51 protein-coding genes, 1 tRNA gene, 4 pseudogenes and 1 riboswitch are annotated in these 57671 nt (G+C 40.5%); of the genes and pseudogenes, 7 read left to right on the forward strand and 49 right to left on the reverse strand.

Translation table 11 applies throughout. The annotated features are described in order from the left end of the window. Positions 1-122: 122 nt before the first annotated feature. The 15 genes and pseudogenes from AX663_RS00745 to parE all read right to left on the reverse strand — a co-directional run bounded on the left by AX663_RS00745 (position 123) and on the right by parE (position 13393). Positions 123-203, reverse strand: a tRNA-Tyr gene (locus AX663_RS00745). A gap of 60 nt (positions 204-263) precedes the next feature. After that, on the reverse strand, positions 264-494 hold the full coding sequence (locus AX663_RS00750; RefSeq protein WP_060972427.1) for a DUF2969 domain-containing protein: 231 nt from the start codon (positions 492-494) through the stop codon (positions 264-266). A gap of 118 nt (positions 495-612) precedes the next feature. Beyond that, positions 613-1644, reverse strand: a pseudogene (locus tag AX663_RS00755) (branched-chain amino acid aminotransferase); the annotation flags it as partial. Positions 1645-1800: 156 nt separating this feature from the next. Next, positions 1801-4257: a DNA topoisomerase IV subunit A gene (gene parC / locus AX663_RS00760; RefSeq protein ID WP_060972429.1), complete on the reverse strand. Its 2457-nt coding sequence runs from the start codon at positions 4255-4257 to the stop codon at positions 1801-1803. Positions 4258-4309: 52 nt separating this feature from the next. Further along, positions 4310-5044, reverse strand: coding sequence for a CPBP family intramembrane glutamic endopeptidase (locus AX663_RS00765; protein ID WP_037597568.1), 735 nt, complete (start codon positions 5042-5044; stop codon positions 4310-4312). Further along, positions 5025-5858 (reverse strand): aminoglycoside 6-adenylyltransferase, encoded by an 834-nt coding sequence (locus AX663_RS00770; RefSeq protein WP_037598079.1) that lies wholly within the window; start codon positions 5856-5858, stop codon positions 5025-5027. The genes AX663_RS00765 and AX663_RS00770 overlap by 20 nt, the downstream gene beginning before the upstream one ends. A gap of 16 nt (positions 5859-5874) precedes the next feature. After that, complete coding sequence (locus tag AX663_RS00775; RefSeq protein WP_002890361.1) at positions 5875-6411, reverse strand: GNAT family N-acetyltransferase; 537 nt, start codon at positions 6409-6411, stop codon at positions 5875-5877. A gap of 89 nt (positions 6412-6500) precedes the next feature. Next, a pseudogene (locus tag AX663_RS10880) lies at positions 6501-6997 on the reverse strand (hypothetical protein). Between the two features lie 83 nt (positions 6998-7080). Beyond that, positions 7081-7437, reverse strand: a pseudogene (locus AX663_RS00785) (Fic family protein); the annotation flags it as partial. Between the two features lie 165 nt (positions 7438-7602). Next, positions 7603-8448, reverse strand: coding sequence for a hypothetical protein (locus tag AX663_RS00790; RefSeq protein WP_037597558.1), 846 nt, complete (start codon positions 8446-8448; stop codon positions 7603-7605). After that, on the reverse strand, positions 8441-9661 hold the full coding sequence (locus tag AX663_RS10695) for a DUF262 domain-containing protein (RefSeq protein WP_002890358.1): 1221 nt from the start codon (positions 9659-9661) through the stop codon (positions 8441-8443). Before AX663_RS10695 ends, AX663_RS00790 begins: the two co-directional genes overlap by 8 nt. A 29-nt stretch (positions 9662-9690) precedes the next feature. Then, positions 9691-10137, reverse strand: a pseudogene (locus AX663_RS00800) (toprim domain-containing protein); the annotation flags it as partial. Positions 10138-10207: 70 nt separating this feature from the next. Then, positions 10208-10735, reverse strand: coding sequence for a hypothetical protein (locus AX663_RS00805; protein WP_060972430.1), 528 nt, complete (start codon positions 10733-10735; stop codon positions 10208-10210). 4 nt (positions 10736-10739) lie between these two features. Next, positions 10740-11288 (reverse strand): hypothetical protein, encoded by a 549-nt coding sequence (locus AX663_RS00810; protein WP_060972431.1) that lies wholly within the window; start codon positions 11286-11288, stop codon positions 10740-10742. Between the two features lie 155 nt (positions 11289-11443). Next, complete coding sequence (gene parE / locus AX663_RS00815) at positions 11444-13393, reverse strand: DNA topoisomerase IV subunit B (RefSeq protein ID WP_060972432.1); 1950 nt, start codon at positions 13391-13393, stop codon at positions 11444-11446. 137 nt (positions 13394-13530) lie between these two features. Here parE and plsY point away from each other — a divergent pair, with 137 nt between their 5' ends. Beyond that, the gene (plsY, locus tag AX663_RS00820) at positions 13531-14172 is read left to right on the forward strand and encodes a glycerol-3-phosphate 1-O-acyltransferase PlsY (protein ID WP_037601492.1); all 642 of its coding nucleotides are present in this window, start codon (positions 13531-13533) and stop codon (positions 14170-14172) included. A gap of 117 nt (positions 14173-14289) precedes the next feature. On the opposite strand, the gene AX663_RS00825 is transcribed toward plsY, so the two are convergent. The 9 genes from AX663_RS00825 to AX663_RS00860 all read right to left on the reverse strand — a co-directional run bounded on the left by AX663_RS00825 (position 14290) and on the right by AX663_RS00860 (position 21077). Then, entirely contained in the window at positions 14290-14667 is a 378-nt protein-coding gene (locus AX663_RS00825; RefSeq protein ID WP_060972433.1) for a helix-hairpin-helix domain-containing protein, read from the reverse strand. Between the two features lie 74 nt (positions 14668-14741). Beyond that, complete coding sequence (locus AX663_RS00830; protein WP_002886199.1) at positions 14742-14996, reverse strand: DUF1912 family protein; 255 nt, start codon at positions 14994-14996, stop codon at positions 14742-14744. A 112-nt stretch (positions 14997-15108) separates the two neighbouring features. Then, on the reverse strand, positions 15109-16059 hold the full coding sequence (gene mmuM, locus AX663_RS00835) for a homocysteine S-methyltransferase (protein WP_060972434.1): 951 nt from the start codon (positions 16057-16059) through the stop codon (positions 15109-15111). An 11-nt stretch (positions 16060-16070) separates the two neighbouring features. Then, complete coding sequence (locus AX663_RS00840; RefSeq protein ID WP_060972435.1) at positions 16071-17447, reverse strand: amino acid permease; 1377 nt, start codon at positions 17445-17447, stop codon at positions 16071-16073. A gap of 129 nt (positions 17448-17576) precedes the next feature. Further along, on the reverse strand, positions 17577-18176 hold the full coding sequence (yihA, locus tag AX663_RS00845) for a ribosome biogenesis GTP-binding protein YihA/YsxC (protein ID WP_002885996.1): 600 nt from the start codon (positions 18174-18176) through the stop codon (positions 17577-17579). Positions 18177-18185: 9 nt separating this feature from the next. Next, a complete protein-coding gene (gene clpX / locus AX663_RS00850; protein WP_002890340.1) occupies positions 18186-19412 on the reverse strand; it encodes an ATP-dependent Clp protease ATP-binding subunit ClpX in 1227 nt (408 codons plus the stop codon). A gap of 17 nt (positions 19413-19429) precedes the next feature. Then, positions 19430-19600, reverse strand: a complete 171-nt coding sequence (locus AX663_RS10555; protein ID WP_002886174.1) for a hypothetical protein — start codon at positions 19598-19600, stop codon at positions 19430-19432. 4 nt (positions 19601-19604) lie between these two features. After that, a complete protein-coding gene (locus AX663_RS00855) occupies positions 19605-20108 on the reverse strand; it encodes a dihydrofolate reductase (RefSeq protein ID WP_060972436.1) in 504 nt (167 codons plus the stop codon). A gap of 108 nt (positions 20109-20216) precedes the next feature. Next, a complete protein-coding gene (locus AX663_RS00860; RefSeq protein WP_060971323.1) occupies positions 20217-21077 on the reverse strand; it encodes a thymidylate synthase in 861 nt (286 codons plus the stop codon). A gap of 462 nt (positions 21078-21539) precedes the next feature. Here AX663_RS00860 and AX663_RS00865 point away from each other — a divergent pair, with 462 nt between their 5' ends. The 5 genes from AX663_RS00865 (at position 21540) to AX663_RS00885 (ending at position 25514) form a co-directional block, all read left to right on the forward strand. Then, on the forward strand, positions 21540-22706 hold the full coding sequence (locus AX663_RS00865; RefSeq protein ID WP_038675548.1) for a hydroxymethylglutaryl-CoA synthase: 1167 nt from the start codon (positions 21540-21542) through the stop codon (positions 22704-22706). A 1-nt stretch (position 22707) separates the two neighbouring features. Further along, a complete protein-coding gene (locus tag AX663_RS00870) occupies positions 22708-23979 on the forward strand; it encodes a hydroxymethylglutaryl-CoA reductase, degradative (protein WP_013990948.1) in 1272 nt (423 codons plus the stop codon). 169 nt (positions 23980-24148) lie between these two features. Beyond that, complete coding sequence (locus AX663_RS00875; RefSeq protein WP_060972437.1) at positions 24149-24598, forward strand: DUF1836 domain-containing protein; 450 nt, start codon at positions 24149-24151, stop codon at positions 24596-24598. After that, the gene (trhA, locus tag AX663_RS00880) at positions 24591-25268 is read left to right on the forward strand and encodes a PAQR family membrane homeostasis protein TrhA (RefSeq protein WP_060972438.1); all 678 of its coding nucleotides are present in this window, start codon (positions 24591-24593) and stop codon (positions 25266-25268) included. The genes AX663_RS00875 and trhA overlap by 8 nt, the downstream gene beginning before the upstream one ends. 54 nt (positions 25269-25322) lie before the next feature. Beyond that, positions 25323-25514: a PspC domain-containing protein gene (locus AX663_RS00885; protein ID WP_002886147.1), complete on the forward strand. Its 192-nt coding sequence runs from the start codon at positions 25323-25325 to the stop codon at positions 25512-25514. 171 nt (positions 25515-25685) lie between these two features. Here AX663_RS00885 and AX663_RS00890 read toward each other — a convergent pair whose 3' ends face one another. Next, positions 25686-26003, reverse strand: coding sequence for a winged helix-turn-helix transcriptional regulator (locus AX663_RS00890; RefSeq protein ID WP_060972439.1), 318 nt, complete (start codon positions 26001-26003; stop codon positions 25686-25688). Positions 26004-26078: 75 nt separating this feature from the next. On the opposite strand from AX663_RS00890, the gene AX663_RS00895 reads away from it, so the two are divergent. Further along, positions 26079-27245: a dipeptidyl aminopeptidase gene (locus tag AX663_RS00895; protein ID WP_060972440.1), complete on the forward strand. Its 1167-nt coding sequence runs from the start codon at positions 26079-26081 to the stop codon at positions 27243-27245. Between the two features lie 75 nt (positions 27246-27320). Here AX663_RS00895 and AX663_RS00900 read toward each other — a convergent pair whose 3' ends face one another. From AX663_RS00900 to AX663_RS01015, 24 genes are all read right to left on the reverse strand, one after another. After that, on the reverse strand, positions 27321-28379 hold the full coding sequence (locus AX663_RS00900; RefSeq protein WP_060972441.1) for a DUF3114 domain-containing protein: 1059 nt from the start codon (positions 28377-28379) through the stop codon (positions 27321-27323). 29 nt (positions 28380-28408) lie between these two features. Further along, positions 28409-29347: an alpha/beta hydrolase gene (locus tag AX663_RS00905; RefSeq protein WP_060972442.1), complete on the reverse strand. Its 939-nt coding sequence runs from the start codon at positions 29345-29347 to the stop codon at positions 28409-28411. 48 nt (positions 29348-29395) lie between these two features. Further along, complete coding sequence (gene thrS, locus AX663_RS00910; protein WP_060972443.1) at positions 29396-31342, reverse strand: threonine--tRNA ligase; 1947 nt, start codon at positions 31340-31342, stop codon at positions 29396-29398. 44 nt (positions 31343-31386) lie between these two features. Continuing rightward, positions 31387-31782 carry a hypothetical protein gene (locus AX663_RS00915; RefSeq protein ID WP_060971315.1) on the reverse strand — a complete coding sequence of 132 codons (396 nt, stop codon included), beginning with the start codon at positions 31780-31782 and terminating at the stop codon, positions 31387-31389. A 457-nt stretch (positions 31783-32239) separates the two neighbouring features. Then, complete coding sequence (locus AX663_RS00920; protein ID WP_060972444.1) at positions 32240-33562, reverse strand: glycosyltransferase family 4 protein; 1323 nt, start codon at positions 33560-33562, stop codon at positions 32240-32242. After that, positions 33563-34561 carry a glycosyltransferase family 4 protein gene (locus AX663_RS00925; RefSeq protein ID WP_060972445.1) on the reverse strand — a complete coding sequence of 333 codons (999 nt, stop codon included), beginning with the start codon at positions 34559-34561 and terminating at the stop codon, positions 33563-33565. Positions 34562-34692: 131 nt separating this feature from the next. Beyond that, entirely contained in the window at positions 34693-37728 is a 3036-nt protein-coding gene (locus AX663_RS00930; RefSeq protein ID WP_060972446.1) for a Spy0128 family protein, read from the reverse strand. Positions 37729-38120: 392 nt separating this feature from the next. Further along, positions 38121-38813: a 5'-methylthioadenosine/adenosylhomocysteine nucleosidase gene (locus AX663_RS00935; RefSeq protein WP_060972447.1), complete on the reverse strand. Its 693-nt coding sequence runs from the start codon at positions 38811-38813 to the stop codon at positions 38121-38123. Positions 38814-38879: 66 nt separating this feature from the next. Further along, positions 38880-39140: a cell wall synthase accessory phosphoprotein MacP gene (macP, locus tag AX663_RS00940; RefSeq protein ID WP_037602071.1), complete on the reverse strand. Its 261-nt coding sequence runs from the start codon at positions 39138-39140 to the stop codon at positions 38880-38882. Positions 39141-39143: 3 nt separating this feature from the next. Next, entirely contained in the window at positions 39144-39692 is a 549-nt protein-coding gene (locus AX663_RS00945) for an NUDIX domain-containing protein (RefSeq protein ID WP_060972448.1), read from the reverse strand. A 75-nt stretch (positions 39693-39767) separates the two neighbouring features. Then, a complete protein-coding gene (gene glmU, locus AX663_RS00950) occupies positions 39768-41150 on the reverse strand; it encodes a bifunctional UDP-N-acetylglucosamine diphosphorylase/glucosamine-1-phosphate N-acetyltransferase GlmU (protein WP_060972449.1) in 1383 nt (460 codons plus the stop codon). Between the two features lie 284 nt (positions 41151-41434). Next, positions 41435-44095 carry a magnesium-translocating P-type ATPase gene (mgtA, locus tag AX663_RS00955; RefSeq protein WP_002890316.1) on the reverse strand — a complete coding sequence of 887 codons (2661 nt, stop codon included), beginning with the start codon at positions 44093-44095 and terminating at the stop codon, positions 41435-41437. Positions 44096-44319: 224 nt separating this feature from the next. After that, a riboswitch (M-box (ykoK) riboswitch) is annotated at positions 44320-44475 on the reverse strand. 462 nt (positions 44476-44937) lie between these two features. Then, entirely contained in the window at positions 44938-45942 is a 1005-nt protein-coding gene (fni, locus tag AX663_RS00960) for a type 2 isopentenyl-diphosphate Delta-isomerase (protein ID WP_004182971.1), read from the reverse strand. Between the two features lie 48 nt (positions 45943-45990). Then, positions 45991-46986, reverse strand: a complete 996-nt coding sequence (locus AX663_RS00965; RefSeq protein ID WP_060972450.1) for a phosphomevalonate kinase — start codon at positions 46984-46986, stop codon at positions 45991-45993. Beyond that, entirely contained in the window at positions 46979-47923 is a 945-nt protein-coding gene (gene mvaD / locus AX663_RS00970) for a diphosphomevalonate decarboxylase (RefSeq protein WP_060972451.1), read from the reverse strand. Before mvaD ends, AX663_RS00965 begins: the two co-directional genes overlap by 8 nt. After that, positions 47905-48783 (reverse strand): mevalonate kinase, encoded by an 879-nt coding sequence (gene mvk / locus AX663_RS00975; protein ID WP_060972452.1) that lies wholly within the window; start codon positions 48781-48783, stop codon positions 47905-47907. The genes mvaD and mvk overlap by 19 nt, the downstream gene beginning before the upstream one ends. Positions 48784-49025: 242 nt before the next feature. After that, positions 49026-50342, reverse strand: coding sequence for an FAD-containing oxidoreductase (locus AX663_RS00980; RefSeq protein ID WP_060972453.1), 1317 nt, complete (start codon positions 50340-50342; stop codon positions 49026-49028). Positions 50343-50522: 180 nt separating this feature from the next. After that, on the reverse strand, positions 50523-51866 hold the full coding sequence (locus AX663_RS00985) for a sensor histidine kinase (RefSeq protein ID WP_037602050.1): 1344 nt from the start codon (positions 51864-51866) through the stop codon (positions 50523-50525). Next, positions 51838-52512, reverse strand: coding sequence for a response regulator transcription factor (locus tag AX663_RS00990; RefSeq protein ID WP_037602124.1), 675 nt, complete (start codon positions 52510-52512; stop codon positions 51838-51840). The genes AX663_RS00985 and AX663_RS00990 overlap by 29 nt, the downstream gene beginning before the upstream one ends. A 102-nt stretch (positions 52513-52614) precedes the next feature. Next, the gene (locus AX663_RS00995) at positions 52615-53175 is read right to left on the reverse strand and encodes a PepSY domain-containing protein (RefSeq protein ID WP_037602048.1); all 561 of its coding nucleotides are present in this window, start codon (positions 53173-53175) and stop codon (positions 52615-52617) included. A 163-nt stretch (positions 53176-53338) separates the two neighbouring features. Beyond that, a complete protein-coding gene (locus tag AX663_RS01000; protein WP_060972454.1) occupies positions 53339-54139 on the reverse strand; it encodes an alpha/beta fold hydrolase in 801 nt (266 codons plus the stop codon). A gap of 36 nt (positions 54140-54175) precedes the next feature. Beyond that, positions 54176-54538 carry a hypothetical protein gene (locus tag AX663_RS01005; protein ID WP_225791443.1) on the reverse strand — a complete coding sequence of 121 codons (363 nt, stop codon included), beginning with the start codon at positions 54536-54538 and terminating at the stop codon, positions 54176-54178. A gap of 210 nt (positions 54539-54748) precedes the next feature. Further along, positions 54749-55861: an alanine dehydrogenase gene (gene ald / locus AX663_RS01010; protein WP_060972456.1), complete on the reverse strand. Its 1113-nt coding sequence runs from the start codon at positions 55859-55861 to the stop codon at positions 54749-54751. Positions 55862-56322: 461 nt separating this feature from the next. Beyond that, on the reverse strand, positions 56323-57468 hold the full coding sequence (locus tag AX663_RS01015; protein ID WP_060972457.1) for an amidohydrolase: 1146 nt from the start codon (positions 57466-57468) through the stop codon (positions 56323-56325). Positions 57469-57671: the final 203 nt, after the last annotated feature.

The following is a 57671-nucleotide window of genomic DNA, read 5'->3' on the forward strand; positions in this document are numbered from 1 at the left end:
AACCAACGCATGAGGGAGTCAAAGTCCCTTGCCTTACCGCTTGGCTATACCCCAATAGCAAAATGCTATAAAAAAACATCTAAGTACTTGATATCGACTATCCCGATTCAGTTTCTTAGACATGGAGAGAGAGGGATTCGAACCCCCGAACCCGAAGGAGCGGATTTACAGTCCGCCGCGTTTAGCCTCTTCGCTATCTCTCCTTAAGAACAAGAAATAGTATATCACAGTTTCTTGACCAAAGCAAGCCTTTGCTTTGGATTTTAATGATTAAGATTGTATGATTCAATAATGGCAGCCACTGCATCATCCATTTTTTTGTGGAAACCTGCAACATTTTCCTTGTCAACAACGGCAAACTTACCATCAATTTCCACAATTTGTCCAATCACTTTCTTGCCAACAAGAAGTTCAAAACCTTCGATGCTTGCTTTGTTGACGACTACTTTAGCATCATTAATTTGGATTTCAATTTTTTTATCTTTTTTACTCATAGATTTATACCCGATACTTGGCTCGAGCCATCCTTTCTTAATGTATCTCCTTAATTCTACCGAAAAAGAAAAAAGCTTGCAAGAGCAAGCCTTAAAATAATCATTTATCTATTAAGAATTAGTCAACTTTGACAATCCATCCTTCTGGTGCTTCAACATCACCAAATTGGATAGCTGTCAACTCATCATAAAGTTTACGTGTTACAGGACCTACTTCTGTTTCTGAGTAGAAGACATGGAAGTCATCACCATGTTGTACCCCACCAATTGGTGAGATAACGGCAGCTGTACCGCAGGCACCTGCTTCAACAAATCTATCCAATTCAGAAATCTTAACATCACCTTGGATAGCTTTCATACCGAAGCGATTTTCAGCCAAGTAAAGCAATGAGAACTTGGTGATAGATGGCAAGATAGATGGGCTGAGTGGTGTAATGAATTCGTTATCAGCTGTGATACCAAAGAAGTTTGCAGAACCCACTTCTTCAATCTTAGTGTGAGTTGCTGGATCAAGGTAGATAACATCAGAGAAGTTACGGTCATGTGCAATCTTACCTGGCAACATACTTGCTGCGTAGTTACCACCAACCTTAGCAGCACCTGTACCATGTGGCGCAGCACGGTCATAATCATCTTGAATAAGGAAGTTTGTTGGAGCCAAACCACCCTTGAAGTAGTTTCCTACTGGCATTGCAAAAATAGTAAAGATATACTCATCTGCTGGATGCACACCAATAATATCACCAACCCCAATCAAAAGTGGACGGAGATAAAGTGTAGCACCTGTACCATATGGTGGAACGTATTCTTCATTGGCACGCACAACTTGTTTACATGCATCTACAAATTTGTCGACAGAAACTTGTGGCATCAAAAGACGATCAGCAGTACGTTGCAAACGTTTGGCATTTTCATCTGGACGGAACAATTGAATAGAGCCATCTTTAGTACGGTAAGCCTTGAGTCCTTCAAAAGCTTCTTGACCATAGTGAAGGGCTGGAGATGCTTCTGAAATATGCAAAGTTGCATCCTCAGTCAATTGCCCCTCGTCCCATTTGCCATCTTTGAAATATGAGATATAACGGAATGGAAGTTTACGGTAATTAAATCCTAGATTTTCCCAGTCTAAATCAACTGTCATGTGTATGTCCTCTTTTCTGTTACTATGTGCTTTCTAGTATAGTCCTTTTCATTGAAAATTTCAAGGTTGTGTTGCAAAATTCTGACAATTCTTTTTAAAACAGTTCTTTAGTCTCTTAAAGAAAAAAACTCTGCTCTCTAGTAAGAGAACAAAGCTTTCTTATCATTATTTTTCAATAATCTTAGCAGAAAAGACTTCTTTGTCTGCTAACCCTTCAATAAAACTTCCATTGCTAGTACGATCTGAAAGATTTAGAAGGGACAAATCAACCTCTGCAGTTTCACCTGTCGTGGCTGTCACAAGCAAGGTCTGAGGAGTCTCCTCTGCTGGTGTTGCTAGAAGATCTATCTCACCACCAGAATTTTCTGTAAAGACTGGACCAGCCGTAAAGACGCGATGTGGTTTCGTCTTAAGCTCACGAAGAACTTGGAGACCTCGACCAGCTCGCTTAGCCTGTGGGATATCAGCTGTAGCCACACGTTTGAGACTGGCTCTTTGTGTTAGAAGGTAGAAACTTTGAGTATTTGCCACAAAAACAGCCTGAACGATATCATCGTCTTTAAGATTGATTGCCTTAACACCTGCTGCCTTGGCCCCAACTACTGGAACTTCGTCCGCGCTAAAGCAAAGGGCATAACCTCTTTGAGTGATAATCATGATATCATCCAATTGAATTGGAGTGACTGTGACAATAAAATCACTATCATCCTTGAGTTTAGCGTATTTAACCGACTTAGACTTGTAGGTACGCCATGGCGTAAATTCCTTGCGTTCGAAACGTTTAATCTGACCTAGCTTGGTAGCTGCTAGGTAAGTACCTGTTTCAAAATCATCCAGAATTTCGGCGTAAAGCACTTCTTCATCCTTAGATAAGTTGGAGATGGTTTGTGATAAATGCTCTCCCAGATCCTTCCAACGAATATCTGGCAACTCATGAATTGGACGATAAATCACATTGGCCTGATTGGTGAAAATCAAGAGATGTTGTGTCGTCTTAGCCTGCTGAACTAGAACTAAATCGTCATCATCACGTTTTCCAACTTCTTCAATCGTCGAAGCATTAAAAGAACGTGGGCTAGTACGTTTGACATAACCACCACGAGTGATGCTGACATAGGTTTCTTCTTCAACAATCAAACTTGCAGTATCAATTTCAATAGTCTTGGTTTCTGCTTGCAACTCTGAACGACGGTCGTTTCCAAATTTCTTCTTAATATCACGAAGTTCACGTTTCATGACATTAAACATGGTACGCTCATCACCAATGATGGCAGCCAAGGTAGCAATCTGCTCACGCAAATCGGCTTCCTCATTTTGGAGAGTGACAATATCCGTATTTGTTAAACGATAAAGTTGCAAGGTCACGATGGCTTCAGCTTGTTCTTCTGAAAAATCATAGCTGACTTTAAGATTTTCCTTAGCATCAGCTTTATTTTCAGAAGCTCGGATAAGGGCAATGACTTCATCCAAAATAGAGATGACACGGATGAGTCCTTCCACAATATGAAGACGTTTTTCAGCTTTTTCCTTGTCGAATTTTGAACGAGCAACGATAATATCACGACGGTGGGCAATGTAGCTAGACAAAATCTTTTGTAAGCCCACTTGACGTGGGGTGAAATTGTCAATAGCCACCATGTTGAAATTATAGTTGACCTGAAGATCCGTATATTTCAAAAGATAGTTCAGAATGGTTTGACTGTCAGCATCCTTCTTAAGTTCGATAGCAATACGCAAACCTGTACGGTCAGACTCGTCACGAACTTCTGCAATGCCTGGAACCTTGTTATTGACTCGAACATCATCAATTTTTTTAACCAAGACAGCCTTATTAACATCGTAAGGAATCTCAGTAACAATAATCTGTTCCTTGCCACCTTTAAGTTGCTCAATTTCAGTACGCGAACGCACAACTACTCGGCCCTTACCTGTTTCGTAAGCCTTACGAATCTCATCTTTCCCCTGAATAATAGCTCCTGTTGGGAAATCTGGGCCAGGCAAGAATTCCATCAACTTTTCCAGTTTAGCAGAGGGGTGATCAATCATATAGACAACGGCATCGATGACCTCTGCCAGATTATGTGGTGGAATGTCTGTGGCATAACCAGCAGAAATCCCCGTAGCCCCATTTACCAAAAGGTTTGGAAAGGCTGCAGGTAAAACAGTTGGTTCCTTCTCTGTATCATCAAAGTTCCAAGCCCAAGGAACGGTGTTTTTATCGATATCTTGAAGAAGGTAGCCAGCAATCTCTGACAAGCGTGCCTCGGTATAACGCATGGCCGCTGGTGGATCACCGTCCATAGAACCATTGTTACCGTGCATCTCAACCAAGATTTCACGATTCTTCCAGTCCTGAGACATACGGACCATGGCATCATAAATGGAACTGTCACCATGGGGGTGGAAATTACCCATAATGTTACCCACCGACTTGGCAGATTTACGATAGCCCTTGTCATGGGTATTGCCATCCTTATTCATGGAATAAAGAATACGACGTTGAACGGGTTTCAGACCGTCACGAATATCAGGAAGCGCACGCTCCTGAATAATGTACTTTGAGTAGCGCCCAAAACGCTCCCCCATGATGTCCTCAAGGGACATGTTTTGAATATTAGACATAATAATTCTCTTTTTATTGTTTTGTTGCAAAGTAAATCTATATTTTATAAATTTAACTGTTTCTTTGTAGGTAGTGAGAAAAGAAGAGTAATCCTACTAATCCTAGAATGAATAAAAGATTAATTTTAATAACAAATAAGCTAAGTAGGGTATTAATTAGACCGTGAAAAATGGCGCAAAAGAGGACCGAGTTAGTTTTTTTGAAAACAGCAGCTAGGAGAATACTGAGATAAATTGCAAATAGACTGAATAATATAAAAGGCATCCTACTTTGGGAACTTCCAATCACAAACCATAAAGGTACATGCCATACTGCCCAAATACAACCTGTTATCAAACTGGAAATCCAAAAGGAGAATCTAGTTTCCAAAGTTGGTTGCAAGGTGCCTCGCCATCCCAATTCTTCTTCTCCACCATAAACACAGACTGCACTCAAAAAAATAACAAATAAATTTCCTAGTGGAAAAGCTGGATTAATCTCCTTAGACGAGAAAGCAATAACACCCGCCTGCACGAAAATTAGTACAAGAAATAAGAAAATATATTTCTTTGAGTCCCCTAAGATAAAAGAAACTATGCTTTTAATTGATTTTTGAGGCAAACAAGAAATGGCTGCAATGGTGGGACCGAAACCTCCTAGCAGATGGAGAAAGACTCCCAGAGGACTTGTTAGACTTAAGAGGCCCATTTGCGTCAGGAAAACAAGTAATCCCCAACCAAATCCCCAAGAAATGAGAAAACTAATCAGTAAAAATTTTGTTATCTTATTATTTTGTAATGGTTTCATTTGTTTCGAGTCTCTCCTCAGCATACTCAATCATCTTCTCAGCCACTTCTTTATCGTAGTCAAATCCCATTTTTTGAGCAAGAGATTTAGCCTCTTGGTGGAAAAATTGCATCGTAGCAAACAATGACTGAGTAAGTTTTTCTACACTTGAAAAATCAAGCAGATTTGAGAATTTCTTCTCTTTCTCTGTAGGTAAATACTGGAAAAGATACTTGTAGTTCTTGCCGATACCGACTATTCCCCTATCACTTGCGACCTGCCAAGCCAAGACCTTCAAGACTTCTTGCTGGCAAATGCCATAGAGGTGATCAGTCGCATAGATAAGCTGATTTCTTCGTATCCCTTTGACGACATAAGTCGATACCCACCAAAATTCATTGCAGGATGTAGCAAATTCCTCTTCGGTAGGTGGACAAATCCAATAGCGCTTGTAATTAGGCTGATAGGCTTTAAACAAACCTTTATCGTCTTTTAGCACTCTGAAACCTGCCTCGCTGTCCACCCACTCTTGGATATGTTCTTTAGGACAGAGTGTCAAATCGATGCGATTGCCATCTTCAAAGAGCATCAGATAAAGTCGACGGTTGCCTAGGACATTATGTTGCTCAATGATACGTTTGCCAAAGGAGTCCAGCCAAGAAAGGTCACTCGTCAGATTATCTAAGTCGTCCACGACATAAACCACGTCGTAATCTTGAAATTCATCTTTTGGCGCTCTTGTATCCGTTCGTGAACCAGACATAGCGACAGCGTCAACCTGTAGCACTTTTGCGGTTTGCAAAATCACATCAAACATCTCGGTTTCAGTTCTCATGGGAATATCTGCCTTTTTAGTGAAAACTTTTGATTCTGTAGAGGACATGTCTATAAAGGGGACTGCCTGCTGGAACTTTTTCGTTATCAAATTCTTTGACAAATTCCATGCCTAGCTTTTGCATGATTTTTTGCGAAGGGAGATTGAGTAAGGATGTAAAAGAGTAAACTTCTGATAAGCCAGCTTGCTGGAAAGCGAAGTCTAGACAGGCTTGGGCAGCCTCCGTCGCATAACCACGATTCCAAAACTCTTTTCGCAGACGCCAGCCGATTTCTACAACTTCTTTTCCAGCAAAAATCCGTAAATCCGAATGGTGCAGACCTACCAAGCCGACAAACTCCTGACTGTCCTTTTCTTCAACAGCCCAAAGACTGTATCCATAAGCCTTAACTTCATCTTGAATACCCTGATAAAGCCGCAAGGACTCCGCTTGACTATATGGCTTTGGGAAATACTGCATGACCTCCGGATCCTGATTCATAGCGATCAAAGCCGGCAAATCAGATTCCTGCAAGTCCCGTATAATGAGACGGTCTGTTTCAAGAATAGTCATCTAAACACTCCTCTGCAAACTTTCTTACCTCACAACTCCTCAGCATTTGCTCTTGACTTCTGTATTTTCTGCACCTATCTTTAATTAAGTTATTTTTCATAACTATCTAGCTCCTCTTGTTTTTGGATGCCTCGTATTCTTTTCTTCTCAAGTTCGCCTACTATCAATTGGATAGTTGAGCAAATCCATAAAACGATTAAAATAAAATAAAACAATTTAATATCGTTTCTATGGTATATTTTAAAGCTTCTCCATAATACAAAAGTATTTACTAATAAATAGCATTAAATAGGAGTATTATAGCAAACTTACTCTTAAAATACCTATAATGTTTTCCAATCCTATAGAGGGTATATAGTGAGAAAACAATCATCAAAGGGGTGAAAGCAAGTGAATAAAATAAGATAAACCCTATTCCTGAGTATGGTTTACTTTCCATTGGTAGATCTAATAGACAGATACCAATAGTGAGGATATTCAATATAAACAAGGATACTGTGCGAGCACACTCTTTTCTACCTTTATTGATCGTTAAATCATATATAATTCCAAAAATGGCTAGGAGAACAAGGAAAAAAGGCAACATTAATAACGTAATCAATACCGCACCTCCAATAAGTTTTAGCGATTGTTTACATACAAAAGATGATCGTCACCTTTACTTGAACTTCATAACTTCCTTGTCTGGTAAAGACAATATCCTTCAAGTAGTATAAAGCGTCCCCTGAAGAAACAGGCCTGGGTGAGGTTTTCAGTTTGATTATTCAGGAGGAGATACTTGAGTTCTCCAGTCGACACTGCACTACGCTTCATGGCATTCAGGTATTCATCCTTATCAATGGCGTTCCAATCTACCACTTTACCCAGCTTCTGACGAAGCATACAATTTAGCCAAATCCGCATGGCGCGTCCATTCCCCTCACGGAAAGGATGGGCAATATTCATATCCGCATACTTATCAACCACTTGATCAAAATTGTCATGAGGAAGTTTATCAATATACTGTAAGGATTGCTCTAAAAAAATTCAGAACATATCTAAAAATTCGTATTTTACTCCAATAACTCAAAACACATATGTGTGTTTTAAGTTATTCCCCACTAGACAAGATATTCTTCAAGTGAGATTTCTTGTTTTAAAACTGGGAAAGGTGATTATTACTGTGGGATGAAGTCATTTCTATTTTCATTTTTAATAATCAAGCTTATCTTCCAATCCGTCTTGATATAGTTGATACAATTCTATAAAAATATTATCAATTAAAGTTAACAGTCCAAACCAAATAAAATAATTTCTGGATGCTTGAGTTTCATTAACTAATTTAGTTAATGTCGGTAAGTTTTGCTGATAAGATAAAGTATTATGTGCCAATCGATTACGTTGATTATACATATTTTCATACTTACATTTTAAATTATGCTCTATATTTTTAATATAAATAGTATATTTCTTATTATAGTCCCTAAGTTTATCTTCATATCCTTGCTCACTATCTCCTTCTTTTTTCTCTGGCTTCTTAGGTCTATTGTTTTCGTTTGGCATTGACACAAACATATTTTTTTCATCTTTCAAAAATTGATCAGTATCAATCCAATCATCTGATACAAAATAAGAAAAATCGGCACGAACCCAAGAAATTAGGTTTGAATCTTTAAATATTTCATCAATCTTTTGAGTAGTATTCTCTAATAAAATCTGTTTATTGATTTCATTTATACCAAAATCTATATTTATTCTCTTAAGTACCTGACAAAATTCTTTATAAATACTATTTTTCTGATCATATGCTGAATAAGTTCCTAAGTTAGCTTTTTCTAACCACCAATATCTAAACTCAAAATCATTTGTTCCCAACTCCCAAGCAATGCATTTCATCTTTTGCTCTTGAAAACCAGTCATTTTTAAGAATGTAGCTTGTAAAATGTAATCACACAAAGGGTAGGTTTCAATTCCATCACCGATACTATTAGTTGCAGCAACTGCTTCTTCCAAAATAGTAGTTATAGGAGTTAAAATAAAATCTGTATGCTTACTCACTAAAATACTCCTTATACAACTCAAGGGATTCTTTTAATCTAAGTCTAATATACTTCAAAGCATTGGGGCTCTTCTGATGATAGTAGCCATATTCATAGTCATATTCATAAGAATAAAGAGTGCCCTCAAACTCTTGGCCAGCTTTAATCTTCAAATCTTTTAATTCAGATATTTTATTGACAATCTCAGCTTTTAGATTACTATTTTTCTCAAGAATAAGTTTTTTCTCTTTAAAAACAGAAAAATAAATTAACCCAAACATATAGATATCTGCATCAATAATTGACGGGAAATTTTCTGGAAAAAAATCATATTCTAAGTTTTTAGAAAGAATTGAAATTTTATTATCAAAATCAAAATCAAAATCAAATTCTTCAGCAATTTTATAAACATAATCTGTATAAAACTGTTCAAGTTTATTTCCATTTCCCGCAGCAACTTGAGAAATATTATAATCTTGTTTTTTGTAACTATCCAAAATTGCTAGATAGCGTACAAAATCTAACTTCTTATCATTTAATTTAATATTTTTAAAAATATCAGGATCAAAAAATGGTTCTAAAGCATCATTCAAGTAATATAAAGATCGTCTGCTTTCTACATTCGACAATGCTTCCCCTTGAATGTTTATATGACGGAAAACAGAAGAATAAAACTTTATTTGCTCTTTTTTACGTTCTTCTCCATCATAACTAGGTACAATAAATGAAAAACCTAAATAATTATCTTTAAAAAAATCTTCTCCAATATCTACATTTAGAGTAATATATTGCTCCGTCTTTACCTTTTCTTTTATGCTTGCTTTTGAACTTCCGATTGATAGAAGTCTATTAAAATTCCAATCTACTCCTTTATAATCATTACCTTCATCAATTTCAGAATCATCATTGGTATTAGCTAGAGGAATGAAATCTTTAGGTGCCCAATCTTCACACTTACGATTCGGAAATAAATTTAAATAAGCAAGAAATATAGACGTTAAACGCTGTTGCCCATCTAGAATTAAATTTTTTCTCCCTTCTTCATCAGTAAAGGCTCCAACAGTAACTGGGGGAACAAATTCTTTTTTATTAAAACTTTCAATTAGTGTTTTAACTTTTTCTTGATTCCAAACATAATAACGTTGATAATCAGGTAATACAATATTCTTCTTTAAAATCAACTTAATCCAATGCTCTAAAGAATATTCTCCATAATAGACCTTATTTTTCATTCATCTCTCTCCTTTTATCTGTACTTCTTTCAAAACAACATTTCCCCACTCTCTTCCAGCGTAAACTTGACATTATCTTCAATCCATTGACGGCGTGGTGCTGGTTTATCTCCCATTAGGACTGAGACGCGGCGTTCTGCACGCGCCAAGTCATCAATGGTAACACGGATCAAGGTGCGGGTTTCTGGATTCATGGTGGTTTCCCAAAGCTGGTCCGCATTCATTTCACCAAGCCCCTTGTAACGTTGGAGAAGAGCGCCACGACCAAACTTTTGACGAAGTTCTTCAAGCTCACCATCAGTCCAAGCATATTCGACAACTTCCTTCTTACCTTTTCCTTTAGACATCTTGTAAAGGGGAGGCAGAGCGATATAGACGTGCCCTGCTTCAACCAGTGGACGCATATAACGATAAAAGAAAGTAAGTAACAAGGTCTGGATATGAGCTCCATCGGTATCAGCATCGGTCATTAAGATTTCTCTTTATTTTTTTATTTTAAATAGTGATTGGAATAATATAAAAGATGAACAGTAATCACTCCTCAGTTTACAATGTCCTTCCTTGACTTTGCAACTGTATCAGAATCGCTTTAACCTTCTTGGTTTCTATTTCGCCAACCACCAATTGAAGCATTGCACTTATCGCAATTAAAATGAAAGATACACAAGATAGTGTCAATGAAGTAGAAAGTTCCCCAAAGAATAAAATAAGGTTTAAAATTGTTAGACCGGTCATTATGGAGCCATTGATCACGAGAACTAGAGCTAATGGCATACGGAATAGCTTATAATGATAGATACTTTTTAAAAGAGATGTGATACTACAAACAACACTTAGGGGAGAAAAAACATAGACATAGTAGAAAGCCAATAACAACCCCGTGTAGGTCCTCTGTGAGAAGGGATTATCTATCAAAGATAGAAGGAAGGTTATCACTACTAGTATAGGCAAGATCAAAAAGCGTGTTTTTAGTGGTCTCTTTTTATAAACGCTTAAATAAGCTATTGCCCCTGCACATACAGGAAACACCACTTGAGGATAGTAAAGTAAAAAACTTAATACCTTAGATAACATAGGTTTACCTCATACTGTCTTTTCCTGACTTAGCAATATAGTCTTTATTTTTTTCATTTTCCTTTCCTCCTATTATAGTTTGAACAATACCAATTATCGCTAGGAGAAGAAAAATAAGGTACATAGATGAAGCAGGGAGAAATCCCAAAGACCCTTGTAAAAAGAGCAGATTGAGGAAAGCCAGTAATGTGGCAAAGAAACTATTAATAACTAGTAAGATTGAATATTTGGTTTGAAAGCGTATTAAATGTAGAAGACTTTTTATAAAAGCTATTAGCGAGAATGGCACATAAAACACTGAAAAGATCAACATATAGTAAAACACAAATAATAAACCTGAGTATGGACTTCCAAAATAAGAATAGAGAGGATTATCCACCACGAAGATTATGAGGGAAACTATAGATAGAAGAAAAAGGATAAAAAAGCGTGTTTTTATAGGTCGTATGCCATAAAAAATTAAGTATATGGTAGAAACAATAACCATAAGAATAATAGCAGGAAAAGCTACATCTGCATGGTAAGCTAGGTAATCGATAACATTAAAATCCATTTTTCTACCTCCATTGATTTCTAGTCAATGACACTGCAAATAGTTAATAAACGATGTAGAAAATAATCAACTTGTTTCTTTATAATCCCAAGTATCTATTGATAGTAAGCGCTCTCCCTAACTCTATCTTATTACATTCCCTTCTGGCCTGCAACTTAAAATGCGCCGCTTTCTTCCAAGGTAAATTTAACGTTATCTTCAATCCATTGACGGCGTGGTGCCGCCTTATCTCCCATAAGAACTGAGACACGACGTTCGGCACGCGCTAGGTCGTCAATAGTTACTCGGATAAGCGTTCTGGTCTCTGGATCCATAGTTGTTTCCCAAAGCTGGTCAGCATTCATCTCACCAAGCCCCTTGTAACGTTGGAGAATAGCTCCACGACCAAATTTTTGACGAAGTTCCTCAAGTTCCCCATCTGTCCAAGCGTATTCGACAACTTCTTTCTTGCCTTTCCCTTTAGACATCTTGTAAAGAGGAGGCAAAGCGATATAAACATGTCCTGCTTCAACCAGTGGACGCATATAACGATAGAAGAAAGTGAGCAACAAGGTCTGGATGTGAGCCCCATCGGTATCGGCATCGGTCATGATGATAATCTTGTCGTAGTTGATATCGTCAAGGTTAAAATCAGCTCCAACACCTGCACCAATAGTGTAAATCATGGTATTGATTTCTTCATTTTTGAGAATGTCAGCCATTTTGGCCTTCTCAGTGTTTAGGACTTTACCTCGAAGAGGCAGGATAGCCTGAAATTTACGATCACGGCCTTGTTTGGCTGAACCACCGGCAGAATCCCCTTCGACCAGATAAAGCTCATTTTTCTTTGCATTTTTAGACTGGGCTGGCGTCAGTTTCCCTGACAAAAGTCCCTTGTCTTTTTTATTTTTCTTGCCATTTCGACTGGCATCACGAGCTTTTCTGGCAGCTTCACGGGCATCACGGGCCTTGATAGCCTTACGCACCAAGTTCGAAGCCAAATCTCCATTTTCCATAAGGAAATAAGTCAAGTGCTCTGAAACGATACCATCAACAATAGGACGAGCTAAAGGAGATCCAAGTTTGTCCTTGGTTTGTCCTTCAAACTGAAGGTGTTCTTCAGGAACCAAGAGCGAGATAACTGCTGACAAGCCCTCACGGTAATCTGAGCCTTCAAGATTTTTATCTTTTTCTTTGAGAAGGCCTGTCTTACGGGCATAATCGTTAAAGGCCTTGGTAATAGCTGATTTAAAGCCTGTCTCGTGAGTACCGCCATCCTTAGTACGGACATTATTGACAAAGGAAAGGATATTATCAGAGTAACCGTCATTGTACTGAAGGGCTACTTCTAGGTGAAATTCCTGCTGGTCTCCATCAATATAGATGACTGGTGTCAGTGTTTCCTTGTCCTCATTCAAGTAAGATACAAAGTCTTGAACCCCATTTTCATAGTGGAATTCTTCACGAACTTCTTCTTCGCCACGCAAGTCTGTCAATGTCATAGTGACATTCTTAAGAAGGAAGGCTGACTCTTTGAGACGTTCTGAAATGGTGTTAAATTTGAAGTCAGTCGTTGAAAAGATACTAGCATCAGGCATAAAGGTAACTTTTGTACCTGTCTTAGATTTAGGTGCCTTGCCGATTTTTTCAAGTCCTGTTACAGGGTGACCCCCATTTTCAAAACGCTGACGATAAACACTACCGTCACGGGTAATTTCTACCTCAAGCCAGCTAGATAGCGCATTAACAACTGAAGAACCCACACCGTGAAGACCACCAGAAGTCTTATAACCACCCTGTCCAAATTTACCACCCGCGTGGAGAACAGTGAAAATAACTTCAACTGTTGGTTTACCCATGGCATGCATACCTGTCGGCATCCCACGTCCAGAGTCAGAAACAGAAACGGAACCATCCTTATTTAGGGTGACAGCGATGACATCACCAAAACCAGAAAGAGCTTCATCGACCGCATTGTCGACAATCTCCCAAACTAGGTGGTGAAGTCCTGTTCCATCCGTTGAGCCAATGTACATTCCTGGGCGCTTGCGAACCGCATCTAACCCTTCTAGTACCTGAATGGCATCATCATTATAATTATTTACATTTATTTCTTTTTTAGCCAAGAGTGACCTCCAAAATTTTTATCCTTATTATTTTATAAGTTTTCAGAAGAATTTGCAAAGGAAATCAAGAAAGTCCAAAAGATATCTTAAGGCTGACTGACTTTGTCAATTACTAGGCTGTATGCTATAATTATCTCATGAAAATCTTATTGTTAATCCTAATCGCCTACTTGTTAGGTTCCATTCAGACCGGCCTCTGGATTGGGAAACTATTCTTCCATACCAATCTTCGTGAGCATGGCTCTGGAAATACTGGAACAACCAATACCTTTCGTGTTCTAGGTAAGACTGCTGGTACCATCACCTTCTTGGTTGATATGTTCAAGGGGACCTTGGCTGTCCTTCTACCTATCTGGCTTGGTGTCACAGAAGTTTCACCTCTAGTCATTGGTTTCTTTGCCATTATCGGACATGTTTTTCCAATCTTTGCTGGATTTAAAGGTGGGAAGGCTGTTGCGACAAGTGCAGGGGTGCTTCTTGGCTTTGCCCCACTCTACTGTGTATTCCTACTCTTGGTCTTTGTCCTTACACTCTATCTAACCAGCATGATTTCATTTTCAAGTGTCACTGCAGCAATTGTTGGACTTATTACCTTAGCTGTGTTTCCAGCCATCCATTTCTTACTAGATAGCTATGACCTTATTTTCACTGGGGTTCTTACCATCATGGCTTTGCTTATCATCTTCCGCCACACTGAAAATATGGGGCGCATTCGCAGGCATCAAGAAAACTTGGTACCTTTTGGACTTAATTTAACCAAACAAAATCCAAAGAAATAAACAATCCAGACCTACTAACCACTAGATTTACTAGTGGTTTTCTTGTTTTTCTAATCAAGCAATGCTTTCTAAAACAATAAAAAATCCGAAGGCTACACCTCGGATCTTTTTTTAGGCTTAAGCTTTGAAGCTAACACCATTTTCTTTCAATTTTTTAACTGTCGCAGGTCCGACACCCTTGAGGGCAAGAACTTCTTCTTCAGTCACAGTAGCAAAAGCCTCTACTGAAGTCAAACCTTCATTATAAAGAGTTTCTACAAGGTTTGAACGAAGGCCTTCAACTTCTGGAAGTTCTGCGAAAGCATCAAGACTAAGGTCTTTGGCTGCTACTTCTTCCTTAGCAACTGTCTTAGTTTCAGCAACAGGTTGTGGTGCTACTGGTGGCACTGGTGGAACAGGCGCAACGGGTGGAACAGGGGCTTTAACATTATTGAAAAGTCCTTGTTTTTTCAAACGGTGTTTAAAAGCTTTCTTTTTATTTTTTACTTTAGCCATGTTTAGTATTCTCCTATTTTAATCGGCGACACCTTTCCATAAAGTGCTATCGCCACTTTCTTTTTCATCCTCTGTTAATAGTGACGTTCCCCGAACAAGCCATCTGGCATATCATGGAAACCTTTGCCAGCACGATAGTTGGCAAACTTACCAATTAGGAAATTGTAAGCATCCAATTTAGCTTCATAGCGGTAACTTGCATCACGTGCACGTTCATCGCCGTCTTCTTCCCAGATTTTCTTGCTAGCGGCCAAGGCCGTTTCGTTTACTTTAACTTGGGTAACAACCCAGGCTTCGAAGTCTTTTAGAAATTCTTGTTCGTAGGTCATATTTTCCTCTTCATTTTAAAAACCAGCTTAACGCTGGCTTCATTTTCTACTAATAATGTGTAGAGCTCATAGCCTTACAGTCTTCTATTATAACAAATAATTAGAAATTTGACTAGGTTCTAAACTCTTTATATAAGGCTTTAATGTCATTTGGACGTGTGCGGCAGCAGCCACCTAAAATCTTAACTCCAAACTGAGCATACCAATCTTTACTATGTTCAACTAAGGTTAGAGCATCCTTATCCTTAGGTTTCCAAGTCTGAGTTCTGCCATCATAAATCTCACCTGAGTTGGGGTAAGTAATGAGAGCTTTTCCAGCATTTTTAAGAATAGCAAGAGCCTGATCATAAAGAAGAGGCGAACTACAGTTGATTCCTAGGGCCAAGATTTGGTCTGACTGGGAAACAAGCTTGGCAATCTCATCTAAAGAAGTCCCATCACTGATAGTGCCTGATTCTTGGACTGTAAAACTGAGATAAGCTTCTGATTCTGGAAATTCTTCAGCCAGGAGTTCAATCAAGGCTTGTGCTTCTAAACGATTTGGAATAGTTTCCAAAGCTAACAAGTCCACACCTTGATCTAGGAGAATTTGAATCCTAGGCCGATGAAAATCCTTAAGCTCCTCGATAGTAATTTGACCATAATCACCACTATACTCAGAACCATTAGCCAAATAAGCTGCGTAAGGACCGACATCTCCAGAAATCAAAGGATATGGTCGTTTTGCTTTCTCAGTCTCATCTAATGCTGCCCATACCTTATCACGTGCATTCTTTGCCAACTGAACTGTCAAGACAATAATCTGCTCCGCTTCTTTCTCAGTAAGTCCAGCCTCCATCAAGCCTGGCAAGGTCGCCTGATAAGACGATGTGGTAATCAAGTCAGCCCCAGCGGCTACATAGGTTTCGTGGATTTCTTGAATAACTTCTGGCTTTTCAATAAGGTACTTAGCTGACCAGAGCTTACCTGAAATATCATACCCCAAGGCCTCCATCTCTGTTCCTAGAGCTCCATGAAGAATGAGGGGAGATTTATTTTCCAAATAATCTTTAAATGTTGCCATACAAGGCCTCCTTACCATTTTTTAAAGCGAAGGTAGTGATAGAGGTAGCAGAAAATCATGAAAGGAATACCGAAGTAAAGTCCCGCACGTTGTGAACTATCCCAAGCAATCCCAAGCACAGAAATGGCCAAGAGAACGATAGTGATATAAGGTAGGATTGGGTTAAACGGTGTCTTGTAATCCAACTCATCATCAGAATGTTCTAAATTCCACTGTTTACGGAAGTTGATTTGTGCCAAAGGAATGGAGAGCCAGACAACAACAACTGCAAAACCAGCGATTGATACCAAAGCTAGATAAACCGTATCTGCAGCATAGATACTTGAAAAAAGCGATAAAACTGCTCCTGCCATGGAAATCAAAAGGGCTGTCATTGGAACTCCATGTTTATTAATTTTCACTAGCTTTTTATTGAGCATTCCCTCATTGGCCAAAGACCAAAGCATACGGCTTGAAGCGTAGAGTCCCGAATTCCCAGCAGAAAGAATAGCTGTCAAGATTACAAAGTTCATGATGTCTGCCGCAAATGGAATTCCCATCTTGTCAAAGACATCAACGAAAGGTGCTGAAGAAACTCCTGCTTCTTTCATTGGAAGTAGCGAAGCTAATACAACAATCGTCAGTACAAAGAAGATAACCAAACGACCAATAGTTGTTTTAATCGCCCGAGGAACTGCCTCTTTAGGGTTGTCCGTTTCACCAGCCGCAATACCGATTAACTCTGTTCCTGAAAAGGCATAGTTAACAGCCAACATAACTGACACAATGGCAATACCGCCATTTGGAAAGAGACCATTAGCCGTCAAGTGCTTGAACATAATGGCCTCATGGTGACCATCAAAACTCACCAATCCAAACATAGCCCCAAGACCTAGTATGATGAAAACTAAAATAGCAATGACTTTTATTGACGAGAAGAAGGATTCCGCTTCCGCAAATGACCTCACACTCAGAGCATTAATCCCAAAAATCACCAAGGCAAAGAAGGCCGCAAAAATCCAGGCCGGAACCGATGGAAACCAACGTTGCATCAACATGGCAGCACCGAGAAATTCTGTTCCCAAGGCTACCGTCCAACAAATCCAATAAAGCCAAGCTACTGTAAAGCCGGTCCCCGGACTGATAAATTTAGTAGCATAGGTGTGAAAGGATCCCGTTACTGGCATGGCAACAGCTAGCTCACCTAATGAAAGCATGACCAAGTAAACAACAATAGCTCCCACAAGATAAGATAGGATAGCTCCAAGGGGTCCAGCTTGTGCAATCGTATAGCCTGAACTCAAGAAAAGACCAGTACCAATGACACCACCCAGCGATAGCATAAAGAGGTGTCGAGAAGTCATCTTCCGTTGGAACTGACCCTCATTTTCATAATTATGGTTTTCCATAGATTCCTCCAATATATGTGATAAAACAAGCTTATCACAATATTATCCCCTTGGATAATAAGTGAAAACTATCAAAGAGATAGTTAAAGACTATCACATGAAAAAAACTCGGATTTCTCCGAGCTTTTCTTACAATTCTGCCAATATCGTATCCCATGCTTCATCATAACCGTCACGTGTGACAGATGAAAAGACGATGAAATGGTCATTTTTATCAAAATTGAGTTTTTTCTTAATGATAGATTCGTGCTTGTTCCATTTTCCGCGAGGAATCTTGTCAGCCTTAGTCGCCACAACGATCACTGGAATTTCATAATACTTAAGAAATTCATACATTTGAATATCATCTTGAGTTGGTTCATGTCGGAGGTCAACCAAGCTAACAACCACACGAAGATTGTCTCGAGTCACGAGATACTCCTCAATCATTTTGCCCCATTTGGCACGTTCTTTTTTGGACACACGGGCATAACCGTAACCTGGCACATCCACAAAGCGTAGCTTGTCGTCAATATTGTAGAAATTGAGCAACTGAGTTTTTCCTGGTTTCCCAGATGTACGTGCGAGGTTTTTACGACCAAGAAGGGTATTGATAAAGCTTGATTTACCAACATTCGAGCGTCCTGCTAGGGCAACCTCAGGGAGGTCATCTTGGGGATAGTGACTCTTATTCGCCGCACTGAGCAAAATCTCAGCATTGTGCGTATTTAGGACTTGTTCTTCAGCCATAGGTCCTCCTTACGCTGTTTCCAAAACTGGAGCAGCTGTACCGTCAACGGCTTCTTTGGTAATGCGAACCTTAGTCACATCTTCCTGGCTAGGAATTTCAAACATGACATCCATCATAACTTCTTCAATGATAGAGCGAAGCCCACGCGCACCAGTCTTACGTTCAATCGCCTTACTTGCAATAGCTTCAAGAGCATCCTGATCAAACTCAAGTTCAACTCCATCATAAGACAAGAGGGTTTGATACTGTTTAACCAAGGCATTTCTAGGCTCTGTCAAGATACGAACCAAGTCGTCAACCGTTAACTGTTCAAGGGCAGCAAGGACTGGCAAACGTCCGATAAACTCAGGGATAAGACCGAATTTTTGGATATCTTCAGCCACAATTTCTTGCATGTATGATGAGTCATCATCAATAGCCTTATTATTTTGACCAAAACCAATGATTTTCTCACCAAGACGTTGCTTAACGATATCTTCGATACCATCAAAAGCACCACCCACGATAAAGAGAATATTCTTCGTATCAATTTGAATCATCTCTTGGTTAGGGTGTTTACGACCACCTTGAGGGGGAACACTAGCTACTGTTCCTTCAATAATCTTCAAGAGGGCTTGTTGAACCCCTTCACCAGAAACGTCACGAGTGATTGATACGTTTTCACCTTTTTTAGCAATCTTATCAATCTCGTCGACATAGATAATCCCACGTTCCGCACGTTCAATATTGAAGTCTGCCGCTTGGATCAGTTTGAGCAGGATATTTTCCACGTCCTCACCCACATAACCTGCCTCTGTCAATGATGTCGCATCCGCAATCGCGAAAGGAACATTCAAGCTACGAGCCAAGGTCTGAGCCAAGAAAGTCTTCCCTGAACCAGTTGGTCCAATCATGAGAATATTTGATTTTTGCAAATCCACATCATTGTCTTCACGACTTTCTGTGAAGTTGATACGTTTATAGTGGTTGTAAACAGCTACCGCCAAGGCACGTTTAGCACGGTCTTGCCCCACGACATAGTTGTTCAAAATATCCAAAAGTTCTTTTGGCTTTGGAGTTTCAGCCAAGTCAGCCAAAACTTCTTCTGCCATTTCCTCACGAATGATTTCTTGTGACAAGGCCACACATTCGTTACAGATAAAGACGCCATTCCCAGCGATAATTTTCTTTACTTCTTCTTGGTTTTTGCCACAAAATGAACAATAAACCATTTCTTCATTACGATTTCCAGCCATTTATTCCTCACTCTTTTCTAAAATAGGGTGCCATAGAAGGCGTGAATAGTATTGACAAGGTTGGTAAAAGCATTTAAAAAGAGAAAAACTGCTAACCCATAACGTTTCTTGCGAAAGGCAGGAATGGCAGAGAGCACACAAAGTACTCCCAATAATGCAGTAAATAACCCAAAAACACTACGTTGCATGAACCTAGTCTCCTTCTTTTTCATAGCGACTTATGCTAAAGTCGTAGGCATTTTTATCATCCTTGGCCACACGTTCGTGCGATACCTCTTTAAATGCCGTCATATCTAGTTGTGGAAAATACGTGTCTCCCTCTAAATCAGCCTCAATAGTTGTCTTGATGAGTGCATCATAATGCCCATCAAAAGCCTTATAGACACCAGCACCACCAGCAATATAGAGATCCTTTTCTTGCTGTTCAAACCAAGCTAGGGCTTCCTCAACACTCGTAACGATCGTTACACCCTCACAGTCGAAGTCCTTGTCTCGTGTCAAAATCAAGGTTTCACGTCCTGGCAGGCAACGACGGTTCATGCCATCAAAGGTCACACGCCCCATGAGAATTGCTGAGCCCATGGTCGTTTTCTTGAAATGTGCCAGTTCAGCAGGCAAGTGCCAAGGCATGGTGTGATTCTTCCCAATAACATGGTTATGAGCTTCCGCCCAAATAGCAATGAGTTGTTTAGACACAGTATTTCCTTTTCTTTTTAAGTTTACAATCCATTCTAACAAAAAAAGAGAAAAAGAGCTTGGAAAAAACTTTGCCAGCTCTTTATGGGCTTAAATCATAAGCATTTATTAAATTGCTAAGTCAAATTTGAGTTGAGGTTTAACAGGCTCATAGTCAACCAATTCAAAATCTTCTGGTTTGATATCAAAGAAATTCGTTCCATCAGGAACATTGAGGACCAAGCGTGGTTGGCAATCAGAGGGCTGACGTTTGAGCAGTTCTTCGGCTTGCTCAAATTGATTGTCATAGATATGGAGGTTGTTGATGAAATAAAAGAATTTACCAACTTTCCAACCAAAGTGCTTGGCAATCATCATCTGAAGAGCCACATACTGCATGGCATTAATATGATGAGCCACCAGCATATCGTTAGAACGTTGCGTCAAAGTGGCGTCCAAATAAATGTCCTCGCCCACACGACGAACGTCAAACATGGTTTGGAAGGCACAAGGCTGAAGTCCTGCTGTCTCCTCGAAGGCCTCGTAATCCCAAAGGGAGATGACATTACGGCGATTCCACGGATTAGCCTCCAACTGAGCCAACAAACGGTTAATAATATCGTGCTTCTTAACGACCGCCCCATAACGCTGACCAATCGAACGCTTGTCCCCATTATTAGCAGGTACGCCTTCAACTTCCCAGTCATTCCAATAATGCACATTATACTTATCTTCAAGGACATCTAGGCTATTTGACTGGTCTTGGTAAATCCAAAGCACTTCTTTGATAGCAGATTTGATAGCAATAGGACGAAGAGTGGTAATAGGAAACTCTCCCTTGCTCAAATCATATTCAGCAAAAGACCCTGTAATATATTTGGAATTGGCTGTAGTGCCATCCTTGTATTTAGGACGTGCTTGCTCCGACCAAACACCCTCTTCCATGATTTTAGTGATATTTTCTTTAAATATAGTGTCTGCTTTTGTCATGATTTTCCTCTTTATTCAATTGAAAACAAAGTATTTTTTGAGACTTTCCTTAAGTGATTACGGACGTCTGCGAACTTCCAAGACTAATTTTTGAGCCTATGGTCTCAAAAATTCCGAGTGTCTGTAAACAAAACACTTTATTTACGGACACTTATCTCACAGCGGAAAGTCTCACTTAACGCTCGCAATGATTTCAATATATAACAACAATTTTACTTTTCTAACATAGCTAAAAAACTAGTAGAGTGCCACTTCAATTTTACCTTATTCTAGTGCAAATGAGAAATATAAGCTATGGCAATACCCAAAGTAAGTCGTTTAAAATCCCCTAGTTCCTATCAAAAAATGAGATATAACTAACTATCAAAGTTTTTTCAAGGCGAAAGCGCTCTTTTATGGTAAAATCACTATAGATTAGTATCTTCTGGATACTCTACAATGAAGAAAAAAAGGAAACATCATATGTCTATTGGAATTGATAAGATTGGTTTTGCGACCAGTCAATATGTTCTAAACATGGCTGATCTCGCTCTTGCCCGTGGGGCGGAGCCTGAAAAATTCAGCAAGGGGCTGATGCTTGATGCAACCAGTATTACGCCGATTACAGAAGATATTGTGACGCTTGCCTCTGATGCGGCGGCTGATATTTTAAATGACGACGACAAAAATGCTATCGATATGGTCATCGTAGCTACTGAGTCTTCCATTGACCAGTCTAAGGCTGCTGCTGTCTATGTCCACAGTCTTTTAGGTATTCAGCCTTTTGCTCGTTCTTTTGAAATGAAGGAAGCTTGTTACGCTGCAACTGCTGGACTTAACTATGCTAAGTTGCATGTGGCAACTCACCCAGATAGCAAAGTTCTGGTTATCGCTAGTGATATTGCCCGCTATGGTGTCGGATCTTCTGGGGAGTCAACTCAGGGAGCTGGTGCTGTAGCTATGCTAGTCAGTCAGAATCCACGTATTTTGGAACTTGCTGATGATAATGTGGCACAAACTCGTGATGTCATGGACTTCTGGCGTCCAAACTACAGTTCAACGCCTTATGTTCAAGGCATCTATTCAACCAAACAGTACCTTGACAGTTTGAAGACAACTTGGGTAGCTTATCAAGAACGCCATCAGGCTAACTTTGCTGATTTTGCTGCTTTTTGTCTCCATCTTCCTTATCCTAAGCTAGCTCTTAAGGGACTTAATAAGATTATTCCAAAAGATTTGAATCCAGAGAACAAAGAGCGTCTGACAAATAACTTCGATGCTTCAATTACCTATAGTCGTCAAATTGGGAATATCTATACAGGGTCACTCTATCTTGGACTTCTTTCTTTGCTTGAACAGTCGCAAGACCTTAAAGCCGGAGATAAGATTGGCTTCTTCTCTTACGGTTCTGGAGCTGTCTCTGAAATTTTCTCAGGACGTCTGGTTGAAGGTTACAAAGACCTGCTTCGTTCGGACCGCCTAGATACCTTTGCCAAACGTCAACAATTAAGCGTTGCTGATTATGAAAAACTTTTCTATGAGGAGGCGCAGTTGGATGACACTGGTTCTACTCAATTCGCTGATTACCAAACCGGAGCTTTCCGTTTAGCTGAAATCTCTGAACACCAACGTATCTATAAAGGACATTAATATGACTAAACTCTCTTGGACTGGTTTTTCCAAGAAGACACCGCAAGAACGTAAAGAGCATTTGAAAACGAATGCTCTTTTGTCTCAGGAAAATCAAGATCTTCTGGATAAGGACCAACAACTCACCCTTGAAACAGCCAATCAGATGGCTGAAAATGTCATTGGTCGATTCACACTCCCCTTTGCCATTTGCCCAGATGTATTGGTAGATGGTGTGACCTATCAGGTTCCCATGGTTACCGAGGAACCCTCAGTTGTGGCTGCTGCTTCCTACGCTAGCAAGCTCATTAAGCGTTCTGGTGGTTTCACGACTACAATCCATGACCGTCAAATGATTGGCCAAGTTGCCCTCTTTGACGTTCCTGATAAGGATAATGCTTCAAGCAAAATTCAAGCAGCCAGTCAGGACCTTATAGAGATTGCCAAAGAGGCTCACCCTTCTATTGTTAAGCGTGGGGGTGGCCCTCGCAAGCTCTGGACTGAGACTAAAGGAGACTTCCTCATTGTCTATCTAGCCGTTGATACCCAAGAAGCCATGGGAGCCAATATGGTCAACACCATGATGGAAGCCCTGGTGCCAGAATTAGAAAACCTGTCAGAAGGTCAAAGCCTCATGGCTATTCTCTCAAATCTAGCCACTGAAAGTCTTGTGACAGCGACTTGTCGTCTTAGCACACGCTTCCTCAGTCGTAATAAGGAAGAGGCACATGACCTGGCTAAGAAAATGGAGATGGCCAGCCAACTGGCTCAGGTGGACCCCTACCGAGCAGCTACCCATAATAAGGGAATTTTCAATGGTATCGATGCCCTAGTTATCGCGACCGGAAACGATTGGCGAGCAGTTGAGGCCGGTAGCCATGCCTATGCAAGCAAGGATGGTAGCTACCGAGGTCTGTCCACATGGACTTATAATCAGGAATCTAAGGAACTAGTTGGAGAATTATCCCTCCCCATGCCAATCGCAACCCGTGGCGGTTCTATCGGACTTAACCCTAGTGCTTCTATCGCCCATGATTTGCTTAATCATCCAGATGCCAAAACCCTAGCCAGTATCATCGTCTCTCTTGGTTTGGCACAAAATTTGGCTGCTCTGAAAGCTCTGACTTCAACAGGAATACAAGCAGGACATATGAAACTCCAAGCCAAATCCCTGGCTTTGTTAGCTGGGGCCAGTCCTGAAGAAATGCCTCAAGTTTTGGCTGAACTTCTCAAGGCCAAACATATGAACCAAGAAACTGCACAAGCAATTTTGGAGAAACTCAGAACCCCATAAAAAGAGAATATGAAGCAATAAAATATCACTCTGCCTTATCACATAAAAAATAAAGATGTTGGAAATTTTATCTCAACATCTTTTTCATATCTCACAAGTTCTGACTTGACTTGAATTTCTATAATGTTATAATCTAGTTATGAAAACTAGATAAAGAGGTTTTTATAATTTGACAACACAACAATACCCTCTCTGGGAAGAATTACCAGGGATTGAACTCTATTTGGATCAGGTTTTGCTCTATGTCAATCAGGTCACCCAAAGCACTTTGGGACCAAACGACAAGGGGCTAACCGCCTCTATGGTCAATAATTATGTCAAACATGGCCATGTCGCAAAACCCATCAAGAAAAAATATAATGCTGCTCAGGTAGCTAGACTTATTGTCATCACTAGTCTAAAGACCGTCTTTGAGATTTCTGAGATTGCTAAAACCTTGGAAATCCTACGAACAGATGCTGAAAGTCAAAAGAGTTACTACAATGACTTTGTAGCCTGTATGAATGGTCAGTTTCCCCAAGAGGCTCCGCAAGTCATACTCTCAGCCTGTCAGACGCTTCAATACTACCGAGCTACCCATCAACTTTTGAACGACCTTGAAGGAGGAAACAATGTCTAATACTGCTACTTTTAATACTTCTCCCAACCTCAAACTCAGTAAAAAACTTAGCTTTGGTGAGGAAGTGGCTAACAGCGTGACTCACGCCGTCGGAGCTATGGCCATGCTAGTCTTATTGCCAATTACTGCTGTTCATGCCAACAACGGCTACGGCATGACTGCTGCCATCGGGATGTCCGTTTTTGTCATCAGTCTCTTCCTCATGTTTTTGAGTTCAGCCATCTATCATGCTATGGATTATAACTCACCCCACAAGATGGTTCTAAGAATTATTGACCACAGCATGATTTATATCGCCATTGCTGGAAGCTACACCCCTGTTGCCCTCTCACTGGTTGGCGGATGGCTAGGCTACAGCATCATCGTCCTCCAATGGGGAACAACAATTTTTGGTATTCTCTACAAAATCTTTGCTAAAAAAATCAATGAAAAATTCTCCCTCTTCCTCTATCTGATGATGGGATGGTTGGTTATCTTCATTATTCCAGCTATCGTCACTAAGACAGGACCTGCCTTTTGGGGACTCATGCTTGCTGGAGGATTGTCATACACGGTTGGTGCAGCTTTCTATGCTAAGAAAAAACCATACTTCCACATGATTTGGCACCTCTTCATCATGTTGGCTTCGGCTCTTCAATATATGGGGATTGTCTACTTTATGCTTCCTTAAAGTCAAAGACATCAAGGTGTTATGGTATAATAAGGAAGTACGGAGGTAAATCATATGAAAAAAGAACTCAGAAGAGATCCAAACAACAAAATTATTGCCGGTGTTTGTTCTGGTATCGCTAAATATCTTGACATTGACCCTGTCATTATTCGCCTTATTTGGGCTGCAGCGATCTTCTTATTTGGAACAGGTTTTCTTTTCTACATCATTTGCTGGATTATTATCCCAGAAGAAAGCAAGTGGTAAGCTATAATTGAAGATACAAAAAAGGTTTGCCAATTGGTAAACCTTTTTAGATTGAAGATAAAATTTTTGAAATTTCCTTAAATAATACCGGACCTTAGATGAAATTGTTCAGTGGATGATTTCAGGAATCTAGGAAGCTCCACTATATGTTTAATATTAGCAAAAATGACCTTATTCTCGTGAAAGCAAGTCATCATGGTCTCTAATCCACTTTTTTATTTGATATAAAAGTGGTAAGAAATCTTTTCCCAAATCGGTTAACCCGTAATAAACTGGAGAACCCGTACTAGCTACACCTTCACGACTGATTATGTTAATTGACTCTAACTCACGAAGATTTTGAGCAAGAACCTTTCTAGATATTGTTTTCAACCTTCTTTCAAGTTCCGCAAAATGGAGTGTCTCATTTTCTAAAGTTAAAATAATAAATACAGCCCATTTCCCTAACAAGGGTTGAGCAAGCTTGCGTAAACAGATTTCGTTTTCCATGTTACTTTTAGGTACCTTCTTTTTCTCATTATTAAAGTCTGTTACTATTGTACTACATTTCGAAAGGAGTAAAGCATGGTATTTTTTAAAACAAAAGAATTCGAATTTGAAGCACGACGTGTCATGTGGTACTGCCCTAAAGGTGGAAGTGACTTTGCCGAGGTTGAAAATATCTGTCAACAAATTAAAGACGGCAACTACGAATCTTGGTATCATGGCTGGAAAAACGGTGCTGAAAAACTATTAAAACGTACTCAACGATATTCTTCTAAAATTAGTCAAGGACATGCTTTTTTGCGAGCCAGTCGTTATTTTCAAGCCTCTGAATTTTTTCTTTCCCCTTTGGATAAAAGAAAAATAGACGTCTACCAATTATCAGTTCAATATTTTTATGAGGGGCTCAAGATGTTAGAAATCCCTTATCGTTTGGAAATGATTCCATATGAGAATATCTCATTACGTTCTCTTTATTTCACTCATAAGACAAAAACGTGCAAAGGAACATTCTTTATCTGTGGTGGTTTCGATGCCTTGTTAGAAGAACTTTACTTTACAAATGTTGTTGCAGGAATCGAAGAAGGTTATAATGTCATCATTTTTGAGGGACCAGGTCAATCCTCTGTCCTTAGAGAACATCATCTTCCATTTATCCCTAATTGGGAAAAAGTTTGCCAAGCCATAATTAATTACTACGAAAATCAAGTTTCTAAACCTTTTATCGGAATTGGTCTATCCTTGGGCGGTTTGCTAATGGCTCGCGCACAAGGAAATAAAAATGACTTATTTGATAGTATTGTTTTATATAATTATTTTCCAAGTGTCCTAGAATCCTTTAAAAATAGTATCTCTCAAATATTCCATCGTTTCATTGATGATGAGATACCAAGTTTTTTTGAAAAGTTAGCTATGTTTTACATACAAAGAAATAAGTTTTTAAATTGGCAAGTTGAACAGGCAAAGTGGAATTTTGGAGAACCCTCACTATCTTCTTTAATAAAACGATGTAAAGAATTTAAGGAGATAACTATTTCAGGGCCTGTTCTTGTACTTTTATCCACTAATGATATGTATTACGATAAACAACTAGGATTTAAGTATTTTGAAGCCATACCGTCAAAAGAGAAAAAATTAATCATTTTTGATAAAGAAAACTACTCAAGCGACCTCCACTGTCAGAATGGTTCTGCTTTTGATAGTAATGATGAAATCTTTGAATGGTTAAGTGAAATAGAGTTGCCTTAATTTATAGACATATGTAAACAAAAAGTGATACAGACCTAAATTTCTTACCATTTAGGTCTATATCACTTTCTTTTTTTATTTTCTCAAGCGGAAAATCAAATAGCTGACGTTAACTAGGAGTAAAACACTCCAAAGAATAAGGAAAGGAATATTTCCTCGGACAGCATTGTGCCAAATACCTAGGGCGTATAAGGCCATAAAGACAAGTGATCCTAGAACCGCTGTCCCTTTATTATTTTGTGGTTGATTAGACATATAAACCTCCTTTGATTGCTTTGTATAAAACGGTCTGAAACCATAAACCATGGCGAGAAAAGCTCTGGCTTGACGTTTGACATCATTAGCCAAAGATCTATGGGACTGGGCATAGATACCATTTGGATTGTAAAAAGACTTGTCAAAATGCTCAGGCTCTCTCTGGCCCCACTTCTTCCTCAATTTGTTGGGAGATCGAAAACCCTTGGTCATCCGATTACGAAAGGCAGGATCATGTGGTTGAACCGGCTCCACATCCAGTTGCCAGTGGCGTTTGAAATTGCCATAGTTGAAACTAGCACCATTAACCACTCCACTCTCGGTCACCTGCTCCGCATCGACCTCATTGAGAAAATTTCCCTGACTATCTAGAATAAACTCTACACGATTATAGAGGAGAATCTTGAGATTAACACTAGGAATCCCATCTGGATAAATCCCCTTGCCATCACAGAAAGAAATCTTTTGGTGCAGGCGCCCCTGATCAAACATGGTGAAAGGTTTCCATCTGAGATAGATGGCCAAAGCTTCCTTATCTGTCATTCCTGGCTTTCTATAATGTTTCCTGATATACTGGGCCTGTTGACTAGAGATGAGGTAACGTAGCTGATGGATTTGTCGCTCTATAGAAACATCCTTAGACAAACTATCACCAGGAAAAGCCAAATCTACCAATTTCACGACATCCTTCCAGAAGGAATCATGCGGTGCCAAGTCAGGATCAAAATAAGATAAAAGGTGTTGGGTTTCTTCTATCTCCCCAGATAGATCCTCTGGCATCTCTATATAAGCCAGCAATAACTTCAGCACCTGCAGTGGCTGGTATTCCTTTTGCCATTCCTTCCATAAGCTAGAAAAGGCTTTTGAGCCTATGAGCATCTCATCTCTCCTCAATAACATAAGTTAGTTTAATCAGTGGTCCCCTCTATGAAGTCCTCTATCTTAGCAACTACCTCTTTGGTCTGATAGTGATAAAGATAATGTGGGGCATCATAAAAAGTCAGTTCGATATTTTTCTGGTCCTTTGCAAATCTGGCCGCATAATTTCGCCACTCCTCCTTGCTAAAACTCGTGCCTTCTCCATTAGAAACCAAAAGTAAGGTGGAGATTTGTGAATTTATCTTAGCATCAACCTTTTTAGCATTTCCTTTAACAGATAGGCTCTCATTTAACATAGCTTGTGACAGTATTTGACGATAAGCTATTCGTTGATAGAGGCGTCGATCACTACTATTTAGATTTTCATTAGGCACATATAAGTGACTCGGTATATACCTTAAAAGACCTAATTGACTTCCCAAACGAGCCATACGTAAAATCTGGGAATGCATTCTCAATTGCGAATAACTCTCTGGTAGAGCCCAATCTAAGCCAATGATAGCTTTTATTTCACTTGGGTATTTTTCTTGCCACAAAAGCGTTTCTAAGGAGGCCATCGAATGAGAAAGGATAATATAAGGACCTGATACATGAGCCTTGGATAGGGCTTGACGTGTCTCAGAAAGAACCTCAGACACATCTCTGGACTTAGAGGTGTCCTCACTATAACCATAGCCAGCTCTCTCTACAACGACTATCTTATACTGCTTAGAAAGCCCATCATACAAGTCTTTAAAATCTAGAATGGGAGAGGCCGTTCCAGCACCAGATAGAAAAACTAAGGTTTGTGGACCATTTCCCTTCACAAAGACGCTCATGTCATGGCCATTAACAGACACCACTTGCCCCATAGGGTTGAGAGAGGCCTTTTCTCTTTGCAAGGCTAATCTATGATAGATAAAGCTAGCCAGTAACAAGACTAGAACTGCTCCCATCAGAAATAAAAGTCTTTTCATAAAAACATGCATGGTTTATCCTACTAAAAAGTCAGTTAGCTTAGCTAACCGACCCTTTTTTTATTCGGCATCTGGGCGTGATTTGCGAGCGATATCAGCAAGGATATTTTCTACAAATTCTGACACAGCTTCTGTATGTGTTTGTTTTTGTCCATAACGACGAACGTTAACAGTTCCGTCCTCCATCTCCTTATCACCAACAATCAATTGATAAGGGATTTTTTGTGTTTGAGACGCACGAATCTTGTATTGCATTTTCTCGTTACGTTCATCCACTTCAACACGGATACCATGGTCACGAAGTTGTTTAGCAACTTCCCAAGCATAATCTGTGTGGGCTTCATTTGAAACTGGGATAACAGTTACTTGTTGAGGTGCCAACCAAGTTGGGAAGGCTCCTTTATAGTTTTCAATAAGAATAGCTGTAAAGCGTTCCATTGTTGAGATAACCCCACGGTGAATCATAACTGGACGGTGTTCTTCTCCATCAGCTCCGATGTATTTAAGGTCAAAACGTTCTGGAAGCAAGAAGTCCAATTGGATAGTAGAAAGGGTTTCTTCATTACCAAGGGCAGTCTTCACTTGGATATCAAGTTTTGGACCGTAGAAGGCAGCTTCACCTTCTGCTTCAAAGTAGTCAAGTTCCATGTCATCCATGGCTGATTTCAACATGCTTTGAGCATTTTCCCACATTTCGTCATTGTCAAAATATTTGTGAGTATCTTTAGGGTCACGATATGACAAACGGAAACGATAGTCAGTCAAGTTGAAATCTTCGTAAACATCGATAATCAATTGAAGCGTACGTTGGAACTCATCTTTGATTTGTTCAGGTGTTACGAAAGTATGACCATCATTAAGTGACATTTCACGTACACGTTGAAGTCCTGTAAGGGCCCCAGATTTTTCATAACGGTGCATCATCCCAATTTCAGCGATACGGATTGGCAATTCACGGTAAGAGTGGACATGGTGTTTGTAAACTTCGATATGGTGAGGACAGTTCATTGGACGAAGGACAAAGGCTTCACCATCTCCCATATCCATTGTTGGGAACATATCTTCACGGTAATGATCCCAGTGACCTGAAGTTTTATAAAGTTCAACTGAAGCAATTGGTGGAGTGTAGACATGTTGGTAGCCTGCTGCTACTTCCTTGTCCACGATGTAGCGTTCCAAGACACGACGAATTGTCGCACCGTTTGGCAACCAGAATGGAAGACCTTGACCAACCTCTTGAGAAATCATGAACAAATCAAGTTCTTTACCAAGTTTACGGTGGTCACGTTCTTTAGCTTCTTCAAGACGTTTAAGGTAAGCCTTGAGGTCTTTTTTGTCGAACCAAGCTGTACCATAAATACGTTGCATCATAGCATTATCGCTATTTCCACGCCAGTAGGCACCTGCAACATTCAAAAGGTGGAAAACTTGGATACGACCAGTTGATGGCACGTGTGGGCCACGGCAAAGGTCAACGTATTCACCTTGACGGTAGATTGTCAAACCACCTTCGTCTTCTGAGTGCTCTTCAATCAATTCCAATTTATATGGGTCATTTTTGAAGATTTCACGCGCCTCGTCTTTAGTCACTTCTTCACGAATTGATGGGAAGTTTTCTTTAACGATTTTCTTCATTTCTTCTTCGATGCGAGGAAGATCTTCGTTAGAAATTTGACCAGCTTCATTGTCAGTATCGTAGTAGAAACCATCTTCGATAGCTGGACCAACACCCAAGTGGATGTCTGGGAAGAGGCGACGAGCTGCTTGTGCAAACAAGTGAGCCGCTGAGTGACGCAAAATTGGAAGGGCATCTTCGTGATCAGGTGTCACGATTTCGATGCTTCCATCTTCAGTGATAGCACGTGTAGTATCAATCAATTTACCGTTGAATTTACCAGCAAGAGCTTTCTTAGCCAAAGAGTTGCTGATAGATTGTGCAATTTCAAAAGTTGTAACGCCAGATTCGAATTCACGAACAGCGCCATCTGGGAAAGTAATGTTAATCATAATTAAGATGTCAGAGCCCTAAAGGAAGAGCCCTTTCGTCCTTTCTATTTAATATTTTTGTTGTAATAATTTGTTTCTAGGATGCTTTGCAATTCTGTCTTATGCCAACCAGCACCAATCATCATCTTGTTGATATTAAATTCTAACTCCCTACCATCAGTTAGGATGAAGCAAAGTTTGTAACCAATAAACAAACGTTTCTTAAACTGATATGACTTAATCATCTCTTCAGGCAGTGTAGCGATAATCTCCCCTAATTTTCCTAAAGGTGTAATAGAAATAATGAAAATCTCTGTTTCTGTAAAAACAATTAGGAAATAGGCATTGGCTGTTCCACCAAGTCTTTGGGTAGCATAGATAGCGTGCATAGTCTCAGCAAGACTAGCATCCACACCGTGGTCAATCAAGTAGGCCTTGATAGCTTCATATTTGAACCCCATAAATTCTCCTTCAACTAAAAAGATAGTGCCACTTCATTCTAAACAGTCCTTTTTGTAATCAATAGAGAGAATATTTAGTCACAAAGTAAAGTTTTTCTATCTATACTAGACATTCTAAAAATTTCAAAGTATCCCGAACAACATAAAAAGCGACATCCAAAAAGGACGTCGCAACGTGGTTCCACCTTAGTTCGTGTACGACAAAAAATGAGTTTGCCCTACACCTCTGATTGGCTCTAACGTGGCCACCGTTTTATGTTTGCATAAAAAGTTAATCGAGTAGTCCCAATCATGTCCTCTGCGTGATTCCCAGCGACACACGCTCTCTGAAAGATTTCCCATGACTGATATGTCTCTATGCGTTATTATAGCATGAAACTGTAATTTTTCAAGCTAATTATCTCTTTTATTAATCAATTCTAAGATTTTATCTGACTAGGAAAATCTGATAGCTTTCCTAATCCAAAAGTTTCGTAATATTTTTGATTTTCTTGACCTGTTTAGCAGAGCCTTTGATGATACGAACCGAGCCGTTAACAGGCAAGGTAATGGCCTTGGTTGGCAAGTAAGTCACCATACGCGTCAAGCGTTTCATGGTACTATCTTCACCATTCAAATCATTGTGGAAATCCTTAGAAATCGTGAGGTCCAAGTAATACTCATAGACACGTTTTCCAAAGTTTTCGGCAGAAATTTCATAGAGCTTGTCGGCCCACTTAGTCTCGTCTTTTTCTGGCGTTGCAATGGCTGCTTCCAAAATGGCCCCAGCTAAATCATTATCATGATAATAAAGCGTTCCAAACATCTGGTCCGTAATCACATTATCCAAATAAGGATTTCCATGAGCAATAATCGGAGTACCGCTAGCCAAGGCTTCCAGATAGGTCAAGCCCTGAGTCTCACTGGTTGATGCCGAGATGAAGAAATCAGCAGCCTTATAGTAAAGAGCTGTTTCGCCAGGTGCAATCATACCTGTGAAAACCGCCTTATCCAGAATACCAAGTTTCTTGGCTTGGGACTTCAGGTCTGGTAGGTAAGGGCCATCGCCAGCAACAACTAACCGAACCTTATCGTCTTCCTCTAAAACCGAAGGTAGAGCCGCCAGAACTGCTTGGATATTTTTCTCATAAGAGACACGAGACAAGCTCAACAACATGGTTTCATCCGAAGCAATACCAAGCTTGGCTCTCAAGTCCGCTACATCTTCTTCGGTAATCTCTGGACGCTGGAATTTTTCAAGTTCAATCCCCGTTGGAATGACCCGTTTTTCAGCAGCAATCTTGTACTTGAGTAAAAGGTCATAAACAATCTCGCTCGGACAGATAACCCCATCCAGATCGCTCATAAAGCCACGAACAATGTACTTAACCATACTTGGACGGATGACCATACCTTTGGCAATATAGCGGACATAGTCTTCATACTGAGTATGATAGGTATGCACAACAGGAATCCTGAGTTCACGTGCAATGGCAATTCCTAGAAGCCCCAAGGAGAACTCTGTCTGCGTATGAATAATATCAAGCTTGTACTGTTTTGCAATCTCTAGAGCCTTAGAAAAGCCACGATAAGCCACTCGGCGATCCTTAAAAGCAAAGAAAGGCACACTCGGAATACGGACAATCTGCCAGTCTTCATAGCGGTCAACATCTCTATCAGTCGTGGTAAAGATAAAGACTGTATGCCCCATTTTTTCCAACTGCGTCTTCAGTGTGCGAATACTGGTCGCAACACCTGATACCTGTGGAAAATAGGTATCTGTAAACAATCCGATACGCATTTAAATCTCCAATACTTCTTTGTAGGCTTCAACAAGTTTTTGGGCGACATCATCAATCGAGCGACTTTCCGCAACCTTGTAACCTTCTTCACGTTTGTCCACTTTACCATCGATAATATCTTGCAAGGCTACTACAAATTCGTCCACGTTATGCCCAAATGAGGCAGAGTTGTCATCAACCCAGCCCTCATAAACAGGAATATCACGCAAAACCACATGTTGGTGACTGGCAAAGGCCTCTAGCACTACGATTCCTTCAGTTTCCTCGTAGGACGGAAAAAAGAAGGCGTTAGCACCACTCATAGCTCCCTGGAAGACGGCTCCCTTGAAGTAACCTGGGAAGCTGACATTATCAGGATGCTTACCATTGACAATGTCTCGAATCTTCTTAGGAATCAGCCATTTGCTGATACTACCTAACCAAATGAAACGAACATGAGGCATCTTTTCGGCAACCTTGACGAAATCTTCAATTCCCTTGCGTTGGAAATAAAGACCCGCACAAATAACCACTGGCTGTCCTTCCTCGATACCAAAGTAGTCTCGGAAAACTTTTTCCTTACGTGGATCCTTACCGTATTTTTTTAGATCAATCCCATTTGAAACAGCAATGATTGGTGTGGTAACTCCGTAAGACTGAATCAATTTTTTGGAATACTCAGATGGTGTAATCACGTAATCGGCCTTTTGATACATGTGGGCCAAATATTTCCCAAAAAGTGGGGCCAAAAGGTTAGAACCGATGAATGAATTCTCAAAGTCTTCACGTGTCGAATGACCATGCATGATGACCTTCTTGCCACGGCGTTTTGCAGCATGCAACAACATCAAGCTACGTGGACCATAAGTATTAATATGAACGACATCGTAATCACCCAAGATGTCCGTTGTATAGGGAATCCCCGCCAAGTCCAAGGCATGCATCTGATGGTGGAGAGCCCGTCCGATTCCTGATTTTTCAAGAACCGATTTTCCTTCAAGATAAAGTAGAACTTTCATACTCTTCATTATAGCTTAATTTAGTAGAAATTTCATCCTGCAGTTGGCTTTATCTTGATTTCTCATTTAATGAGATAGGCATTCCAACACTAAAAAAAGATCGAGCATTCTCGATCTTTTAGGTCATCATCTTAGACGTCTTTACGGCGACGATGGCTATATGCTACACCCATGACTGCTGCCATTTCTGCTGCCACACCGAGGGCAAGCAAGGCAGTATCGTTAGCTTGACCAGTCTCTGGAAGTTGAGGTCCTGATTTCTCAGAGGATTGAACTGGCTTAGCTGTTTTTGGCGTCACCGGTGGAGTAGGCGGTGTTGGTGGTGTTGGTGGTGTTGGCGGAACCACTGGTGGTTTCGGTGGGACACTTGGTGGTGTCGGTGGTGTTGGCGGTGTAGGAGGTTTTGGAGGAATGTAACTATTGTTAAATTCTGTATCCAAAGGAAGGAGAACTGCTGCTACAAGCAGATTTTCCTTTTCACCCACAGTCTTGGTAACAGTCACCTGGAATTTAGCTACCATGTTATCATAAACCACATCGGCTTCATTGCCCTTGACTTCTTCAACAGTGTAGTAGTAAACACCTGGTTTGTCATAGACAATGTTTTCAAAACTAATGTTTCCTTGTGCATTATTGGTCACTGTTTGGATAACATTACCCTTGTCGTCCTTAAGAACGAAACTAAATTCACCATCTTTGAGGTTACGGCCCGTAAGAACCTTGGTCAATTCGAATTTGGCCTTGGCTGGTTGCACTTCTTTCACATAGTTATTAAAGACAGTGTCTTTTGGATTAGCGACCGTTGATACCAAAGCATCGCCATCTCGGGTCACTGTAATCCAGACAGTCGCTTTCATACCATCATAGATGATATCTTCGTTAGTTCCCTTAACTTCTTCAACAGTATAAGTGTAAGTTCCTGCCTTATCAAAGTGAAGTTCACTAAATGCAACACGACCATCAGCTGTATTTCCAACAGTTTCGACAATATGGCCTGCACTATCTTTGAGGACAAATTGGAACTCATTAGCAGTCAAAGTTTGGTTAACACCTGCCTTAGTCAATTCCTTACTGAACTGAATAGCAGCTTTAGCTGGAGTCACAAACTTGTTGTTAAAGATAGTGTCTTTTGGATTAACTACGGTTGAAACAAGAGCATCACCATCACGTGTTACCGTGATAGAAACAGCAGCTTTCATCGTATCATAGACAATTGCATCATCCTTACCTGCAAGTTCTTCAACAGTGTAGTTGTAGGTACCTACCTTGTTAAAGGTCAACTCACTAAAGGCAACCTGACCGTCAGCTGTATTTCCAACAGTCTCAAGGACTTTTCCAAAACGGTCTTTAAGGACAAATTGGAATTGATCTGCTTTTAGACCTTGCTTAACACCTGCCTTGGTCAATTCCTTACCAAATGCAATTTTGGCCTTGGCTGGTGTTACTAATTTATTGTTAAAGATAACGTCTTCTGGATAGGCAACCTTAGCAACCAATTTAACTTGGTTATCTACAGTTTCACGAACAACCTGAATAGTGATATTGGCTTCGAGTTTGTCGTATACCACATCTTCGTCATTTCCTGGAACTTCAGTCACACGATAATGATAGACGCCTGGCTTGCTAAGTGAGAGATTTGAAAAGACAATTTTACCCTTGGCATCATTAGTGGTTTCCCCTAAGTCAACAGGATTGGCACTATCCGTCACATCAACCAGTTTGAAGGTAAATTCTTTGTCCTTGAGGTCTCTGCCTGCCAAGTCCTTCTCAAGTTCAAGATTGAAATGAGCGAGATTATCCCCGATGGCATCTCCACGACCTCCAACTAAGCGAATGGTTGACTTGTAAGAATCAGAAACAACATCCGCATGGAGTTTAATACGGTTGACAGGGTTGGTTGATTCTTCAACAGGTTTTGTCAAACGGGTTTGATACCAAACATAAACCATGCGGTCCAACTGATTGAGTTTAAGCTCAAAATGGGTGTCGTCATAAGAGAAACTCTTAATCAGGTCCATAGCTGATCCCTTGTCAATCCAAGGATCTGCCGAATCAATGTAGCGGAGTTGCAAAGAACCGTCCACAAATCGTTGATTGTCAGACCAAGTGTCAATCAATCTCAAGTTGTTAAGAACACGACGTGAGTAGTTAAGACGCATCTGCCAATTCAAAAGCGTAGGATCATTCTTGTCTTGACTACCCCACTTAGAAATAACCTCTTGATCTGGAGGAGGTGACTGCACTTTACCCACTGAAACATGAATGATACGTCCCTCAAAATCAAGAGTAAGATGTTCCCCTTCATCTACTTCTTCAGAATAAAGGGTATCCAACTCCAAACTCATGAGCTTATTGTTGGGATGTGTTTGGAAATAGTTATTAAAGGTCGTTGTGACACGATTCTTCTCAGGATCAATTTGAGCCAGACCTACAATTTGATTGTCTGGATTATAGACATTAATATCGTATCTAGTACGGAATCGCAACTGCTCAGGCAAATTAAAAATGACCTGATCCCCTTCATTGATGGTCATATCATCAGGGAAAGGAATATTGTGGTAAACAACCTTGCTAGTAGCATACTTGCTATTTCCATTTGGAAATTCCATTTCCACATCAGGATTTTGAACATTAATTTCAGTTCCTGTCTTAGTCACCTTGACATCCGCTGGAATTGGACGACTTAGATTGGTAACCTTAAGTCCGAAATTATCAGATGAAGTGGAACTACTATTACTTGCTGCAGCAAGTTCGCTAGCACTAGCTTCTCGTGTTTCATTGACTGTAACAGGTTTCTCACTTAGCCCCTCACTAGTCTTATCTTGTGATGAACGCGTTTGCTCAGAACTTGCAACCGTTTGCTCTTGACGCGCAACTTCACTAGAAATAGCAGTCACTGAGATAGCACTTGTACTTTCTGCCTGAGCAGTAGGTTCAGCTGTCACTTCTTGACTTGAAGAACTAGTGTTTGTCCTTTGGCCCCCACCATCAGACTCACTGGCTTCCTCAAGTACACTCGTAGCTGGCTGTCCCGTAGGCTCTTCAGCTTGTTCTGCATTAGCGGTACTTACACCAAAAACTGCAGACGAAAGTAAGACCGAAGCAACGCCCACCGTAAACTTACGGATGGAGAAACGCTGCCTCGAATCACCGAATAGGTTATTCATGATTCTATCCTCCCATTTTTACAAATCTTAACATTTTTGTAACCCTTTTCAACCAGAATTATACACTATTTTCAGAACTTTGCAAGAAAATTATTTACCCCTTTGGAGGTTTTGTAAAGATTTCTAAGATATCAATAGATAGTGAAATTTTTAAACCCTTATATTATAGGCTTTCTTTCGGAGTCTCTCTTTTAATATTGTTTTTCTTTCTCATTTTATTGTCATAATTTTAATTCAAATTTTGTCTAAAAAATACTAAAATTCAGATTTTCTCTTCGAAAAATGAGAAGATTATCTTGTCTAAAGGAAGAAAAAAACTGCCATTCTTAAAGGAATAGCAGTCGTCTTTAAATTAATTAAGAAAATGAGCATAAATACTCATTTAAAGTATTTTAGGCAAGCTCTTTGAGAAACTCCACTAAGATAGCAGCTGATTGTTTCCCCGCCTGAATAATGAATTCGTCAAAAGTAATATTAGCGTCATGGGCTGCTGTATCACTCATAGCACGAACAACGATGAAAGGTTTCTTGACACTGTGTGCAGCTTGAGCAATGGCTGCTCCTTCCATTTCCACGGCTAAGACTTCTGGAAAGTGCCCTTTAATAGCATCAATCTTATCCTGACCTGCAATAAAGCTATCACCAGTCGCAATAAGACCAATTTTAGAGTCGATAGAGGCTTGAGCCAAAACCTTTTCAAAAGTCTCTACAAAGCTAGGGTCACTTTCAAAGTAAAGTGGCTGCATAGACATTTGGCCATAATCATAGCCAAATGCTGTCAAGTCAACATCGTGATAGGCCAATTTTGATGCCACAACGACATCTCCAATTTTGAGCCCAGGTGCTACTGCTCCTGCAGAACCAGTGTTAATGAGGGCATCAACGCCAAAGTGGTCGGCCAGAACAGCCACAGACATGGCTGACATAACCTTACCAACACCTGATTGCACCAAAACGACGTCGTGTTTTCCCAAGCGTCCTGTGTAGTAGGTATTGCCAAGAACAGTTTCTTCAACCTTATTTTCCAATTGCTCCACTAGAAGCACTAACTCCTGCTCCATGGCAGCGATAATTCCAATTTTCATATAGTTCCTTTTCAGCTTGTAATCTTGTCTGAATCAGTAGACAGAGCTATCTGACTCATAGACTTATTAGAAATAAAAGACAGCAATGAAGAGAATAATCAAGAGGACGACAACCCAAAAGAGGATGCGATTAAGCTTGTGCTGGAATTGATTGCGTTTAGCATTCTCAATCCGACGGCTCTTGTAAGCAGAGGGCTGATAATTAGCTTCATAGTCCTCATCATAGAACTCTTGATCATAGTCCTCATAATAAGGATGTTCCTCTAAATCGATTTCCCCACGCTTAGCCTGCTCAATGACATCGTCAGTCAAAAGTGGCTTACTCATAACTTATTTTCCTCCAAAATGAAGTGCATAGTATTGGAGAGCGATGATGGTTTTAGCATCTTGAATAGCCCCCGAAGCTACAAGTTCCATACATTCCTCATAAGTCAACTCATAGATTTCAAGAAACTCATCTTCGTCAAGTGGGCGTGGATTTTCAACAGGCTTGAGGTTTGTAGCCACATAGAGCTTGATTTTTTCATTACAGAAACCAATGGCTGTGTAAAACTCATGAATCAATTTAAGTTCACCCTTATACTGGGTCTCCTCTTCAAGTTCACGCGCTGCTGCAGCCATCTCTTCACCAGCCTCACCAACTTCCAGTTTACCCGCAGGAATCTCGTAGGAAACCGCCTCAATAGCCTTGCGGTATTGTTTGACGATAATGATTTTTCCTTCTGGGGTAACCGCTAAAACAGCTACTGCTCCCTTGTGGAAGATGAGCTCACGACCAGCCGTCTTACCGTCTGGCAAGAGGACCTCGTCTACTGCAACTTCAAAAATATGTCCCTTAAATTTTGACTCACGTTTGAGTGTTTTTTCTTCAAACTCCATGACTTGACTCCTTTAATCTATAACCCCAATCTAAATCATCTCTCCAATAGAAGTAAGACTTAGATAGGCTTAAGCCTACTTATGTTGGCTTGGATGATGAGGCTTCTTAGTAGCATAACCTTCTTTATTGACCTGACGGCCACGTCCAATGGCTACGCTGTCAGCTGGAACATTCTCTGTAATGGTTGAACCAGCTGCTGTAAGTGCATTGTCCCCGATTTCAAGCGGTGCAATCAAAGTTGAATTGCTTCCGATAAAGACGTTGTTAGCAATTTGGGTCTTGAATTTATGTTGACCATCATAGTTTACAGTGATTGTCCCTGCACCAAAGTTAACGTCAGAACCAACTTCCGCATTACCAATGTAGGTCAAGTGACCAGCCTTGGTATTTTCACCGATAGTAGAACCCTTAACCTCGACGAAGTTACCGATATGAACATCTTTTTTGAGGGTTGAATCTGGACGAACATGGGCAAATGGACCAACGGTAACACCTTTTTCAACCACTGAATGCTCAATCATAGAGTTAGTGATAACAGTATTGGCACCGATAGTTGAATCAACAATATAAGTCCCATTGGTAAGCACTGACTCTGCACCAATCTTAGTTTTACCTTTAAGTGTCACATTAGCTTCAATGACAACGTCTGGCTCAATTTCCACATCCACATCGATATAAGTGGCGTTTGGATTTTGGAAAGTAACACCATTAACCATGTGAGCTTGGTTGATGCGACGACGCATAACATCTTCTGCCGTAGCCAAGGCAACACGGTCGTTAACCCCGAGACTTTCTTCAAAGTCACGAAGAGTGAAGGCACCTACTTTTTCACCATTCTCACGGAAAATAGAAATAACATCAGTCAAATAGTATTCCCCTTGAGCGTTGTTAGTGTTGATATTTTTAAGTGCTTCGAAGAGGCGTTTATTATCAAAAACGTAAGTCCCTGTATTGATTTCTTTAACCTGTTGTTCAAACTCGTTGGCATCTTTTTGCTCAACAATCTTAGTCACTTCGCCATTTTCGTTACGGATAATACGACCATAACCAAATGGATTGTCGGCAGTTGCAGTCAAGATAGTCGCAACATTTTTGTGATTAACATGGAAATCAATAAGGTTTTTAAGGCTTTCACCAGTAATCAAAGGCGTGTCACCGGCGATAACAAGCGTTTGCCCTTCAAGTCCAGCCAACTCATCTTCAGCCATCATTACTGCGTGACCAGTCCCCAACTGCTCAGTTTGCATAGTGAAGGCAGATTGACCGTCCAAAACCTCACGAACAAGCTCAGCCTTGTGACCAATAACAGTAACGTTTTTAGCTGGTTCGATAGCTGAAACTGCACGGAAAACATGCTCAAGCATAGTGATGCCTGAAACCTTGTGCAATACTTTTGGAAGATCTGATTTCATGCGAGTTCCTTTACCCGCAGCAAGTATAATAGCGTAATTACTCATTTTCTTTTTCCTTCTTAAGATTTTTTTGTGATGGTTTCCTTCGAGGCGGTCTTAGCCTTGAGCCCCAAATCTCAGGGCCTCCACCTCCCACTGGGATAGCCTACGAAAGAAAGGGGCCTTGAAAACATAGTCTCTCATTTCTTAGAAAATATGTCCTCATAACTGACGTTTTTTAGGGCCTCTGATTATCTATAATCGCCCTATTATACCATAAATGAAAAGGTTTTGGCAGAATGAAAGGTAATGAAAAAAGAGCTGACGCTCTTTTTCTAAGAATAGTTATCCTATAACCATTCTTTGTATTTCTTAATATAGATATGCTTCACAAAGGTAACACTAAGCATATATAAAGTAATGATGATAAACAAGAGAATGAAATAGAGACCGTTTAGATGGCTGAGTTTTAAGAGACTAGCCAATGGACTGTATGGAAGAGAAGTCACAAAGAAAGCAGCAAATAAGGTTGTCACAACAACTGATAGTGCTGGGTGACTTTGAATAAATGGTAGTTTTGGTGAACGTAACATGTGGATAACCATGGTTTGAGACCACATAGATTCGATAAACCAACCTGTTTGGAAAATAATGATAAAGGCTGCTGCTTCTGGTGAACCATGAACATAGCCATGCCCCAAAATCATTGGCACAATGATGAAATAGAGCAAGATATATGTCAAAATATCAAATACGGACGAAATAGGTCCTATCCAAGCCATGAAACGCATGATTGATTTAGCTTCCCAGATATGTGGCTCTTTAAGAAATTCCTTGTCCACATTGTCAAATGGAAGGGCGATACAAGAGATATCATAGACAAGATTTAGGACAATCAAATGCACAGGTGCCATTGGTAGGAATGGTAAGAAAATGCTGGCAAAGAGGAGAGAAAAGATATTCCCGAAATTTGAAGAAACGGTCATCTTGATATATTTGGTCATATTAGCATAGACCTTCCGTCCTTCAACCAAACCTTTTTCCAAGACCATTAAATCCTTATCAAGCAAGATAACATCTGCAGTTTCTTTGGCGATATCAACAGCTGTATCCACAGAAATCCCCACATCTGACACCTTCATGGATGGGGCATCGTTGATACCATCACCCATATAGCCTACCTTATGCCCATTTTCCTTAAGGCTTAGGATAATTCGTGCCTTTTGGTCTGGGGATAACTTAGCAAAGACTGTTGTCGTTTCCACAGCCTTAGCCAAATCTTGATCTGACATGGTATCAAGATCACTTCCAAGTAGAATGTGCGTCACATCTAGACCAACTTTTTCACAGACAGCCTGTGTCACCTTATCATTGTCTCCAGTCAAAATTTTTGTGGTCACACCATATTCCGCCAAAGCCTTGATAGCAGGTGCTGCTGATGGTTTTGGTGGGTCAAGGAAGGCAAGATATCCCGTCAAAATCATATCACTTTCATCTTCGACACTAAAGACGTCATTTTCATTAAGCTGTGATTTGTAGCTAACACCGAGAACACGCAAACCTTGTTCATTCAACTGTGCAACTTCCGCAAGGACTTCCTCACGAACATCGTCAGTCAATGGGATAATGTCTCCCTTGTATTCCACATAGTTAGAAACAGAGAGCATTTCTTCAAGGGCACCTTTTGTCACCATGCTAACAAATCCATCAGTGTCTTGAACAATGACACTCATGCGACGACGTTCAAAATCAAAAGGTAGCTCATCAATCTTGTGGAAGGTCTGGTCAAGGTCACGAACGATGTCATGTTTCTTAGCTTCTCTTTCAGTTCGGCTAATAATGGCACGGTCCATAAGATTTTTTAAGCCAGTTTGGAAATAAGAATTAAGATAGGCTCTCCGAAGTACTGATAGGTCAAGGTCACCATGGATATCAAGAGGGTACTCAAGAACGATTTCATCCTGAGTCAGGGTTCCTGTCTTATCCGTACAAAGGATGTCGATAGCCCCTAGGTCTTGAATAGCATTAAGTTTTTTGATGACCACCTTTTCCTTGGCCATAATGATAGAACCCTTGGCAAGACTGGCTGTGATAATCATCGGCAACATTTCTGGGGTCAAACCGACTCCCACACTAAGGGCAAAGACGCCGGCTTCAAGCCAGTCCCCATCTGTTAAACCGTTAATCACAAAAACAACAGGAACCATAACCAACATGAGTCGAATCAAGAGCCAAGAAATGGAATTCATCTCACGTTCAAATGAAGTTGGTTCGTCATAAGTATTGATGGTCTGCTCAATTGCTCCCATCATGGTTTCATCACCAACAACTAAAACCAAGGCTGTTGCACGACCAGAGATAACATTAGTTCCCATGAAAGCAAGGCTCTCACTTTCAAGCAGGCTCTCTAGATTTTGACCATCTGCTTTAGCCAGACAAGCTTTTTCCACAGCATCACTTTCACCTGTCAAGCCAGACTGTTGAACAAAGAAATCACGAGAATCTAGTAAGACCACATCAGCCGGAATCATATCTCCCGCACTTAGTTTGACCACATCTCCAACCACAATTTCATCAATTGGGATTTCTTGCTCACTGCCATCTCGAAGTACTGTTGCTGTATTGACAATCATGCGAGACAAATTACTGGCAGCCTTGTCGCTACGAAGTTCTTGAATAAAACGGATACCACCAGATATCAAAACTAGAGTGACAATGATGATAGAGGTCGTTGGGTCTTCTTCACCCGGTTTAGCAAGCCAGACATTGGTGATAAAGGAAACCAGAGCAATGACTAAGAGAATAACAGTAAAGGGATTGATGATAGATTCATAAATCTTTTTGATGATAGAATCCTCTTGTCCTTTGGTTATGACATTTTCCCCATAAAGGTCACGGTTTTCTTCTACTTGGTCTTCCTTCAAGCCATCCAAGTGAGTCTTGTAGCGAGTAAGGGTTGTTTCAAGTGGCTCTTGAAGAGCAGCAATAAGTCTTTCTTTATTTGTTGACATTGGAATCTCCTTATTTAATCAGGAGCCAATCACTTATGGAGTCCCTAAGACACTAATCAGCGATTGACTGGTTAGGTGCGGTTCGGGGTGATCGTCGATTAGTCTCATAGGTTTCTCCTTTCATTTTTTTATATAGTGGGTGGACCTCAGACAAAAGAAAAGAGTCCTACCCATATACAGGTAAGACTCTATAAACTCGAGGTTGATTTTTTAATAGATTCTGTCAAAAAATGGACCGTTCAAGCTTTAGCTCCGCAAGGCGATGAAATGAGCTTAGTCTTGACCTTGGCAATCAGGACTGTTGACCAACGAGTAGTGTCTCCACTGCTTTGCGGTAGTCATCCGTATCCTTGTGGTAGCCTCACCTACCGTATTTCACTGAAAATAATACTCCTAAGGCAGTAACTTGTCAAGGGGAAAAGTTACTTTTTGCTTGAGTGGGTAATAAAAAAAGAGCTTCCGCTCTTTTTTGTAAGATATTCTTTTGTAAAATGGATTTTTTTAGACTTTCCTTAAGTGAGTGCGGACGTCAGCGTACTTCTTCGAAGCTCCATGACTAATTTTTGAGCCCTTCACTTTTTAATTTCTAGACTCAGGCTAAAACAGTTCCCCAAACTGTTTTACTCTCAAAAATTCCGAGTTCTAGAAATACTTGTATTTCTAGAACTTTTCTCACAGCGGAAAGTCTCGTTAAGTGCTCGCTTTGCTTGCTAGAAACAAGTCAAATCAGGAATGTCATTATTTATCCTTGACCGGTGTTAAAATGATGTCTCCATAATATCATCGCCTAGAGAAATTGTTTTATCATCTTTAAAAATTAAAAAAGAGCACTTGGTTCTTTCCTACTTTCTTTGCTTGATATAAGTCCCTTGTAGCTTACCATGTAAGATGTAATCCACAGATTTGAGCTCATCAACAGTTTGACAATCAAGGGCACACATGATGAGACGAAGGTCATCTTTCCAGCCATTAACGACAGCCACAACCTTATCCACAGGGTAACGTTCTACCAATTCAAGGACTGTTCGTGAGAGGCCAACGCCTTTTACTCCTAAGACCAGACATTTAACCATATCGAGTGGATTGCGCACTCCGCCAGAGGCTAGGATTTCCACATTATCACGAAGGTCTTGGGCTTGCAAGAGGGTCTGAACGGTGCTTTGTCCCCAGTCATTGAGGTAATCTCGGTTACCGCCTCTACTATTTTCAATATAGGCGAAGCTAGTCCCACCACGACCTGAGATATCCACAGTTTTGATGCCCTGAGACATGGCGTAACGAATGGTTTCCACATCCATACCAAAGCCGACCTCCTTAAGCACAAGAGGAACCTCTATTTTCTGTGCATAAGCCGCCACATTTTCCTTCCAGGTATGGAAAATACGCTCTCCCTCAGGCATGAGAAGCTCCTGCATAAGATTAACATGGAGCTGTAAAAAGACTGGGTTCATAGCTTCCACCGTCTTAATGCCCAGGTCCACAGACTTATCCACACCGATATTAGTCGCTAGGTCTAAGTCTGGAAACTCTTGGCGATAGTCAAAGGATTCTGGTGCTTCCCCCTTTAGAGCAGCACTATAGGACCCCGTCACCATGAGAATACCTGTGCGGCTGGCCACCTCAGCTAGTTTTCGATTGACAGCCCCACCCTTGGCAGAACCACCTGTCATGGCATTGATATAAAAAGGAAAGTCCCAATCTCGTCCCGCAAAATGTGTGGACAAGTCAATCTGATCTAAATCATAAGTCGGTAGAGACTTGTGGATAAGTTCCATATCGTCAAAACTATTGTAGGGCGACTGGTACTTAAGGGCATAACGGATGTGATCGTCTTTACGATTTGTCATAGGTTATTTCTTTACTTTCTTGCGTGATAATGTCTACTTAGCTGACCCCTAAACCTCATACAAAAGCTCTATACCTTCCTGTTGCCAACGCTCGACTAGAGCAGCTCGGCTAGCTTGGTCAAAGGCAAAGGCGATACCACAGTCTCCACCTCCTGCTCCAGAGGACTTAGCAATGGCATCTAGGCCTTGCTCAGCTTCTTTGAGTTTTTTCAGCTTGGCCACATAAATATCTGGACTAAGTGATTCCAACTGGTCACTGACAGTTTGAAGGCTGCTCTTAAGCAAGTTCTTATCTCCTGTTTCCAGAGCCTTGATAGCAGCTTGAACAGCCGCTTCAGTTTCACTTAGATACTTGCTTGATATACGAGATTTGGCCATCTTAACCATGTCTTTTGAAATAGCAGCTTGCTTGGTCCACCCCACCAAAAAGTGAGCTTGGAGAACTGGCACTACAGGACTGATACGATAGTCCCAGTCTTTATCCAAAAGCTCTGATAGAGTTATTTGGTCTATAAGCTCTGCTATTTTTTCACGGTCAAAAGAACGATAGGAAATCAGATCCTCGTATACGATACAAGCTAAATCTCCCATAGAACCATTATCTCCTTGCTTGAGGAGGGTGTAGCTAGCTAATTTAAAGAGAATGTCTTTGGATAAGTCTTTCTGAAGGGCTGCTGCCAAGGCATTGAGGGTCAATACCACAACAGAACCCGAAGAACCGATACCAAATTTAACCCCATCTCGTTCCAACTTTCCAGTGATGGAAAGGTCCAGAGCGGGTAACTTCTCACCACAAAAGGCCTCAAAAGTATTCAAGGCCTCTTGAATGAGGGCGTAATTTGCGTCTGGCTCACGACTAACACTATAGTCAAACATGTCTGAGGACAACTGGGTAGTTTGTGCTTTCTTGACCTCTGCTGACATGAAAATGGGAATAAATTGGATTAGGGCTGTCTGCCCAGCTGTTAAGACTGAGTATTCTCCAGCAATGTAGAGTTTCCCACCTGTTTTTACTGTGACCTGATTGACCGACTGCTTAGGCATCTGGTAACTCCTTGGTGCGTGAAACAATGACCTGATAGTCCTTACGGAAGTGGTCTGCTAGGCGGTCTAGGTCTTCTTCCAGACAGAGCACCTTAACATTTGGTCCTGCATCCATAGTAAAGTAACACTGCTCACCAGAGGCACGGAGAGCCCTAACCTTGTCCATAGCCTGATAAGAGGCTTCCGTTAGATATGAAAATGGTGGGTTAGCCGTACTTGTTGTTTGATGCATACGAAGAGCATTAGCTTCAGTGAGCTCACCGACCGCTTGGAAATCATTAGCCTTGAGGTAGTCTAACATATCCTTGTAATCCTGCTCAGACTGTTTAATCCACTCTGGGAAAGAAGTCGATGTTTCGGTACACAATTTCATACCGTCACGGCTTGATACGGGTTTCTTTTGATCTGTCAAAACCAGCATAATCATAGCCAATTTGAGGTCTGTTTCCACTTGGTAAACTTCACCGCTATCCTTGTCCCAAGCTGCCAATGGTCCAAAGAAGGACCGTGATGACGAACCTGAAGCAAACTTGGCAATTTGAGCCAATTCAGACTGCGTTTTTCCGACTTGGAAGAGCTCGTTGGCTGCTTTAACTAGGGCAGAAAGTCCTGAGGAACTTGATGATAGACCCGCTGCTGTTGGCATGTTGTTCCAAGTTTCAATCTTGACATGTTGGTTTGGATTAGTACGGAAGAGATCTAAAACCTTGCTGGCCTTGGTTGTTTCTTTTTCCCCTTGGAGCTCATCATCTATATACATGACATCACCAGTCGCATCCTCAGGCAGAAAAGATAACTTGGTTTCCGTATACATATTTTCCAAAGTCAGTGAGATACTACTGGTTGAAGGAATCATACGCTCCGCATCCGCCTTACCCCAGTATTTGACAATAGCAATATTTGCGTACGATTTGACGCTTACAGGCTTTCTATCCACGTGTTTACGGCTCCTTTTTCTTGAAGTTTTTTAGCAATCGTTCGGGCTTGGTCTTTAGTACTTGTCAGTGCAATAATACAGCCACCAAGTCCTCCACCTGACATCTTGGCTCCCAGTGCACCTTGCTCCAGAGCAGTTGCTACTAGAAAATCCGACAAATCACAAGACACCCCTAAAGATTTAAGGTGATTATGGGCTTGAGACATGAGCTGTCCAAGAGTATTTTGGTCCTTAGCTTCGAGGGCGTGTTCTGCCTTCTTACTTAATTCGCCCAGTTGGTTGAGATCTGACAAGGCATCTAAACCAATAGCCTCAACCTTTTCCACAGCCTCACGGGTATTTCCATGGATACCCGTATCAGCAATGACCAGATAGGCACCTAAATTGACCTCGATTTCCTTGAAACCGATATTACGCGTAAAGCTAATGGCTTTGTCACTCAAGCAGGTCTTTGCATCTAAACCACTAGGTTTACTATGGGCAATGGTCTCCGCCTGATGAACTAGCATTTCCAAGGTCTCCTGGCTAAGCTCCTGATCAAAATAATCAAAGACCGCACGAATAGCCGCAATGGCTACAGCCGCAGACGACCCCATGCCACGCTTTTCAGGAACACTAGACTTAATAGCATAGCTGATAGGCTGATTCTTGATTTCCAGATAATTAAGCGCTGAAAAAATCGCTGTCGTCAAGGGATCTTGAGCCTTGAGCGTCAAAGGAGTCTCAGCCGCCTGAATCTGACAGACAACCTCAATATCCTTAAGAGGGAGGGCAAGGGCAGGATGACCATAAACGACCGAGTGCTCCCCCATCAAAATAATCTTACTGTGAGCCTTGCCCACTCCTACTTTCTTAGTCATAAATTACACACACTCACAGACGAATTTGCAGGCGAGTGTCTTTCTAGATTTTTCATACAGATTCTAGTGGTGACTCAAGGTCAATCAAGCATTCAAAGGAGACAAAGAGCACCAATCTAAGGAATTTTCCTATGTCACTTCTATCTTATCATCAAAGCGCAAAAAAAGCGACATCTAACCTAGAGTGTCGCTTTGTATTAGAGATATGTTTTCAAAAAAAGAGCCTTTCGGCTCTTTTCATTTTAAATCGCAAACAAATCGTTTAGGTTTTCAGCCATAGTTGGGTGAGTAAAGATTTGTTTAGCCAAATCTGTGTATGGAATGTGATGATTCATCGCTAGGGTAATTAGATTGATAATTTCATGAGATTCTTGACCAAAGAGGGTCACTCCCAAAATTTCCTTAGTTTCAGGATTTACCACAGCTTTGAAGGCACCACGCAAATCGCCATTAACATGACCACGAGGCATGCCAGCAACTGGAAGTTCCTTGACAGCAACTGGTCCACCTGCTGCTCTGGCTTGATCTTCAGTAAGACCAACTTGTGCCAAAGGTGGGTTGAGGAACATGGCAGTTGGAACTGCTCCACGTGTTTCAAGGTTATAGCTACCATCCCCTGTCAAGTAATTAAAGACAATACGGAAATCATCTAGTGAAATGTAAGTGAATTGGAGACCACCATTAACATCACCCACCGCAAAGACACCAGGAACACTTGTTTCTAAATGCTTATTAACCTGAATACCGCCACGTTCTGTCAAGGCAATATCTGTATTTTCCAAGTGAAGGGGTTCGATATTAGGCTTGCGTCCTGTCGCATAGAGGAGAGCATCAAAACGAAACTCACCTTTGTCAGTAACAACGACAACTTCATCACCGTCATTCTTAACTTCAGAAGTTTTAACACCTTGCTCAAAGACAATGCCGTCCTCTTCCATGTATTCCTTGGCCAACTTAGCAATAGATGGCTCCACACGTGGCAAGAAGCTAGTCGCAGCATCCAAGACAGTCACTTGGCTTCCCAAACGGTTAAAAAGGCCAGCAAATTCAAGACCGATATTACCACCACCTAGGACACCCAGACGTTTTGGCAAGGCTTCAAGGGTTTGAATACCAGTTGAATCGTAGACATGCTCAGTTGTTGTCAAGCCAGGAATAGGCAAGACATTAGATACAGCACCAGTATTGATAACAATAGTCTCAGCTGTAAGCTCTTGGCGGTCATCACCAGCCACTACTTCAATAACCTTATTTGACACAAAATGTGCCTCTGCATCAATGACATCAACGCCATTGTCTGCCAACATTTTATAATTCTTAGCATTAAGACGACCAGTCACTGCACCACGTTCCTTCATGGTGTCGTCAAATGACCAGCCCTTCTCAGCCGCAACAATCATAGTCTTGGTTGGGATACACGCAATATTAATGCAAGTACCACCATACATCGCTTTACTGCGCTCGATGACAGCAACTTTCTTACCAGCTGCATTCATCTTAGCAGCCAGAGTTTTACCGGCTTTACCGAAACCGATAACAATCAAATCATAGTTTAACATTTCTGTATCCTCCTATCTATTGCCATTCTATCATTTAATTTTTCAGACTGCACATATCTGATCCGTAAATCAAAAAGGGGAAGTTTAGTAACCTCCCCCTAGTTCAATATAGAAGCTAAACTGTAAGACTTTAAAATAGTCTAGCTAGAAATAACTACTTTTTAGACTCACCCCATTTTCCTAATCACATAGAGGGAAACGAATCATAAAGCTACTCCCAACATCTTCTTTAGACTGAATATCAAGTTCTGCCCGGTGTAACTCTGCAATATCTTTGACAAAGGATAAACCTAACCCAACACCACTATTGAGCGATTTGTTTCGAGAATCTTCGACCTGATAAAAACGGTCCCAGATTTTATTGAGCTGGTCTTCTGAGATACCAATACCATCATCTGCCACTTTTAAAAGAGCCTGATTGTCCACCCTTTCAAGAGTAATGGAAATACTAGTACGAGTAAATTTCATAGCATTACTCAGCAGATTATCTAGCATTCGGATGACAAGTAACTTCTCACCCTTTATCCATAAATTGGGTTCAATAGCTACTTTAAAATCAATAGCTGATTCTGCCCACTTTCTTTCTTGTGCCTGGCAATATTCTGATATCAGGCTTGACAACGATAATCTTTCTAAATCATTCCAATTAAGCTTCTGAGTTTTAGACAACTCCAAAATTTGCTCCGTCATATTTTTCATTAATTTCGCCTGACGGTTTATGATAGTATGGGATTCTTTGGATTCTTCCAGACTATCAGCATATTTCGAACCAAACTCACTTTCAGACAAGATGACAGAAAGTGGTGTTCTAAGTTCATGAGAAACATTTTGATTAAACCGCTTTTCTTTCTCAAAAGTCGACTGGACCGATGATATCATGTCATTAAAAACTTTGGTCAATCGTGTCGTTTCAACATAAGACAGCTTATAAGAAGAGGAAACACGTTTAGTGTAGTCTCTACTTTCTGTAATCTCTTCCGCCATCTGAGTCACATCTTTAATTGGCACAAATGCACGTTTTAAAATTCGACGTCCTACCCATGCCATACCAAGAATTGAAATGGGAGCAAGAATAGCTATCGAAATTAAAAACAAGGTTAATTCCTTACTCAGTCCAGATGCGGTTCGCACACCACGAATCCACTTTCCTTTCTTGGCATTATAAACATCGTAATAATAATAGTTCATTTGTGAACTGCTATAGGTAGATAATTTACCAGACTTAAAGGAAGCATTCGCATCAAAATCACTTGGGAGTGCCCCTTTTTCAAACTCCTTATTTTGATTGTAGAGTGCAAAATAGATACCATCATCAAAGGATTCAAAATCATCAAGATCCGTAGACAATTCTACCGTTTCTTGTTCCAACTCACTTCGTGATTCATAGTCAGACCAAGTTCCTGATATGATAAAAGAGGCTACAAACATGACAATGAATAGTAAGGAGACAAACACTGTATACCAAAGTGTTACCTTCGAAATTATAGAGAGTTGTTTAGTCTGATTCTTCATTTTTGAAAACATAGCCCATGCCCCTCTTTGTCTGAATAATTGACGGATTCCCCAATTTCTTTCGAATATTCTTGACTAGCACATCAATGATATTCGATTCTCCCACATAATCAAAATCCCAAATATGCTCTCTAATTTGCTCCCGACTTAAAACAATATTCGGGTGTCTAACCAGGCATTCAAGAAGTTCAAATTCCTTAGAGGTTAAGTCAATCAGCTGGCCATTTTGAGTCAACGTTTTTTTCACAAAATCTAGACAATAGTCTCCAAAAACCACACTACTGGTTAGATTTTCCCTATTATCTCTTCGAAGCATGACACGAATTCTAGCTAACAATTCATCGAATTCAAAAGGTTTTACGAGATAGTCATCTGCACCAGCATCCAAACCCGTCACCTTGTCTTCTAGTGTATCTTTTGCCGTTAACAACAAAATCGGTGTCTTAATATGATGATTTCTCAAGTAGGACAATACCCCCAAACCATCTAATTTAGGCATCATAATATCTGAAATAATCACATCATACTGTGAAACTTTGATGTAATCCAATGCCTCTTGACCATCATAAGCCGAATCAACACTGTATTTTTGTGTCTTTAATAATTTCACTATGCTTCGGTTCAAGTCAACTTCATCTTCAATTACTAATATTTTCATAGACATCTACTCTCACTCTCTTATCCCATATTATATCATGTTCGTATGAAAAATCTCGGCTAGTAAAGGACTAGTCGAGATTTAGATTTTTAATAACTAAAATTAATCTTTTTCTGTTTCAATGTCTTCTTCTACAATTTGGCCTGTATTAGCATCAAGTTCAAGATCAATCTCTTTCTTGCCCTCAGTTAGACTAACGTCATAGACAAGTGTATTATTCTCAACATCTAATTGCAATTTTTCAATAGTAGACTTAGGATATTTAGATTTAACCTGACTTTCAGCACCAGCTAAATCAATCTTATAACTAGCATTAATCAATTGCTTATCATCCTTATCCTTGGTCAAGTCTTTCGTTTTAGACTTCAAGACATCCCCTGTCTGACCATCAATTTTGTACTCCTTCTCATTTTGACCATCAAGAATAGTAATTTCAAAAACAGTTTTTCCAAACTTAGCCTCTTGCTCATAACCGATTACCTGACCACTTTTTGATTCATTGAGAGCTTTTTCTTTGGCTTGGTCTACCGTCAAACTTGATTGGGTAGTTGACCCAGTACTTTTAGTAGCTTTAGCAGTATTAGCAAACACTACTACTGAACTACATGCGAGACCAAGTGATGCAAGTGTGATAACTGTTTTTTGTTTAATTGTTTTTTTCATGATATGTTCCAACTTTCTTTTTTATTAACTTATCAAGTTTCTCTTGATGATTTTATTTTAGCTAAGAAAGATGAATCTAAAATGAATAAATAACTTTTTTACTATTTTTTTTGATTTTTTTAGAGAGAGTAAGTGGTTAGATTTATTTTTATGAGTTTGCTGCCTAAGCATTCTTTCGCAGAAATTCTAATATCATTTTATTAAATTGATTACTTTCAATAAAGGCCGCGTGCCCCTGTTTGCTAAACTCATAATAGGAGGCTTTTGGAATGCTATTTGCAAGTTCCCTTGCACCACCCACACCCAGAACTAAATCGTTTTTGGCTCCCAGAACAAGGGTCGGACAAGTGATTTTATCAAGCGACTTATAGCAGTCAAACTCAAGAATAGAGTTGGCTAAACGGACAAATCGTTCTTGTTTTTCAACACTCACAGTCTTCAAGAATAGTTTATTAATCACATATAATTTCTTTAAAACAGGTGACGAAAATGTTTTACACATTGAATCCTTATTGAGCTTAGCTATCTCACCATTTTCTACCATTTCAATCCAGCCTCCAATGGTTTCTCTACTGATATCATTATTTCGAGAGAATGTCAGAGCTAATACTAGCTTTTTCACCTTTTGAGGATACTTGATAGCAAATAGCTGAGCAATCATACCTCCCTGTGATATGCCTATGATAGGAGCATTATCAATATGTAATTCTTGCAAGGACTGATAAAGGTCATCCGCCATATCCTCAATAGTAATGCCTTCTTCGATGTGGTCCCTTCTATCAAAAATATAGACCGTATACTCCTTAGCGTATCGATAAAATAGCGAGTAAATGGCAAGGTTGGACATATCACCTAATCGTTGCAAACTTAATCCCGTAATGATAATAAGAGTTTTGTCTCCCTTACCAAAAGTGACATAATCTACACCTGGGTCCGACAAATGATTTCTTTGAATGGTAAACATTATCTACACACTTTCTATTGTAAGATTTAAGTAGTATCATGCGTTCGGTGCATTATTTGATGCCATGATGATAATACTTACCAAGACAACAAAGGTAACTTGCCAAAGAATGAAGGCCAAGAAATCCCCACCTTTAAAAATAAGCAGATCACAAAGTAAAATAGCCAACAGCACAGCATTTTTTCTAAAAAGTTGGTCACAGTTTTTCCAAAAAGTCTCAAAAGAAATATTGGCTCCTATCTTACGAACAAACTTCACATGATAAATAATCTCAACCAGGGATGCCACAGCTACTGTAGTTAGCAGTTCGGTCAAAGAGACATCCATACGAAAACCAAAATAAAGAACGACAAGCTGAGAGAAAATAATTACTGTGATCACACGAATATGGTTGGCCACGATAAAACCTCCTAATGGCAAACATGAATAAAATACCTTATAGATACTCATTACTGCCCTTAATATGTCTACTCATTATAGCATAAAATAAGAGCAAAATTAGAAAAATTCTAACAGTTTCGGCTTTGTAGCATTTCTTGTCTCAGACCACAAAAAAAGAGTCAACCAAATCATGGTGCGACTCCTCTTTGTTTATGCTAAATAATCTATTTATGCCAATTCATCAATTGATGTATACTCTCTGTCTAAGCCCTTTGCAACCGGTTTGCTAGTAATATGACCTTGGTAGGTTGTAACCCCTTGACGCAGACCTTCGTCGTCGTTAATGGCTTTTCTGAATCCTTTTCCTGCAAGGGCTTCGATATAAGGCAAAGTGACATTGGTAAGGGCAATGGTTGATGTACGTGCTACAGCTCCTGGGATATTGGCAACGGCATAGTGAAGAACACCATGTGTTTCATAAACGGGCTCATCGTGAGTGGTCACGCGATCCGCAGTTTCAACAACCCCACCTTGGTCAACGGCAACGTCAACAATAACTGAACCTGGACGCATTTGTTTAACCATATCGTCAGTAACGAGTTTCGGCGCTTTTGCACCTGGGATAAGAACAGCACCGATAACCACGTCAGCATCTCGGACACTCGCTTCAATGTTGAGCGGATTTGACATAAGTGTTTGAATTTGACTACCAAAGACTTCCTCAAGGACAGACAAACGTTTAGCACTGATATCAAGGATAGTCACTTGAGCTCCAAGTCCAAGGGCAATGCGGGCTGCATGTGTCCCTACGACACCACCACCGATAATAGTCACTTTCCCTTTAGGAACACCAGGTACCCCACCTAGGAGAACGCCAGAGCCACCCTCTTGTTTGGTCAAGAAGTGAGCACCGATTTGAACGGCCATACGTCCTGCAACTTCACTCATTGGAACCAAAAGTGGTAGGTGACCTTCTTGGCTACGTACTGTTTCATAGGCCACACCTGTTGTCTTAGCATTGACCATAGCATCTGCCAATTCTGGAGCTGCTGCCATGTGCAAGTAGGTAAAGAGTAAAAGATCCTCACGAAGGAAGCCATATTCTGCTGCAAGAGGCTCCTTAACTTTAACCACAAGCTCAGCTGCCCATGCTTCTGCAGCAGTTGCAACGATTTTAGCACCTTGATTGGCATAATCTGCATCCGCAAAACCAGAGCCAAGGCCTGCATTTGTTTCGATTAACACGACATGTCCCTTAGCCACAAGACTTTGGACACCTGCAGGCGTTAGAGCCACACGGTTTTCGTTATTTTTGATTTCTTTTGGAATACCAATTAACATACGTTTCTCCTTATTCGGAAGTTATAAGGTCAAACATCAAAAAGATGACTTGACCACTCCCTATCTATTTTTGAAATGATAACGCTTTCATTTTATCTAAAAAACTCAAAAATAGCAAGTGAAAAATCTTCCCTCCCTTTCTAAGTCCTGAAATCTTGCTTCTAAAATACGACAAAAGAACCCAACCAATCGGCTGGGTTCTTAAGTGTAAACTAAATGATCAAAAGAATATTTTTCCTTAGGCACGTCCTCCTTTTCAATATCAAAAGTAGTACCAATTTAAAGTCCTTAAGCTTTATTTAAAACTCTTAACAAAATAATCAAAGAGTCCTTGGTCTTTTAAGAGCTTATGTTCCAAGAGAAACTCAGGATGCCACTGAACACCTATAAATGGGGCGTCAGTGAAGCTCTCAACTCTCTAACAAGCTTTTCATTACTGGTAATACCGATTAAGGGAATGGTCATTTGCCTTTCTCCTTAAAATAGTCAAGTAGGAAAAGGGCGTTTTCCACATAGTAATTCACAGCTACTGGCAAGGCCTCATCTTTCACAAGGAAATCATCATGGTGCCAGTCTGGTGCATTTTCTTCACCATTTGAGCCAACAAAGGCAAAGACTCCTGGTATTTCCTTTTGATAGGCCGCAAAGTCTTCGCCCCCTGTTGATGGCAGCGTTTCAATCACTTCTGCAAAGGCCTTAGAATTTTCAAAGATGAGTGGTGTGAGTGTCTGGTCATTGTAGGTCACGTAAGGTGAATTACCCCAAGTAATGTCAACTTGAGCACCAAACTGATTCGCTGTCGTCTGAACAACTTTTTCAAAGCGGGCAATGACATCTTCACGAACCTTAGGCTCAAAGGTACGAATCGTTCCTTCGAAAAAGCCCGCTGCTGGAAGAACATTCCAAGTATTTCCAACTTCGATATGAGTAACTGACAATACAGCTGATTCAAAGGGCGATACTGTACGAGCCACAATCTGCTGTAAATTGTTGATGATGGTCGTAGTGACCAAGACCGTATCCACACCCAAATCAGGACGGGCCGCATGGGAAGAAACACCCTTAACATCAACCCTAAACTGCTCCACTCCGGCCATGATGGCACCTGAACGAAGACCAATCTGACCCGGTTTCAAGTGAGGATTATTGTGATAACCGATGATAGCTGACACACCGTCAAGACCACCCGCTTCAATGACCTGATAGGCCCCTTGGAAATTTTCCTCGGCCGGTTGGAAAATCAAGCGAACAGTCCCCTTAAGCTCTGCTTCTCTCTCTTTTAAAAGCTGAGCAGCTCCAAGTAGAGAGGTCTGGTGAAAGTCATGACCACAGGCATGCATGGCCCCATTGTTGCTGGCATAAGGAAGTCCTGTCTTTTCCTTAATCGGTAGGGCATCAATATCAGCACGCAAAGCAATAATCGGATGACCTGACCCAATCTCAGCGACGAGTCCCGTCTTCAAGGGATAATTTAAAGGCTCAATACCTAGATTTTTCAAATAACCTTTCAAAAAGACTGTCGTCTCGTGCTCCTCCTCAGAAACCTCTGGATGTTGGTGAATCTGATGACGTGTCTTTGCTAAATGATCGTAAAATGCTTCTGTCATAATGAACCTCCCTCTCTGATTAGACTTGGTCATTGCTCCTGACTTACTTCAGTTCTCAATCGAATTGATACCATCATACCACCAGAAACAAGGCTTGAGAAATTAAAAAAACTTATGGAATGCCATAAGTTTCACTTATACCCCTAGAAAAGACCGTCGTTATGGGCCTTACAGTATTAAGCCTCCTGATAGGATAGACCTAT

Source organism: Streptococcus sp. CCH8-H5, assembly GCF_001556505.1.
Lineage (GTDB): Bacteria > Bacillota > Bacilli > Lactobacillales > Streptococcaceae > Streptococcus.

Bases quoted from the DNA above. Each gene is read 5' to 3' on its own strand.
- AX663_RS00750 (WP_060972427.1), bottom strand. From the start codon at position 494: ATGAGTAAAAAAGATAAAAAAATTGAAATCCAAATTAATGATGCTAAA.
- parC (WP_060972429.1), bottom strand. From the start codon at position 4,257: ATGTCTAATATTCAAAACATGTCCCTTGAGGACATCATGGGGGAGCGT.
- AX663_RS00765 (WP_037597568.1), bottom strand. From the start codon at position 5,044: ATGAAACCATTACAAAATAATAAGATAACAAAATTTTTACTGATTAGT.
- AX663_RS00770 (WP_037598079.1), bottom strand. From the start codon at position 5,858: ATGAGAACTGAAACCGAGATGTTTGATGTGATTTTGCAAACCGCAAAA.
- AX663_RS00775 (WP_002890361.1), bottom strand. From the start codon at position 6,411: ATGACTATTCTTGAAACAGACCGTCTCATTATACGGGACTTGCAGGAA.
- AX663_RS10695 (WP_002890358.1), bottom strand. From the start codon at position 9,661: ATGAAAAATAAGGTCTATTATGGAGAATATTCTTTAGAGCATTGGATT.
- AX663_RS00805 (WP_060972430.1), bottom strand. From the start codon at position 10,735: ATGTTATCTAAGGTATTAAGTTTTTTACTTTACTATCCTCAAGTGGTG.
- AX663_RS00810 (WP_060972431.1), bottom strand. From the start codon at position 11,288: ATGGATTTTAATGTTATCGATTACCTAGCTTACCATGCAGATGTAGCT.
- plsY (WP_037601492.1), top strand. From the start codon at position 13,531: ATGAAAATCTTATTGTTAATCCTAATCGCCTACTTGTTAGGTTCCATT.
- AX663_RS00825 (WP_060972433.1), bottom strand. From the start codon at position 14,667: ATGGCTAAAGTAAAAAATAAAAAGAAAGCTTTTAAACACCGTTTGAAA.
- AX663_RS00830 (WP_002886199.1), bottom strand. From the start codon at position 14,996: ATGACCTACGAACAAGAATTTCTAAAAGACTTCGAAGCCTGGGTTGTT.
- mmuM (WP_060972434.1), bottom strand. From the start codon at position 16,059: ATGGCAACATTTAAAGATTATTTGGAAAATAAATCTCCCCTCATTCTT.
- AX663_RS00840 (WP_060972435.1), bottom strand. From the start codon at position 17,447: ATGGAAAACCATAATTATGAAAATGAGGGTCAGTTCCAACGGAAGATG.
- yihA (WP_002885996.1), bottom strand. From the start codon at position 18,176: ATGGCTGAAGAACAAGTCCTAAATACGCACAATGCTGAGATTTTGCTC.
- clpX (WP_002890340.1), bottom strand. From the start codon at position 19,412: ATGGCTGGAAATCGTAATGAAGAAATGGTTTATTGTTCATTTTGTGGC.
- AX663_RS10555 (WP_002886174.1), bottom strand. From the start codon at position 19,600: ATGCAACGTAGTGTTTTTGGGTTATTTACTGCATTATTGGGAGTACTT.
- AX663_RS00860 (WP_060971323.1), bottom strand. From the start codon at position 21,077: ATGACAAAAGCAGACACTATATTTAAAGAAAATATCACTAAAATCATG.
- AX663_RS00865 (WP_038675548.1), top strand. From the start codon at position 21,540: ATGTCTATTGGAATTGATAAGATTGGTTTTGCGACCAGTCAATATGTT.
- AX663_RS00870 (WP_013990948.1), top strand. From the start codon at position 22,708: ATGACTAAACTCTCTTGGACTGGTTTTTCCAAGAAGACACCGCAAGAA.
- trhA (WP_060972438.1), top strand. From the start codon at position 24,591: ATGTCTAATACTGCTACTTTTAATACTTCTCCCAACCTCAAACTCAGT.
- AX663_RS00885 (WP_002886147.1), top strand. From the start codon at position 25,323: ATGAAAAAAGAACTCAGAAGAGATCCAAACAACAAAATTATTGCCGGT.
- AX663_RS00890 (WP_060972439.1), bottom strand. From the start codon at position 26,003: ATGGAAAACGAAATCTGTTTACGCAAGCTTGCTCAACCCTTGTTAGGG.
- AX663_RS00895 (WP_060972440.1), top strand. From the start codon at position 26,079: ATGGTATTTTTTAAAACAAAAGAATTCGAATTTGAAGCACGACGTGTC.
- AX663_RS00900 (WP_060972441.1), bottom strand. From the start codon at position 28,379: ATGCTCATAGGCTCAAAAGCCTTTTCTAGCTTATGGAAGGAATGGCAA.
- AX663_RS00905 (WP_060972442.1), bottom strand. From the start codon at position 29,347: ATGCATGTTTTTATGAAAAGACTTTTATTTCTGATGGGAGCAGTTCTA.
- thrS (WP_060972443.1), bottom strand. From the start codon at position 31,342: ATGATTAACATTACTTTCCCAGATGGCGCTGTTCGTGAATTCGAATCT.
- AX663_RS00915 (WP_060971315.1), bottom strand. From the start codon at position 31,782: ATGGGGTTCAAATATGAAGCTATCAAGGCCTACTTGATTGACCACGGT.
- AX663_RS00920 (WP_060972444.1), bottom strand. From the start codon at position 33,562: ATGCGTATCGGATTGTTTACAGATACCTATTTTCCACAGGTATCAGGT.
- AX663_RS00925 (WP_060972445.1), bottom strand. From the start codon at position 34,561: ATGAAAGTTCTACTTTATCTTGAAGGAAAATCGGTTCTTGAAAAATCA.
- AX663_RS00930 (WP_060972446.1), bottom strand. From the start codon at position 37,728: ATGAATAACCTATTCGGTGATTCGAGGCAGCGTTTCTCCATCCGTAAG.
- AX663_RS00935 (WP_060972447.1), bottom strand. From the start codon at position 38,813: ATGAAAATTGGAATTATCGCTGCCATGGAGCAGGAGTTAGTGCTTCTA.
- macP (WP_037602071.1), bottom strand. From the start codon at position 39,140: ATGAGTAAGCCACTTTTGACTGACGATGTCATTGAGCAGGCTAAGCGT.
- AX663_RS00945 (WP_060972448.1), bottom strand. From the start codon at position 39,692: ATGGAGTTTGAAGAAAAAACACTCAAACGTGAGTCAAAATTTAAGGGA.
- glmU (WP_060972449.1), bottom strand. From the start codon at position 41,150: ATGAGTAATTACGCTATTATACTTGCTGCGGGTAAAGGAACTCGCATG.
- mgtA (WP_002890316.1), bottom strand. From the start codon at position 44,095: ATGTCAACAAATAAAGAAAGACTTATTGCTGCTCTTCAAGAGCCACTT.
- fni (WP_004182971.1), bottom strand. From the start codon at position 45,942: ATGACAAATCGTAAAGACGATCACATCCGTTATGCCCTTAAGTACCAG.
- AX663_RS00965 (WP_060972450.1), bottom strand. From the start codon at position 46,986: ATGCCTAAGCAGTCGGTCAATCAGGTCACAGTAAAAACAGGTGGGAAA.
- mvk (WP_060972452.1), bottom strand. From the start codon at position 48,783: ATGACTAAGAAAGTAGGAGTGGGCAAGGCTCACAGTAAGATTATTTTG.
- AX663_RS00980 (WP_060972453.1), bottom strand. From the start codon at position 50,342: ATGTTAAACTATGATTTGATTGTTATCGGTTTCGGTAAAGCCGGTAAA.
- AX663_RS00985 (WP_037602050.1), bottom strand. From the start codon at position 51,866: ATGTTTTCAAAAATGAAGAATCAGACTAAACAACTCTCTATAATTTCG.
- AX663_RS00990 (WP_037602124.1), bottom strand. From the start codon at position 52,512: ATGAAAATATTAGTAATTGAAGATGAAGTTGACTTGAACCGAAGCATA.
- AX663_RS00995 (WP_037602048.1), bottom strand. From the start codon at position 53,175: ATGAAAAAAACAATTAAACAAAAAACAGTTATCACACTTGCATCACTT.
- AX663_RS01000 (WP_060972454.1), bottom strand. From the start codon at position 54,139: ATGTTTACCATTCAAAGAAATCATTTGTCGGACCCAGGTGTAGATTAT.
- ald (WP_060972456.1), bottom strand. From the start codon at position 55,861: ATGTTAATTGGTATTCCAAAAGAAATCAAAAATAACGAAAACCGTGTG.
- AX663_RS01015 (WP_060972457.1), bottom strand. From the start codon at position 57,468: ATGACAGAAGCATTTTACGATCATTTAGCAAAGACACGTCATCAGATT.